54 protein-coding genes (1 of these 54 cut by a window edge) are annotated in these 55,745 nt (G+C 70.9%); 28 read left to right on the forward strand and 26 right to left on the reverse strand.

Features of this window, described 5'->3' with window-relative positions:
- The 11 genes from PUT80_RS12680 to PUT80_RS12730 form a co-directional block, all read left to right on the forward strand.
- On the forward strand, positions 1–173 hold the 3' end of the coding sequence (locus PUT80_RS12680) for a TetR/AcrR family transcriptional regulator (RefSeq protein ID WP_134661719.1). The gene continues 379 nt to the left of window position 1, outside the view; the window shows 173 of its 552 coding nt (coding positions 380–552); its start codon lies off the left edge, out of view; its stop codon occupies positions 171–173.
- Positions 174–475: 302 nt separating this feature from the next.
- The gene (locus tag PUT80_RS12685) at positions 476–1,513 is read left to right on the forward strand and encodes a LacI family DNA-binding transcriptional regulator (RefSeq protein WP_275292047.1); all 1,038 of its coding nucleotides are present in this window, start codon (positions 476–478) and stop codon (positions 1,511–1,513) included.
- Positions 1,510–2,460 (forward strand): sugar ABC transporter permease, encoded by a 951-nt coding sequence (locus PUT80_RS12690; RefSeq protein ID WP_134661721.1) that lies wholly within the window; start codon positions 1,510–1,512, stop codon positions 2,458–2,460. Before PUT80_RS12685 ends, PUT80_RS12690 begins: the two co-directional genes overlap by 4 nt.
- 3 nt (positions 2,461–2,463) lie before the next feature.
- On the forward strand, positions 2,464–3,291 hold the full coding sequence (locus PUT80_RS12695; protein WP_275292048.1) for a carbohydrate ABC transporter permease: 828 nt from the start codon (positions 2,464–2,466) through the stop codon (positions 3,289–3,291).
- A 38-nt stretch (positions 3,292–3,329) separates the two neighbouring features.
- Positions 3,330–4,610, forward strand: coding sequence for a sugar ABC transporter substrate-binding protein (locus PUT80_RS12700; RefSeq protein WP_275292049.1), 1,281 nt, complete (start codon positions 3,330–3,332; stop codon positions 4,608–4,610).
- Positions 4,611–4,702: 92 nt separating this feature from the next.
- A complete protein-coding gene (locus PUT80_RS12705; protein ID WP_275292050.1) occupies positions 4,703–5,863 on the forward strand; it encodes an ADP-ribosylglycohydrolase family protein in 1,161 nt (386 codons plus the stop codon).
- Entirely contained in the window at positions 5,860–7,179 is a 1,320-nt protein-coding gene (locus PUT80_RS12710; RefSeq protein WP_275292051.1) for an ADP-ribosylglycohydrolase family protein, read from the forward strand. Before PUT80_RS12705 ends, PUT80_RS12710 begins: the two co-directional genes overlap by 4 nt.
- On the forward strand, positions 7,176–8,069 hold the full coding sequence (locus PUT80_RS12715; protein WP_275292052.1) for a ribokinase: 894 nt from the start codon (positions 7,176–7,178) through the stop codon (positions 8,067–8,069). Before PUT80_RS12710 ends, PUT80_RS12715 begins: the two co-directional genes overlap by 4 nt.
- Complete coding sequence (locus PUT80_RS12720; RefSeq protein WP_275292053.1) at positions 8,066–10,015, forward strand: SUMF1/EgtB/PvdO family nonheme iron enzyme; 1,950 nt, start codon at positions 8,066–8,068, stop codon at positions 10,013–10,015. Before PUT80_RS12715 ends, PUT80_RS12720 begins: the two co-directional genes overlap by 4 nt.
- Positions 10,012–11,220, forward strand: coding sequence for a CoA transferase (locus tag PUT80_RS12725; RefSeq protein WP_238605827.1), 1,209 nt, complete (start codon positions 10,012–10,014; stop codon positions 11,218–11,220). The genes PUT80_RS12720 and PUT80_RS12725 overlap by 4 nt, the downstream gene beginning before the upstream one ends.
- Complete coding sequence (locus PUT80_RS12730; RefSeq protein WP_275292054.1) at positions 11,217–12,041, forward strand: CoA ester lyase; 825 nt, start codon at positions 11,217–11,219, stop codon at positions 12,039–12,041. Before PUT80_RS12725 ends, PUT80_RS12730 begins: the two co-directional genes overlap by 4 nt.
- Here the strand turns inward: PUT80_RS12730 and PUT80_RS12735 are convergent.
- On the reverse strand, positions 12,038–13,987 hold the full coding sequence (locus tag PUT80_RS12735) for an MFS transporter (RefSeq protein ID WP_275292055.1): 1,950 nt from the start codon (positions 13,985–13,987) through the stop codon (positions 12,038–12,040). The genes PUT80_RS12730 and PUT80_RS12735 overlap by 4 nt on opposite strands.
- Before the next feature lie 55 nt (positions 13,988–14,042).
- Here PUT80_RS12735 and PUT80_RS12740 point away from each other — a divergent pair, with 55 nt between their 5' ends.
- A complete protein-coding gene (locus tag PUT80_RS12740; RefSeq protein WP_037811479.1) occupies positions 14,043–14,552 on the forward strand; it encodes a MarR family transcriptional regulator in 510 nt (169 codons plus the stop codon).
- Between the two features lie 698 nt (positions 14,553–15,250).
- Here the strand turns inward: PUT80_RS12740 and PUT80_RS12745 are convergent.
- From PUT80_RS12745 to PUT80_RS12760, 4 genes are all read right to left on the reverse strand, one after another.
- Positions 15,251–15,778, reverse strand: a complete 528-nt coding sequence (locus PUT80_RS12745; protein ID WP_037811477.1) for a pyridoxamine 5'-phosphate oxidase family protein — start codon at positions 15,776–15,778, stop codon at positions 15,251–15,253.
- Between the two features lie 53 nt (positions 15,779–15,831).
- Positions 15,832–16,686 carry an MBL fold metallo-hydrolase gene (locus PUT80_RS12750; protein ID WP_275292056.1) on the reverse strand — a complete coding sequence of 285 codons (855 nt, stop codon included), beginning with the start codon at positions 16,684–16,686 and terminating at the stop codon, positions 15,832–15,834.
- Positions 16,683–17,090, reverse strand: coding sequence for a RidA family protein (locus PUT80_RS12755; RefSeq protein ID WP_238605822.1), 408 nt, complete (start codon positions 17,088–17,090; stop codon positions 16,683–16,685). The genes PUT80_RS12750 and PUT80_RS12755 overlap by 4 nt, the downstream gene beginning before the upstream one ends.
- 65 nt (positions 17,091–17,155) lie before the next feature.
- Entirely contained in the window at positions 17,156–18,154 is a 999-nt protein-coding gene (locus tag PUT80_RS12760; RefSeq protein WP_238605821.1) for a zinc-binding dehydrogenase, read from the reverse strand.
- Positions 18,155–18,290: 136 nt separating this feature from the next.
- Between PUT80_RS12760 and PUT80_RS12765 the strand changes: the two genes are divergently transcribed.
- Both PUT80_RS12765 and PUT80_RS12770 read left to right on the forward strand, forming a co-directional pair.
- Positions 18,291–18,758, forward strand: a complete 468-nt coding sequence (locus PUT80_RS12765) for a hypothetical protein (protein ID WP_275292057.1) — start codon at positions 18,291–18,293, stop codon at positions 18,756–18,758.
- A gap of 72 nt (positions 18,759–18,830) precedes the next feature.
- The gene (locus PUT80_RS12770) at positions 18,831–19,574 is read left to right on the forward strand and encodes a DUF2249 domain-containing protein (protein ID WP_037811473.1); all 744 of its coding nucleotides are present in this window, start codon (positions 18,831–18,833) and stop codon (positions 19,572–19,574) included.
- A 352-nt stretch (positions 19,575–19,926) separates the two neighbouring features.
- Here PUT80_RS12770 and PUT80_RS12775 read toward each other — a convergent pair whose 3' ends face one another.
- From PUT80_RS12775 to PUT80_RS12790, 4 genes are all read right to left on the reverse strand, one after another.
- The gene (locus PUT80_RS12775) at positions 19,927–20,619 is read right to left on the reverse strand and encodes a helix-turn-helix domain-containing protein (protein ID WP_275292058.1); all 693 of its coding nucleotides are present in this window, start codon (positions 20,617–20,619) and stop codon (positions 19,927–19,929) included.
- Positions 20,620–20,710: 91 nt separating this feature from the next.
- On the reverse strand, positions 20,711–21,067 hold the full coding sequence (gene fdxA / locus PUT80_RS12780) for a ferredoxin (protein ID WP_275292059.1): 357 nt from the start codon (positions 21,065–21,067) through the stop codon (positions 20,711–20,713).
- A 49-nt stretch (positions 21,068–21,116) separates the two neighbouring features.
- Positions 21,117–22,430 carry an FAD-binding oxidoreductase gene (locus PUT80_RS12785; RefSeq protein ID WP_238605819.1) on the reverse strand — a complete coding sequence of 438 codons (1,314 nt, stop codon included), beginning with the start codon at positions 22,428–22,430 and terminating at the stop codon, positions 21,117–21,119.
- A gap of 72 nt (positions 22,431–22,502) precedes the next feature.
- On the reverse strand, positions 22,503–23,411 hold the full coding sequence (locus PUT80_RS12790) for a LysR family transcriptional regulator (protein WP_134661737.1): 909 nt from the start codon (positions 23,409–23,411) through the stop codon (positions 22,503–22,505).
- A gap of 74 nt (positions 23,412–23,485) precedes the next feature.
- Here PUT80_RS12790 and PUT80_RS12795 point away from each other — a divergent pair, with 74 nt between their 5' ends.
- Positions 23,486–24,484: a DMT family transporter gene (locus PUT80_RS12795; RefSeq protein ID WP_037811463.1), complete on the forward strand. Its 999-nt coding sequence runs from the start codon at positions 23,486–23,488 to the stop codon at positions 24,482–24,484.
- Here PUT80_RS12795 and PUT80_RS12800 read toward each other — a convergent pair.
- Positions 24,409–25,533, reverse strand: a complete 1,125-nt coding sequence (locus PUT80_RS12800) for a hypothetical protein (RefSeq protein ID WP_051728852.1) — start codon at positions 25,531–25,533, stop codon at positions 24,409–24,411. The genes PUT80_RS12795 and PUT80_RS12800 overlap by 76 nt on opposite strands.
- Positions 25,524–26,351, reverse strand: a complete 828-nt coding sequence (locus tag PUT80_RS12805) for an alpha/beta hydrolase (protein WP_199817549.1) — start codon at positions 26,349–26,351, stop codon at positions 25,524–25,526. Before PUT80_RS12805 ends, PUT80_RS12800 begins: the two co-directional genes overlap by 10 nt.
- Positions 26,352–26,447: 96 nt before the next feature.
- Here PUT80_RS12805 and PUT80_RS12810 point away from each other — a divergent pair, with 96 nt between their 5' ends.
- The 4 genes from PUT80_RS12810 to PUT80_RS12825 all read left to right on the forward strand — a co-directional run bounded on the left by PUT80_RS12810 (position 26,448) and on the right by PUT80_RS12825 (position 29,843).
- A complete protein-coding gene (locus PUT80_RS12810; protein ID WP_037811461.1) occupies positions 26,448–26,819 on the forward strand; it encodes a helix-turn-helix domain-containing protein in 372 nt (123 codons plus the stop codon).
- Between the two features lie 62 nt (positions 26,820–26,881).
- On the forward strand, positions 26,882–28,075 hold the full coding sequence (gene ftsW / locus PUT80_RS12815) for a putative lipid II flippase FtsW (protein WP_275292060.1): 1,194 nt from the start codon (positions 26,882–26,884) through the stop codon (positions 28,073–28,075).
- Positions 28,072–28,458, forward strand: a complete 387-nt coding sequence (locus tag PUT80_RS12820) for a hypothetical protein (protein WP_037811455.1) — start codon at positions 28,072–28,074, stop codon at positions 28,456–28,458. The genes ftsW and PUT80_RS12820 overlap by 4 nt, the downstream gene beginning before the upstream one ends.
- A gap of 128 nt (positions 28,459–28,586) precedes the next feature.
- Positions 28,587–29,843, forward strand: coding sequence for a phosphatase PAP2 family protein (locus PUT80_RS12825; protein ID WP_275292061.1), 1,257 nt, complete (start codon positions 28,587–28,589; stop codon positions 29,841–29,843).
- On the opposite strand, the gene phoU is transcribed toward PUT80_RS12825, so the two are convergent.
- From phoU to PUT80_RS12840, 3 genes are all read right to left on the reverse strand, one after another.
- A complete protein-coding gene (gene phoU / locus PUT80_RS12830; protein ID WP_037811453.1) occupies positions 29,755–30,399 on the reverse strand; it encodes a phosphate signaling complex protein PhoU in 645 nt (214 codons plus the stop codon). The genes PUT80_RS12825 and phoU overlap by 89 nt on opposite strands.
- A gap of 11 nt (positions 30,400–30,410) precedes the next feature.
- Positions 30,411–30,767, reverse strand: a complete 357-nt coding sequence (locus tag PUT80_RS12835) for a hypothetical protein (protein WP_037811451.1) — start codon at positions 30,765–30,767, stop codon at positions 30,411–30,413.
- Positions 30,768–30,855: 88 nt separating this feature from the next.
- Positions 30,856–31,599, reverse strand: a complete 744-nt coding sequence (locus PUT80_RS12840) for a dienelactone hydrolase family protein (RefSeq protein ID WP_037811449.1) — start codon at positions 31,597–31,599, stop codon at positions 30,856–30,858.
- Between the two features lie 189 nt (positions 31,600–31,788).
- Here PUT80_RS12840 and PUT80_RS12845 point away from each other — a divergent pair, with 189 nt between their 5' ends.
- Positions 31,789–34,428 carry an exo 1,3/1,4-beta-D-glucan glucohydrolase gene (locus PUT80_RS12845; RefSeq protein ID WP_275292062.1) on the forward strand — a complete coding sequence of 880 codons (2,640 nt, stop codon included), beginning with the start codon at positions 31,789–31,791 and terminating at the stop codon, positions 34,426–34,428.
- On the opposite strand, the gene PUT80_RS12850 is transcribed toward PUT80_RS12845, so the two are convergent.
- Positions 34,418–35,101, reverse strand: a complete 684-nt coding sequence (locus PUT80_RS12850; protein ID WP_275292063.1) for an NAD(P)H-dependent oxidoreductase — start codon at positions 35,099–35,101, stop codon at positions 34,418–34,420. The two genes, PUT80_RS12845 and PUT80_RS12850, sit on opposite strands and share 11 nt — an antisense overlap.
- Before the next feature lie 72 nt (positions 35,102–35,173).
- Here PUT80_RS12850 and PUT80_RS12855 point away from each other — a divergent pair, with 72 nt between their 5' ends.
- Complete coding sequence (locus PUT80_RS12855; protein WP_275292064.1) at positions 35,174–36,031, forward strand: sigma-70 family RNA polymerase sigma factor; 858 nt, start codon at positions 35,174–35,176, stop codon at positions 36,029–36,031.
- A gap of 4 nt (positions 36,032–36,035) precedes the next feature.
- Here the strand turns inward: PUT80_RS12855 and PUT80_RS12860 are convergent, their stop codons facing one another.
- Entirely contained in the window at positions 36,036–36,449 is a 414-nt protein-coding gene (locus PUT80_RS12860) for a nuclear transport factor 2 family protein (protein ID WP_275292065.1), read from the reverse strand.
- Between the two features lie 51 nt (positions 36,450–36,500).
- Between PUT80_RS12860 and PUT80_RS12865 the strand changes: the two genes are divergently transcribed.
- Positions 36,501–36,983: a MarR family transcriptional regulator gene (locus PUT80_RS12865; RefSeq protein ID WP_275292066.1), complete on the forward strand. Its 483-nt coding sequence runs from the start codon at positions 36,501–36,503 to the stop codon at positions 36,981–36,983.
- 14 nt (positions 36,984–36,997) lie between these two features.
- Here PUT80_RS12865 and PUT80_RS12870 read toward each other — a convergent pair whose 3' ends face one another.
- On the reverse strand, positions 36,998–37,978 hold the full coding sequence (locus PUT80_RS12870; protein ID WP_275292067.1) for an AraC family transcriptional regulator: 981 nt from the start codon (positions 37,976–37,978) through the stop codon (positions 36,998–37,000).
- 130 nt (positions 37,979–38,108) lie between these two features.
- On the opposite strand from PUT80_RS12870, the gene PUT80_RS12875 reads away from it, so the two are divergent.
- Positions 38,109–38,945: an NmrA family NAD(P)-binding protein gene (locus PUT80_RS12875; protein WP_275292068.1), complete on the forward strand. Its 837-nt coding sequence runs from the start codon at positions 38,109–38,111 to the stop codon at positions 38,943–38,945.
- 111 nt (positions 38,946–39,056) lie between these two features.
- Here PUT80_RS12875 and PUT80_RS12880 read toward each other — a convergent pair whose 3' ends face one another.
- On the reverse strand, positions 39,057–39,416 hold the full coding sequence (locus PUT80_RS12880; protein ID WP_275292069.1) for a hypothetical protein: 360 nt from the start codon (positions 39,414–39,416) through the stop codon (positions 39,057–39,059).
- A 184-nt stretch (positions 39,417–39,600) separates the two neighbouring features.
- Here PUT80_RS12880 and PUT80_RS12885 point away from each other — a divergent pair, with 184 nt between their 5' ends.
- A complete protein-coding gene (locus PUT80_RS12885) occupies positions 39,601–40,986 on the forward strand; it encodes a helix-turn-helix transcriptional regulator (protein ID WP_275292070.1) in 1,386 nt (461 codons plus the stop codon).
- Positions 40,987–40,990: 4 nt separating this feature from the next.
- On the opposite strand, the gene PUT80_RS12890 is transcribed toward PUT80_RS12885, so the two are convergent.
- The 4 genes from PUT80_RS12890 to PUT80_RS12905 form a co-directional block, all read right to left on the reverse strand.
- Complete coding sequence (locus tag PUT80_RS12890; protein WP_275292071.1) at positions 40,991–41,806, reverse strand: alpha/beta fold hydrolase; 816 nt, start codon at positions 41,804–41,806, stop codon at positions 40,991–40,993.
- A 139-nt stretch (positions 41,807–41,945) separates the two neighbouring features.
- Entirely contained in the window at positions 41,946–42,512 is a 567-nt protein-coding gene (locus tag PUT80_RS12895; protein ID WP_037811434.1) for an NUDIX hydrolase, read from the reverse strand.
- Between the two features lie 20 nt (positions 42,513–42,532).
- Entirely contained in the window at positions 42,533–43,255 is a 723-nt protein-coding gene (locus PUT80_RS12900; protein ID WP_275292072.1) for a DsbA family protein, read from the reverse strand.
- Positions 43,256–43,280: 25 nt separating this feature from the next.
- Complete coding sequence (locus PUT80_RS12905) at positions 43,281–43,640, reverse strand: metalloregulator ArsR/SmtB family transcription factor (protein WP_051171745.1); 360 nt, start codon at positions 43,638–43,640, stop codon at positions 43,281–43,283.
- Positions 43,641–43,892: 252 nt separating this feature from the next.
- On the opposite strand from PUT80_RS12905, the gene mgtA reads away from it, so the two are divergent.
- From mgtA to PUT80_RS12925, 4 genes are all read left to right on the forward strand, one after another.
- Complete coding sequence (gene mgtA / locus PUT80_RS12910) at positions 43,893–46,460, forward strand: magnesium-translocating P-type ATPase (RefSeq protein ID WP_275292073.1); 2,568 nt, start codon at positions 43,893–43,895, stop codon at positions 46,458–46,460.
- A gap of 64 nt (positions 46,461–46,524) precedes the next feature.
- A complete protein-coding gene (locus PUT80_RS12915; protein WP_275292074.1) occupies positions 46,525–47,244 on the forward strand; it encodes an MgtC/SapB family protein in 720 nt (239 codons plus the stop codon).
- Positions 47,245–47,248: 4 nt separating this feature from the next.
- Positions 47,249–48,982, forward strand: a complete 1,734-nt coding sequence (locus PUT80_RS12920) for an ABC transporter permease subunit (protein ID WP_275292075.1) — start codon at positions 47,249–47,251, stop codon at positions 48,980–48,982.
- Between the two features lie 11 nt (positions 48,983–48,993).
- The gene (locus PUT80_RS12925) at positions 48,994–50,274 is read left to right on the forward strand and encodes a nitrate/sulfonate/bicarbonate ABC transporter ATP-binding protein (RefSeq protein WP_275292076.1); all 1,281 of its coding nucleotides are present in this window, start codon (positions 48,994–48,996) and stop codon (positions 50,272–50,274) included.
- 1 nt (position 50,275) lies between these two features.
- Here the strand turns inward: PUT80_RS12925 and PUT80_RS12930 are convergent, their stop codons facing one another.
- From PUT80_RS12930 to PUT80_RS12945, 4 genes are all read right to left on the reverse strand, one after another.
- Positions 50,276–51,532 (reverse strand): aromatic acid/H+ symport family MFS transporter, encoded by a 1,257-nt coding sequence (locus tag PUT80_RS12930; RefSeq protein ID WP_051728847.1) that lies wholly within the window; start codon positions 51,530–51,532, stop codon positions 50,276–50,278.
- Positions 51,533–51,575: 43 nt separating this feature from the next.
- Positions 51,576–53,036 carry an aldehyde dehydrogenase family protein gene (locus PUT80_RS12935; RefSeq protein WP_238605801.1) on the reverse strand — a complete coding sequence of 487 codons (1,461 nt, stop codon included), beginning with the start codon at positions 53,034–53,036 and terminating at the stop codon, positions 51,576–51,578.
- Positions 53,033–54,649, reverse strand: coding sequence for a thiamine pyrophosphate-dependent enzyme (locus PUT80_RS12940; protein ID WP_275292077.1), 1,617 nt, complete (start codon positions 54,647–54,649; stop codon positions 53,033–53,035). The genes PUT80_RS12935 and PUT80_RS12940 overlap by 4 nt, the downstream gene beginning before the upstream one ends.
- A 96-nt stretch (positions 54,650–54,745) precedes the next feature.
- Entirely contained in the window at positions 54,746–55,465 is a 720-nt protein-coding gene (locus tag PUT80_RS12945) for an IclR family transcriptional regulator (protein WP_078870404.1), read from the reverse strand.
- Positions 55,466–55,745 lie beyond the last annotated feature (280 nt).

Raw genomic sequence — 55,745 nt, forward strand, 5'->3', positions numbered from 1 at the left:
CGCTCGCGAAGGCCTTCGGCGACCTCGGACCGGACGCCGACCCGAAGGACGTCCACGCGATCGGCGCGCACTACTACTCGCTGCTCGTCGGGACCGCGTTGCAGTGGCTGACCGATCCGGAGAACGCTCCCTCGGCGGCGGACGTCGTCCGCGCCGACTGGCGATCGGTCTAAACCGGAGCAAACGCGGGTCTCGTCGGCGACCAGCAAGGCAAATAACCCGAACTGGCCGAGGAAATCCCGCCGTCCGCAGCCGAGTTCGCCCCGCGCGGAGCCGCGGCCGATCGTCGCGCCGCCGCACATCACGCTGACGTCACGGATCCCCGCCCCCGCGGCTGCTCCGTTGACACGTCAGCCATCCGGGTGACATGATTCCGCCACCGCTTGGAAACGTTTCCAAACCATCCAGAGCGTAGCTTGGAAACGTTTCCAACAGCGGTTTCCGCCGCTGTAGCTGTGTCCGACTGGGAGGGACGATGACGTCAACCCGAGCCACGCTGATCCAGGTGGCCGAGCGCGCCGGCGTGTCGCTGGCTTCGACCTCGCGCGCGCTGCACGGGTCCGGCGCGAGCAAGGCGATGGTCGAGCGCGTGCGGGCCGCCGCGGCGGAGCTCGGGTACAGCGCGGACGCGATCGGGCGGTCGTTGCGGCTGAAGAAGACGTCGCAGATCGCGTTCGCGGTGGCGGACATCGGCAACCCGGTCTACGTCGAGATCATGCGCGGCATCCACGAGGTCCTGGCGCCGCACGGGTACCGGGTCGTGGTGATGTCCACCGGGGACACCGCGGCGTCGACCGCCGAGCTCATGCACAGCCTGCACGGCGGGTTCGTCGACGGGATGATCGTGATCCCGCTGCGCACCGACGACGAGCTGATCGAGCAGATCGGCCGGGCCCCGGTGCCGGTCGTGGTGATCGGCCGGGCGATGAGCGACCGCGGGATCAGTTCGGTCTCCACCGATTCCGCGGCCGGGATCGGCGCGGCGGTGCAGCACGTGGTTTCGCTGGGCCGCCGCCGGATCGGGTTCCTCAACGGGCCGCTCGACACCACGCCGGGCTCTTCGCGCCAGCGCGGGTTCGACGCGGCAGTGTCCGCAAAGGACTTCGCCGCGCAGACGGACGTCGAGGTCGCCGCCGATTTCACCGTCGCAGCGGGGATCGAGGCGGCGCGGAAGCTGCTCGACCGTCCACAACGGCCGGACGCCATCGTCGCCGCCAACGACCTGCTCGCCATCGGAGCCATCCGCGCCGCCCACGAACTCGGGCTCAGCATCCCGCGCGACGTCGCCGTCACCGGGATGGACGACACCGAGCTCGGGCAGGTTTTCCTGCCCCGGCTGACCAGCGTGTCCCTCGGTTCGGCCGAGCGCGGGCGCGCCGCCGCCCGGCTCATGCTCGGACTCACCGACGACGCGGAGGCTCCGGCGCAGCAGATCTCGGTCGGGACCGAGCTGTTCGTCCGGGAATCCACTCGGGAATCCACTCCGGACCAGACCGCGGAGGACGCAGAATGACCACCGCGACACAGCCGCGGGTCGCCCCCGCTCCCCCGCCGCGCCCGAAGAAGACCACCCAGGCCCGCACCCGCCGGCGCGAGGCGATCGCGCTGGTGATGCCGTCGCTGATCCCGATCCTGGTGCTGTCGGTGGCCCCGCTGGTGATCGGCATCGTGCTCGCCTTCACCGACACCCGTCTGGTGCGGCATCCGGACTTCGGCTTCGCCGGGATCGACAACTTCGTCCGCCTCGGCGGGAACTCGCTGTTCTGGGATTCGCTCCGGATCGGTCTGATCTGGACGGTCGGGGTGACCGTCCTGCAGCTGGCCGCCGCGATGGGTCTCGCGCTGCTGCTCAATTCCGGTCTCAAACTCCAGGGCCTCACGCGGGTGCTCGCGCTCATTCCGTGGGCAATGCCGCCGGTGGTCGTCGCGATCATGTGGCAAATGATTTACTCGGCCAACGGCGGTCCGCTCAACGCGTTCCTCGGCAGCATCGGATTGCCGGACGGAATCAACTGGCTCGGCGATTTCAACACCGCGCTGCCCGCGGTGATCGTGGTCGGCGTCTGGGTCGGCATGCCGCAGACCACCGTGACGCTTCTCGCTGGCCTGCAACAGATCCCGGCTGAACTGCACGAGGCGGCAGCGGTGGACGGAGCCGGGGCGTGGCGGCGGTTCACCGCGGTGACCTGGCCGAGCATGCGCCCGATCGTCAGTTCGATCACTTCCCTCAATTTTATCTGGAATTTCAATTCCTTCTCGCTCGTTTACGTGCTCACCGCGGGCGGCCCGGGCGGCAAAACCATGGTCCCGGTGCTGTTCGTTTACCTCGAAGCGTTCAAGAACCGCGAAATCGGCTACGCCGCCGCGATGGGGCTGGTCCTCGTGATCGTGGTCGTCGCGCTGCTCGCGATCTATCTGCGGTCGCAGTTCCGCGGCGACCGCCCGGAAAGGGGGCGGTGATCCATGCGCTGGTCCGTGCGCCCCGCGCAGTACCTGGCTCTCGTGCTGTACCTGCTGTTCCTCGGTTTTCCGCTGCTGTGGCTGATTTCCGCGTCGGTGAAGTCGTCGGCGGAGCTGAACTCGCTGTCGGTCAACCTGATCCCGAGCGAATGGCATTGGGACAACTACGGCGAGGCGCTCTCCCGCCAGGGCCTGCTGCATTCGGCGTTCAACAGCCTGCTGGTCGCGCTGGCCAGCACCGTGCTCGCGATCCTGATCTCGGTGCCCGCGGCCTACGTGCTGGCGCGGCTCACGGGCAAGCTGCGCGTCGCGGGCGTCACCTGGATCCTGGTCAGCCAGGTGTTCCCGGTGGTGCTGGTGATCCTGCCGCTGTTCCTCGTGCTGCGGACGCTCGGTCTCGCCGACAGCCTCGTCGGGCTGACGCTCGTGCACACCACCTACATCCTCCCGTTCGCGCTGTGGATGCTGCAGGGCTACGTCGCGGCAATCCCGGTGGAACTCGAGGAGGCCGGGGCGATGGACGGCGCGAACCGGTTCACCGTGCTGCGCACCATCGTGTTCCCGCTGCTGGCCCCCGGTGTGGTCGCGACGGCGATGTTCAGCTTCGTGTCGTCGTGGAACGAGTTCTTCTTCGCGCTGGTGCTGCTGCAGACGCCGGAGAACTACACGCTGCCGATCACGCTGACCATGTTCATCGGCGGCGAGGGCAAGGTCGCCCTCGGTCCGCTGGCCGCGGGCGCGGTGCTCGCGGCGATCCCGAGCATCGCCTTCTTCAGCCTCCTGCGGAAGCGGCTCACCGGCGGCCTCATGGCCGGGGCGGTGAAGGGATGAGCCCCAACCCCATCGGAAACAGTTCGAAAGGTCGGTCGATGAAGACACGACGCGCGGCAGTCGCCGCCAGCCTCGCCCTCACCAGCCTGCTCGCCGCCGCGTGCGGCGGCAGCGGCGGGGACAGCGGGGACGGCGGGCCGGTCACCCTCACGTTCCAGTCCCTGTCTGACCAGCCCGCCGCGATCGCCGCCACGAACAAGATCGTCGGGGCGTGGAACCAGGCGCATCCGGACACGCAGGTGAAGGTCGTCCAGGCCGGCTGGGACAGCGCCTACGACAAGCTGATCACCCAGTTCAACGCGGGCACCGCGCCGGACATCGTGCACTACGAGGCGGCCGGGATCGGCCCGTTCGCGACCGACGGCTACCTCGCCGACCTCTCCCCCTACCTGTCCGAGCAGAAGCGCGCGGACATCCCGAAGGGCGTGCTCGACTCGGTGACGGTCGACGGCAAGGTCGTCGCCTACCCGACCGAGCTGCAGTCCTATGTGGTCTTCGCGAACAAGAAGCTGCTGGAGCAGTCCGGCGCGCAGCTCCCGACCGGCGAGACGATGACCTGGGACCAGCTGCGCCAGATGGCCAAGACCGCCACGAAGGACGGCAAGTACGGCCTGGGCTGGGGCCTGTCGAGCCCGACCGCGACGTTCGTGGCGATGGCCCCGGCGTTCGGCGGCAAGTACTTCGAGGGCACCGGCGATCAGGCGCAGATCACCGTCGGCCAGGGCGAAATGGCGCTGCCGCAGCTGGTGCACGACATGAACGCGACGGACCACTCGATCCTGCCGGTGACGCTGACCCAGTCCGGCGGCAAGGCGCTGGCCCCGTTCTACGCGGGCCAGGTCGCGATGACCGTCCAGGGCTCCTACCAGGCGGCGAACATCGAGAAGGACGCGCCGAAGGACCTCGACTGGGTCGCGCTGCCGCCCATCGCGGGTCCGGCCGGCCCGGCGCAGGCGGCGAACCCGCAGACGCTGTCGGTCAACAAGGACTCGAAGCACGTCGAGCAGGCCGCGAAGTTCCTGGACTTCTTCACCAGCACCGAGAACCTCGCCGCGCTCAACGAGGCCGACACGCTGATCCCGGCGAGCAACTCCGCCCGCGAAGCGCTGGACAAGAAGCTCGGCGCCAAGAAGGGCTGGAGCACCATCCTAGCCTCGGGCAAGTACCTCACCTCGGCGCCGTATCTGTTCGCCGGCAAGTACGCGCAGTGGAAGGACACCGTCGCGACGCCTGCCTACCAGCGCTTCCTGGCGAACCAGATCGACGAGAACACGCTGGCGCAGCAGCTGAAGGACGGCTGGAAGAGCGTCGGCAAGTGACCGCCGCGCCGGGGCCGGACTCTTGCTCAGGTCCCGGCGCGCACGACAGGCGCGGGCCGCATGCCCGTGCCGGGGAATGAAGGGACAAGCCGGTGACCTGGCTGGAGGACCGCGCGGTGGCAGTGATCACCGGCGCGGCAGTGGGGGACGCGCTCGGCGGCGCGACCGAAGGGTGGACGCCCGAGCAGATCGAGGAGCGCCACGGCGGCCGGGTGACCGGGATCGTCCCGCCGTGGTACCCGAACTGGCGGGACGCGCGCCCGATCGCGCCGTATCACAAGGGCGACGGGCACATCACCGACGACACCTTGATGACCCGCGCGATCGTGGAGGTGTACGCGAAGCGCCGCGCGCACCTCGACGCGTACTCGATGGCCGAGGACCTGGTGCCGCTGATGATCGGCGAACCGCGCTGGGTGCCGGAGCTGGAGTCGACGGCGCTGTTGCTGCAGCGGGTTTTCCTCGCTGAGAAGTGGATCGTCGCGAAGCTGCATTACGGGCATGTGGACCCGCGGGAGGCGGGCGTCGGCAACATCGTGAACTGCGGTGCGGCGATGTACATCGCACCGGTCGGGGTGGTGAACCCGGGCGATCCGCAGGCCGCGTACGCCGAGGCGATCGACCTGACCGCGCCGCACCAGTCGAGCTACGGCCGGGAGGCCGCCGGGGTGCTGGCCGCGATGGTCGCCGCTGCGGTCGCGCCGGGTGCCTCGATCGACGACGTCGTGCAGGCTGCGCTCGCGGTGTCGCACGACGGGACGTTGGCGGCGATGCGGGCGGTGGTCGACGCCTTCCAGGGGTGGAACGCCGCGCCCAAGACCGACGACGAAGAGCGTGCGCTCGCGCGGAAGATCCGCGAGGTGGTGGCGCCGTTCGATTCGGTCGGGCCGGAGTACCGGCAGATGTCGATGGACGCGCGGCGGCCGTCGCGGACCAAGGCGATCGAGGAATTGCCTGCCGCGCTGGGGTTTGTACTGGGCCATCAGGGCGATTACCGCGGTGCGGTGCTGGCTTCGGTGAACTACGGCCGGGACGCCGATTCGATCGCGTCGATGGCGGGTGCGCTCTGCGCCGGTCTCGGCGGGGCGGCCTCGGTGCCGGACGAGTGGATCGACCCGATCGGCGAGGCCAGCAAGATGGACCTGCGCGAGACCGGGCGGCTGCTCGCTTCGGCCGCGACGGACATCGTCAAGGCCGACCGCGCGCGGGTCCAGGCGCGGCTCGCCGCCCTCGACGCGCTGGCCGCGGCATGAGGCTGACCTGGGCGCAGCCCGAAGACCTGCTCGCGCACGAGTTCGTCCAGTCCACTGTGGAGGGCAAGGACGTGACCTCGGTGCGGGAGCGCTGGATCGCCGCCGGCGGTGATCCGGTGCCCGCGGTGAGCGGGGCAGGACCGCGGCCGGCGCCCCCAGCGTTGCGGGCGCTGGCCCGGACGCTGCTGGACGAACTGGCCGCGCTCCCCTGCCCGCCCGCGCCGCACGAGCCCGACGGATGGGACGAGATCGTCGCGCTGCTCCCGCCCGCGCCGGTGCTCCCGGCTCCCGCCGCGGACCGCGCGCTCGGCGCGTGGACCGGCCGGGCGGCGGGTTGCCTGCTCGGCAAGCCGGTGGAGAAGATCCCGCGCGAGGGCATCGAGGAGATCCTGCGCGCGACCGGACGCTGGCCGCTGGACCGCTGGTTCACCGCGGTCGGCCTGCCGGACGACGTCGGGGCTCGGTGGCCGTGGAACCGCCGGTCGGCGCCGACTTCGCTGGAGGAGAACATCTCCGGGATGCCGGAGGACGACGACCTCAACTACCCGATCCTCGCACTCACGCTGCTGGAACGGCACGGCCGCGAGTTCACCGCCGACGACGTCGCGCAGCTCTGGCTGGAGCAGCTTCCGGCCGGGCGGGTGTTCACCGCCGAGCGCGCCGCATACCGGAACCTGCTGGACGCGCGACCGGTGCCGGAGACCGCGACGCACCTCAACCCGTTCCGCGAGTGGATCGGCGCGTTGATCCGCACCGACGTCTTCGGCTGGGTCTCCCCCGGCGACGTCCGCGGTGCCGCGCGGCTCGCGTGGGCGGACGCGCGGCTCAGCCATACCCGGAACGGCATTTACGGCGCGATGTGGGCGGCTGCGCTCGCGTCGGCGGCGATGGTGTGCGACTCCGTCCACAGTGTCCTCGATGCGGCGGAAACCGTTCTGCCGCCGGAAAGTCGGCTTGCCGAAGCCGTGCGGTTCGGGCGGGAGGCTGCTGCCCACGAAGACGGTCTGGACCGGTTGCATGCTCGCTACGGCGACCTGCATTGGGTGCACGTGCTGAACAACGCGGCGGTGATCGCGTACGCGCTGGCCCGCGGCGATGGCGACTTCGGGCAGAGCATCTCGCTCGCTGTCACGGCTGGCTGGGACACGGATTCCGCGGCCGCGACGGTCGGCGGCGTGGTGGGTGCGCTGGTGGGGGTCGACGGGATCGGCGAGCAGTGGACGAAGCCGCTCGACAACCGGATCGCGACGTCGTTGCCCGGCGGCGAGCAGCGGATCACCGACCTCGCGGCACGGACGGCCGGGGTGCCGCGATGACCGGGCGAGTGGTCGTGGTCGGGTCGGCGAATGTCGATCTGGTGGTCGACGTTCCGCGGCATCCGGGCGCGGGCGAGACCGTCCTCGGCGGGGATTTGCGGCGCAGTCCGGGTGGCAAGGGAGCCAATCAGGCGGTCGCCGCGGCGCTCGCCGGTGGCGCGGAGACGACGTTCCTCGGCGCGTTCGGGCCGGACGACGGCGCGGACTTTCTGCTGGCGTCGCTGACCAACACCGGGGTGCGGACGGACCTGGTGTCGCGAGTGGACAGTGCGACCGGGACCGCGTTCATCATGGTGTCGCCGGACGGCGAGAACTCCATTGTGGTCGCGCCCGGGGCCAACTCGCGGCTCTCGCTCGCCGGGCAGCAACTGGAGCGGATCGCCGCGGCGGACGTCGTGCTCGCGCAACTGGAGATTCCGCTCGAAGCCGTGACCGCTGCCGCCGCGGCCCGGCGAGCTGGCGCCCGGATGGTGCTCAACGCCGCGCCGTCCCGGCCGCTGCCAGAGCTCGATCTCGACGTGCTGGTGGTCAACGAGCACGAGGCGGCCGACCTGGCGGGTGCGTCCGGTGCGCCGGAGGAATTGGCCCGGATTCTGCAGCAGCGCGCACCCGCCGTGGTGATCACGCTCGGCGCGGCCGGTTGTGTTGTCGCTGAGCAGGAAATCGTGCACCTGCCCGGCTTCCGAGTGTCCCCGGTGGACACCACCGGTGCCGGGGACACGTTCTGCGGCGTGCTCGCGGCGGCGCTCGCCGAGGGGCGTCCGCTCCGCGAAGCCGCCGAACGCGCCGGGGCCGCCGCAGCGCTCGCCGTCACCCGGCCCGGCGCGCAATCCGCTGTCCCGACCGTCGCAGAGGTCGCCGAGTTCGCGGCCGGAGGAAACGCCCGATGACGTACGTGTTCGACCCGCTCGTCCCGCGCCCGATCGACCGGCCGACCGAGGTCCCGCTCGGCGCGCCGCTCTCCCCCGGGCAGCTCGCGGCGCTGGACGAGGCCAAGATCTTCGTCGGCCCGGCGGATCCCGCCGACCGGCCGGAATGGCGCGCCCGGCTGCGGCAGTGGCGTGCCGACGCGCACGAGCGGCACAGCTACCACGGCCGCGCCTACGACCGGCCGGAGGCCGCGTGGGCCGCCGGATGCCACACGGTCGCGCAGGTATGGCTGTGGGACGAGTTGCTGTATTCGTTCGAGGAGCACCGGTTCACGCCGGAGCGGTTCCTCGCCGACGCGCACCAGCGGTTCGGCGGCCTCGACGCGGTCGTGCTGTGGCACGCGTACCCGGTGATCGGTCTCGACGACCGAAACCAGTGGGACTTCTACCGCGACGTGCCCGGTCTCCGCGAACTGGTCGAGGTGTTCCACTCGGCGGGCGTGCGGGTGTTCGTGGACTACAACCCGTGGGACGTCGGCACGCGCCGCGGCGAGGACGACGCCGCGGAACTGGCCGCGGTGCTGGCCGATTTAGGCGCGGACGGCGTCTTCCTGGACACCTTGAAGAAGGCTGACCCCGCGCTGGTCGAGCAGCTCGAACGCGCGCGGCCCGGGGTCGTGCTGGAGGGCGAATCGAAGCTGCCGGTCGAGCGGATCGAGGACCATTCGGCGTCGTGGGCGCAGTTCTTCGCCGATTCACCGGTGCCGGGCGTGCTGCGTTCGCACTGGTACGAGCGGCGGCACATGCAGCACCACGTGCGGCGATGGCACCGCGACCACACCGAGGAGCTGCAGTCGGCGTGGCTGAACGGCGTCGGCGTGATGGTGTGGGAAGTCGTGTTCGGCGTCTGGGTCGGATGGTCACAGCGAGACGCGGCGACGGTGCGCCGGATGGTGTCCGTGCAGCGTGCGGCGGGTGAACTGCTGCGCGAGGGCGAGTGGACGCCGTTGGCGCCGCTGACGCCCGAGGCCGAAGCTGCCGGGGTTTACGCGTCGCGCTGGGAACTCGGCGACTGGACACTGTGGACGGTCGTGAACCGCTCGGACTCGGACTACCTCGGGTCTGTTGTAGACGGTCCGGTGATCGATCTGTTCGCCGACGGACGCGTGCCCGCGCGCGGCATTTCGGCGTTGCTGCGGGTCGCCGATGGCGCGGCGGAGCCCTCGTGGCTGTCTCAAGTGGCGACGCTCCCGCACGATCCGGACGCGCGTTTCCCGCATCGGCTCGCGTCGCGGGTCCAGCCGCAGCCGACGAACGGTACACCCGAGGACGACGCGGTCGTGGTGCCTGCCGGGCCGTATGTGCTGACGGTCCGGTACCGCGGCCGCGAGACCGGGATGTACCAGGGCGCGCCGTATGTGGACGAGTGGAAGCCGCTGCCGCCTCGGCTGCACGACGCCCGGACGCTGCAACGCGACGGTTCGCTGGCGTCGCCGGTCGCGGTCGCCGCTGCCGAGGTGACGAACGGCGAGTTCGCGAAATTCCTTGCCGCTACCGGGTATCAGCCGGTCGAGCCGCACCGGTTCCTCGCGCACTGGGCCGAGGGCCGTCCTCTCGCCCCGGACGAGCCGGTGACCTTTGTGGACCTCGACGACGCCCGGGCGTATTGCGCGTGGCGCGGCGGCCGGTTGCCGACCGAGGACGAATGGCAGCTCGCCGGGGAGACCGGCGGGCTGCGGCGCGGCACGCCCGCGGTGTGGAACTGGACCGAAAGCGAACACTCCGACGGGAGGACCCGGTTCGTGATGCTCAAGGGCGGCAGCGATTACCGCGCCGAGGGTTCCGAGTGGTACGTCGAGGGCGGACGGCACGCGCCGGGCTACAGCGTGAAGCTACTGCTGCCCGGGCTGGGGCTGGCGCGTGGCGCGACGGTCGGCTTCCGCTGTGCGTGGGACGTGACGCGATGACCGTGTCGAGGGAGGCGTCCGCCGGGGCGCTGGCCGGGCTGCGGGTGGTGGACGCGTCGACGCTGTTCGCCGGTCCGATGGCCGCGATGCACCTCGGCGACATGGGCGCCGAGGTGATCAAGGTCGAGCACCCGTCGCGACCGGACCCGTCGCGCACGCACGGGGTGGCCAAGGGCGACGTCAACCTGTGGTGGAAGACGTTGGGGCGCAACAAGCGCACCGTCACGGCGAACCTGAGCAGCGACGGCGGGCGCGAGGTGTTCCTGGCGCTCGCCGAAACCGCGGACGTGGTGATCGAGAACTTCCGGCCGGGCACACTCGAACGCTGGGGGCTCGGCTACGAGGAGCTGTCCGCGCGCAACCCCGGGCTGGTTCTCGCGCGGGTGACCGGTTTCGGCCAGTTCGGGCCGTACTCCCCGCGCCCCGGTTTCGGCACGCTCGCCGAGGCGATGAGCGGATTCGCCGCGGCCACCGGCGAACCGGACGGGCCGCCGACGCTGCCGCCGTTCGGTCTCGCCGACGGGGTCGCGTCGCTGGCCACCGCGTACGCGATCATGGTCGCGCTCGCCGGGCGGACCGCCAGCGGTCGCGGCCAGGTCGTGGACGTCGCGATCATCGAGCCGATTCTCGCCATGCTCGGACCGCAGATCACGCGATGGGACCAGCTCGGCACGGTCCAGCCGCGCACCGGCAACCGGTCCACGAACAACGCGCCGCGCAACACCTACCGCACGAGCGACGGGCAATGGGTGGCGGTGTCGACGTCGGCGCAGTCGATCGCGGAACGCGTGGTCCGGCTGGTCGGCCGTCCGGAACTCGCGGACGAGCCGTGGTTCGCGACCGGCGCGGACCGGGCGGCGCACGCGGACGTGCTGGACGAGGCCGTCGGCGGCTGGATCGCGCAGCACACGCGGGACGAGGTCGTGGCGGCCTTCGAGGAAGCGCAGGCGGCGGTCGCGCCGATCTACGACGCGGCCGACATTGTCGCCGACCCGCAGTTCCGCGCGCTGGGCACGATCCACGAGATCGAGGACCCGGAGCTGGGCACGACGTTGATGCAGGGGCCGCTGTTCCGGTTGTCGGACAACGACGGCGTCATCGGCTTCACCGGACGTCCGCACGGCGCGGACACCGACGAGGTGCTCGGTTCGCTGGGCTTCACGGCGTCGCGGATTGCTGAGCTTCGGGCGGAGGGAGCGGTATGACGCCCGCGCTGACCCTGCTCTACGTCCCCGCCGACCGGCCCGACCGCGTGGCCAAAGCCCTCGCCTCGGACGCCGACGTCGTGCTGGTCGACCTCGAAGACGCCGTCGCTCCCGCACAGAAAGACGCCGCACGGGACAACGCGATGCGGCTGTTGGCCGAGGTGCCCGCGTCGCGGCCGGTGCAGGTGCGGATCAACCACCCGGACACGCCGTGGCACGCGGCGGACGTGGCCGCAGTCGCCGCGCTGCCGGCGTGGGTGGGCGCGCGGCTGCCGAAGGTCGAGAGTTCGCTCGACGTCCGGTCGCACGCCGATGCCTTGCCAGGGCGGGAGTTGCACCCGCTGATCGAGTCGGCGCTCGGGGTGGAGCGGGCGCTGGAGATCGCGCTCGCTTCCCCGCAGACGGCGTCGCTCGGGCTCGGCGAGGCGGATCTGCGGTCCGACCTGCGGCTCGCTGACGAAGCCGGGCTCACCTGGGCGCGCAGCCGGATCGTGAACGCCGCCCGCGCCGCGCGGCTGCCCCCGCCGGCGATGTCGGTGTACGCGAACGTCCGCGACCTCGACGGCCTGGCGGAGAGCTGCCGGGCCGGGCGGGCGCTCGGCTTCCGCGGCCGCACGGCGATCCATCCGATGCAGCTGCCGACGATCCGCGCGGCGTTCCTGCCGACGGCGGAGGAGGTCGCGCGGGCGCGGGAGGTGCTGTCCCGAATGGACGGTGCCACTCAGGCCGGGGTGGGCGCGATCGCGCTCGCCGACGGGACGTTCCTGGACGTCGCGATGCGGGACCAGGCCCTGGCGGTGCTGGCGCTCGTCTCCGACTAGGCCTTGTCCGCGGAAACCAAGCGCAGCAACGGGTCGAAGCGGGCCGGGCCCTCGGTCGTCAGCTGCACCGGTTCCGCGACCGGCTGATATCCGGTCACGACGACGGTGTACTCGCCGGGGAACAGGTCCTCGACGGTGTAGTGGCCCGCCTCGTCTGTCACGGTGACGCGCTGGACCTGGCCCTTCGCGTCCAGCACTGCGACCTGCGCGCCCGGGAACGGACCCCGGACCGCGTGCACGGTGCCGGTGAGCCGGACCGACCGCGCCAGTTCGACGTTCTCGCGCACCGGCTCGGCGCCAACCTGGACATGGCGAGCCACCGGCTCCCGGCCGCCCGCCTGGACCAGCAGCAGATACGAGCCCGCCGGGGCGTCCAGCGCGAACGTGTTGTCCGCGCCGGTGGTGGTGCGGCGTACTTCGTGGGTCTCCAGGGACGTCAACGAAACAGCCGCGGTTTCCGCGGGCGTGAGGCCGCTCACCGCACCGGAAATCGCCGCGGGAGGCGCGCTTTGCGTTGCGCTGCGGCGTTTGCGCGTCCGCGACAGCAGGATGTCCACGACGCCGAACAGCAACGCGAGCCCGACCAGCGCGGTCGACCCGATCAGCCCGAGCGCGGTCGCGGAGTGGTAGTCCCCGTGCGAACGCCCGAGCTCGCCGAAGAACAGCGACCCGCCGAGCGCGGTGCCGACCGCGGAACCGATCCGCTGACCGGTCTGCAGCACGCCGGCCGCGGTGCCGCCTTCCGCGGGCGGGACTTCTTCCAGAGCGAGCGTCGAGTTCGGCGAAATCACCAGCCCGCTGCCGAACCCGCCGACGAACAACGGCCCGGCCAGCACGAACGCGGTGTTCGCGCCGGAGTAGTCGCGGACGAGCCACGCGGTCGCGGCGAGCCCGATCGCCACGAGCAGCGTGCCGAGCACGACCATCGGCCTGCCGAACCGGTGCACGAGCCGCCCGCCGATGGTCGGCGAGATCGCCGAGCCGATCGCGAACGCGAGCATCGCCGCGCCAGCCTGCAGCGCCGTGTAGCCGAGGCCCTGCTGGAAGAAGAGCGTCAGGACCAGGAAAATCCCGGTGAATCCGGCGAAGTAGACCATGCCGAGCGCGGAGCCCATCGAGTAGCTGCGCACGGTCAGCAGCTTCAGGTTCACCAGCGGCTGCTTGCCGCGGTTGCCGAGCCAGCGCTCCCACAGCACGAACAGCACGAGCAGCCCGGCCGCGACGCCCATCAGCCACCAGCGCGGCGCGGCCGCCTGTTCCTCTTCCTCGATCAGCGGCAGCATCACCAGCACGACTGCCACGCCGAGCAGCACGCTGCCGACCAGGTCCGGCGTCCGTTTCCGGCCGCTGCGCGCGTCCTTGGGCAGCAGCCGCAGCCCGAACAGGATCGCGAGAATCCCGATCGGCAGGTTGACGTAGAAGACCCAGCGCCACCCCTGGTCGACGCCGATGCCCTGGATCAGCAACCCGCCGAGCACCGGCCCGATCGCGGTGGAAAGCCCGACCGTCGCCCCGAACGCGCCGAACGCCTTACCGCGCTCGCGCCCGGAGAACAGCTGCTGCATCAGTCCGATGATCTGCGGGTTCAGCAACCCGCCCGCGACGCCCTGCCCCAGCCGCGCGACGACGAGCCAGGTCGCGTTCGGCGCGGCCCCGCAGAGCACGCTGGTCGCCACGAACAACGCCAGCCCGAGCAGGAACATCCGGCGGCGCCCGTAGTCGTCGCCGAGCCGCCCCGAGGGCACCAGCGCGAGCCCGAACGTGAGCGCGTAGCCGGACACGACCCACGAGACATCCGCGGGCGTCGCGCCGATCCCGTGCTCCATCGAGGGCAGCGCGACGTTGACGATGCTGACGTCGAGCAGCGTCATGAACCCCGCGATGAGGCACACCCACAAGGCGCGCCAGCGCTGCGGATCGGGCTCGGATGAAGGCGAAGCGTGCACGGACCGTCCTGATTCGAGACCGGTAAGATAATTACTGGTGTTAGAATACTCGCCCATGCCAGCGGAGCGGGACCACGTCGACGGAGTCATGGCGCAGATCACCGGCGTGCGCGAGGAAGACCGGGTGAGCAAGGCGCTGAGCTTCCGCCTGCTGCGCGCCGCCCGGCTGCTGGAAACGGAACTGCGCCGCGAATTCGACGCCTTCGGGGTCGGCCTGTGGGAAGTGGAACTGCTGGGCGCCCTCAAACGAGCCGGTCCCCCGTACCGGCTCTCGGCCGGGCAACTGCTGGACAGCATGCGCCTGACGTCCGGCGGGGTCACCAAACGCGTCGCCGGACTCGAACGCAAAGGCTGGGTCCGCCGCGACATCGACCCGGCCGACCGACGGCAGATCCTGGTGAGCCTCACCGACGAGGGACTGGCGCGGGCGCAGGAGGTGTTCGGGATGAAGACGCAGACGGAGGCACGGTTGCTGGGGGTTTTGCCGCGCGCGGAGCAGGAGCGGATGAATGCCGGGCTGCGGGAGTTGCTGCTGGACTGGGAAGGACCTGACGGGCGGGGGTGATCGGTTGGGGGCCGCAGCCATCGTCGCCACGGCGGATGCGCCGTCACGCGCGCTCACCTGCACCCGGTGCCGCGAAGCTCCCAGCCGGGCAGACTTCCGCACGCCGCGGCAGCCATCGCCGCCACGCGCACTCCCCTGCACACGATGGCAGCGCACCCGCTAGCGCGAAGTCCCTCACCCGGCAGGCTTCCGCACGCGGCGGCAGCCATCGCCGCCACGGCAGACTCGCCGCCACCCGCACGCGACGGCAACTCACCCCGCCACGGCCAACCTCCCGACCCGGCAGACTCCGCACGCGACAGCCGCCATCGCCGCCACGACAGACTCGCCGCCACCCGCACGCCACGGCAGCCCGCCCCGCCACGGCCACTTCGCACGCGGCAGCCGCCATCACCGTCACGACAGACTCATCGTCACGCGCACGCGGCCACAGCCCGCCTGCCGCGGCGCGCTTCCGTGTCCCGCAGACTCCCCGCACGCGGCTCTCGGCACCCGGCAGACTCGCCGCGCACGGGACCGGCCAACGCCACCGCGGTCTCGCGCGCGGACTGTGTCAGCCTCGCCGTCAGACAGGTTCCCCGCACACGGCAGCAACCAAGTCGGCGACGGCTCGTCGTCCGGCAGACGCCCGTCGGCGCCCGCGAACTCCCGGTAGACAGCTCCGCCGACGACACCCGCCGCGGGATCGGGCCGCGGGCTCAAGCTCCGGCGAACTCCCAGCACGTCGCTCCGTGTGGTTCCTCCGAAGCGACTCCCACCGCGCGGCGCAGGGTGAGCCGGTACAGGTGCCACGGCGGCGGGCCTGCGCTCGGAGCGCTGAAGGGTGCCGTCAGAGCATCCCCGGACGCCGTCGCTGGCCAGCCGCCGGAGCGGTAGACCTCGGCTAGGTGCGCCACGGTGTCGGTGTCCACCACGCGGTGGGCGTCGCCCTCGAGGACCAGGTCCAGGCCGCGCAGGCGTACCGAGATGCTGCATGCCGGGTTGGCCGCGAGGTTCCGCGAGCGGCGCGTGCCCGGGCCGCCGACGAAATACAGGGCGTCGTCCACCCAGACCGCGCCTACGCCCGCCGAGTGGGGGCGGCCGTCTGGGCGGACGGTCGCGACGAAGAACGTCAGGTCGGCGGTCGGGGTGTCGGAAACCAGGACATCGCGGGCGCGGCTCCACGGCAGCGGGGCGTTCCCGTAGCGGTCGAGGTTGCGGGTCGAGATCGGTTCGTAGTCAGTCATGCCTATGCGTCGAACGGGACGGCATCGAATCGACACGGCCCCGCGAGCAAAGGTCAGGCGGCTCCTAACGGGGCGGGGTGGTAGCGGAAACCGTCGCTGGCGCGGTCGATTCGGCCGGGCTCGAAATGCGCGGGCAGAAGAAGGGCGTCCCGTTCGACGGCCAGTTCGCACAGGGTCCGTCGGGACTCCGCGGCAGCGACTGGGTCTACGTCGCCGCCCTGGGCCAGCGTCAGGTCCGAGAACTGGAACGGGTGGTGCAGCACATCTCCGCTCACCAGCGCGTGCTGACCGCCGCCGCTGAGTTCGGCGATCAGGTGGGCGGTGGTGTGTCCGGGCAGGGAACGCAGGGTGATGCCGTCCGTTACCTCGTACGGGAGGTCGATCAGTTCGACCAGGCCTGCCTCCACTACCGGGAGGACACTGTCTTCGAATGTCCTCGCCAGGTCAGCTGCCACCCCGCCTTCGGGGGCCGCGGCGTGTACCTCTTGCAGCCAGCCGTATTCGTCGGCCGCGATCAGGTACCGGGCGCGCGGGAAAGTCGGGTCCCACGAACCGTCGACCAGCTGGGTGAAGCCGCCGCAGTGGTCTGGGTGCAGGTGGGTCGCGATGACGACGTCGACGTCCTCCGGCATGACGCCCGTCGCGGCCAGGCGGTCCAGGTACGGCGTGTCGAACTGGTGATGTGCCAGCAGGACCGGGCGTTCCTTCGCGTTGCCGTTCCCGGCGTCGAAAAGCACCGTCTGGTCCGGCGTGCGCACCAGGTACGTGGTGATCGACAGGTCGAGGTGGCCGCGGTGGTCCCCCAGTTGTTCGGGCGTGACAGCCGGGAACAGCTCGGCGGGGGCGAACGGCCAGTGGTCCAGTTCGGTGACCGCATCGATTCGCAGCGGCCCGAGCGTGACGGTCATCGGGGCACCGCGGCCATCGCCTCGATTTCCACGGCCAGCTCCGGTTTCGCGAGCGCGGACACTACGATCAGCGACTGCGTCGGCCAGTCGCTCTCCGGGAACCAGCGGCTGAACACGTCCCCCGTCGCGGCGCGGAAACCGGGCAGGTGCTCGGTGCCGGCGACCATGCTGAAAATCTTCACCAGATGCTCCGGCCCGGCGTCTGCCGCGGCGAGCACGCGTTCGATGTTCGCCAGCGCCTCGCGCGTCTGTGCTTCCGCGTCCGGCCCGGCGAGCGTGCCGTCCGGTCGTGCGCCGATCTGCCCGGCCACCACGACCAGCTCGTGATCAGCAGGAATCTGCGCGAGGTGGCTGTAGCGGCCGACCGGGCCCGCGACCGTCTCGGGATTCCAGCGCTTGCTCATCAGGGTTCCCCTCCCTTGGTTCGTGCCCACAGTTCACCACGAGGCACCGACAAAAACGGCCGAGGTCAGCCGATCGCGACCACCAGCTTGCCGAACTGGTCCCCCGCCGCCAGATCGGCCAGCGCACGCGGCCCGTCGGCCAGGTCGTAGACGTGGTGCACCACCGGACGTACGCGATGTTCCGCGACCAGCGCGACCATCTGCGCGAACTCCCGCGCGCTGCCCATCGACGTGCCCAGCAGGCTGATCTGGCGGAAGAAAAGATTGCGCAGCGACAGCGCGACATCCGGGCCGGTGGTCGCGCCGAGCGTCACCATCCGGCCGCCGGAGCGGAGGACGGAGAGGCAGGCGTCGAAGGTCGCCGAACCGATGCTGTCCACGACCAGGTCCACCGGTGCGCCGAGTTCGGCGGCCCAGTCGCCGCCGCTGCCGATCGCGCGGTCGGCACCCAGTTCCGTTGCCCTGGCGAGCTTTTCGGGGCTGCGGGAGGTGACGCTGACCGTCGCGCCCACGGCTTTCGCCATGGCGAGGGCGAAAGTCGCAACTCCGCTGCCGATGCCCGGCAGCAGCACGTGTTCCCCTGCGGTCAGCCCGCCGCGAGTGAACAGCGCCCGGTACGCGGTGAGCGCGGCCAACGGGAGGGCGGCGGCTTCGGTCCAGCTCAGGTGTTCGGGTTTCGGCACGACATTGCGCGCCGGGACGACGACGTATTCGGCCAGCGTGCCGTTCGTCGGCACTCCGAGAATGGCGGGGACTTCCGGGACCACGTCCGGCTCGGCCCAGTCGAGGGACGGGTTGATGACGACCTCGGTACCAACCTCGACGGCGGCGTCCGCACCGGCGGCGGCGACCACTCCGGCACCGTCCGAGCCCAGCACGGTCCAGGGGTCAGCCGGGCCGCGACTGTCCACGATGAACAGATCCCGGTGGTTCAGCCCGGCCGCCTTCAGCCGGACCAGCACTTCACCCGGACCGGGCGCCGGTGCCGGAACCTCCGCGACCCGCACCCCGCCGACTCCCGCCGCGCCCTCGTGGACGACTGCCCGCATCGCGTTTGTTGTCACGTCCGCGAACCTAACAGCCGCCCGCGCCCGCTGCCGACCTGGCGCGAATCCCGTCACAGCAGGGAATTTTCCGGTCCAGCCCGCAGTATGCCGACCGGTCCGAGCCGTTCTTTTTTCACTAGGCTAACTTGGATCTATGACTCCCCGCATCGCCGCCGCGGCCCCGTTCGCCGTGCTCGGCCTCGGGTGCGCGATCGCTGGCGGGCTGGCGTCCGCGGTCATCGCCCCGCAGCCGACGCCGCATGGTGCGTGGGCGGTCGCGTACTTGGTCCTCGTCGGCGGGATCGCCCAGCTCGGACTCGGGGTCGGGCAGGCATTGCTCGCCCCGGCGCTGCCGTCCCGTCGGCTAGTCGCCGCCCAGGTCGCGGCTTGGAATCTTGGAAATGCCGTCGCACTAGGCGGAACGCTCTCCGGGGTGACGCCCGTGGTGGACGTCGGCGGCGCGGTTCTGGTCGTCGGCTTGGCACTGCTGGTTCTCGGCGTGCGCGGCAGTTCGCCGGACGGTCGCACCCGGTGGGTCCGGCACGGTTTCCAGGCGCTCGTCGTGCTGCTGCTCGTCAGCATCCCGGTCGGACTCGTCCTCGCGCGGATCGGCCCGACCTGAGTCCCAGGTCACGCCCGCAAGCCCGTTCTTTTGCACTAGTATTCTCGTAAATACTCTTTCCGGGAGGTTCCCGTGACCGGCTCGTCCGAGGTGTACATCAGCGGCACCAGCACCGACCCCGCGTTCCGCGCCAGCGAAGCCCTCCGCGCCGAATCCGGCCGGGTGCTGGCCCAGTACCGGGAAAAAGCCGCCGTGGTCACGGAACTTCAGCTCGACGGCAGCGCCCGCGAGGAGGCCAACGCCCGGCTGATCGAGTTCGCGACGGGCCGGTTGACCGAGTACCTGTCCGCCGCGGACCGCGTCCTCAACGCGACCGCCGCCGGCGCCCCCGCGACGCGCCTGCTGGTCCGCGCCTTGCGGCGGATTCAGGACGCCGTGCTCCGCACCGTCGAGGAACTGCGGGAATCCGACACCTCGGCCCAGGTCAGCCATGCCGCGCAGGCATTGGACGCGCTTCTCGGCGCTTATCTCGACGCCGAAACCAGCGTCCTGCTGCCCGCGCTGGCCGATCTCCCCGGCGCCGACGTCCCCATCCTGGTCAACGACCTCCGCACCCTCCTCGACGGCGGCGAACTGGACCGCGCGGAAGTCCTCGACGTCCGCGAAATCCCGCACGGCACCCGGCATCCGCGCATCTTCGGCCGCTACGCGCGGCTCGCGCCCGGGGAATCGTTCGTGCTCGTCAACAACCACGACCCGAAGCCGCTGCGCCGCGAGTTCACCGCTACGCACGGCGAGGATTTCACGTGGGAGTACGTGGAATCCGGGCCGGAGAAGTGGCAGGTCCGGATCGGCCGCGCCGCGGTCCCGGCCTGACCCCCGATACCCGCGCCGACCCCCCTTCGGCGCGCCTCCCCGCGGCGGCCGGTCTCCCCCGCCCCGGCCGCCGCGGACCGGCTTGCTGCGCAACGGGAAACGCGCACCCGGCTGCTGCGCTTTGCGGGCGGAATTGCGTTGGCTGCCGCGAATTGGTGCCTCGCGCCTAACTGGCCGGTGCGGACGGGCTTGCTGGTGCATCAGAAACCCCCGCCCAGCCACGACACTCGGACGGAAAGCCCATGGCCATCGCGAACTGATTGCCGTGCAACAGAAAACGGTCATCCGGCCGCCGCGAATCTGCGACCCGCCGCGGAAAATCCAGCGTCGAACCGGCAAACAGTGCGCATGGTCAGCGACGACGCTTACCAACAGGCTTCAAGTGCGCCAAACACAACGACGGCTCGACAAACGCCTCCAACCGCTCCGCCGTCAGTGGCGCTCGTACCTCCTCCAGCACCCCGCGCATCAGCCCGAGATGCAGGCCGCACACCACGTCCCGGCGTTCTTCCGCGATCTCTCGGAACGGGCAGTGCCGCAACCGGATCACCGGCTGCTCTGGAGAACCCGACGGGTCCGGAGCGAAACCGGCGTCGCTCAGCACGGTGGACAGTCGGCGGATCCCCTCGGCCTCGTCGACGCGGCGGGTCGGCAGCGGGCGGTCGGCCAGGTAGCGGCCCCACGCTTCGCCTGCGGATTCCGCAGCTTTCCCGGGGTCGGCGACGTTTTCCGCGATCAGGCCGGTCAGCATTTCGGCGAGCAGGCGGTAGCTGCGGCGTCCCTCGGCTGCTTCCTCGGCGATCGCGGCGTAGACCGTCCGCGGGCGGCCGGGGCGGGTGCGGTCTTCCGTTCGGCGTTCGGCGAGGCCGGATTCGACGAGGCCGTCCAGGTGGAACCGCGCGGTGTTGGCGTGCAGGCCGACCTGTTCGGCGACGTCCTGCACCGCTACCGGAGCGTCCGCCGACCGCAGTGCGGCCAGCACCCGGGCCCGGCTCTCGCCCAGTGCGCGGGAGGCGGGCGGATCGGTCAGCGTCTGCTCGCTCATGCCGACCAGTTTAACCGAGTTGAATGAGGTTTTCTCCGCCATCCAAAATGGGGTACAGCGGGTGCGCGCTCGTGGAAGTGTGCGGGGCGAACTACTGCTGCGCGGAAAGGTCCGGTCGTGGCTGCCCGGCGACCAAGGGCGTGTCCACCCCGAGGTCGCCGAGCTTCTCCGCGCCGCCGGGGCTGTCGAGGGGCCCGTCGCGGCCGGGCAGGGTTTCGCTGAAGAACCGGGCGTTGTCCTCGGCGTAGATGCGCCACCGCTCAGGAAGGTCGTCCTCGTAATAGATCGCCTCGACCGGGCACACCGGTTCGCACGCGCCGCAGTCGACGCACTCGTCCGGATGGATGTACAGCGAGCGTTCGCCGACGTAGATGCAGTCCACCGGGCACTCGTCCACGCACGCCCGGTCCATCACGTCCACGCACGGCTCCGCGATCACATACGCCACGGCCCGCCTCCTTCCGCCGTCTTTTTCACCAATGTACTCGGCAAAAAGGTCAGCCCAGCGGAATGGCGCGGAAAACCCCGTCCGGGTCGTAGCGGTGTTTGACGTCCCGCAGCCGGGCCGAGTTGGGGCCGAAGACGTTCGCCGCAGGGACGTCCGGGCCCAGCAGGTTCGCGTACGCGCCGGGCAACGCATAGGGGGCAAAGGCCGCCGACGTGGCATCCGCCCAGGCTCGGTCGTCGTTGCCCTCCCCCAGCCCGAGGATCTCGACCATGAGGTGGTCCTCCCGCACGGGGAACGCCGTGTCCGCGGCCGGAATCCGGGCGGCGAGGCCGTGGAAGTGGTGGATCGACAGTCCGGACATCGGCGAGGTCCGGGCTTCCGCGCCCGAGACGAGCACTGACGCGGCCTCGGGCGTGAACGCCGGAAGCGACCGCGTGCGGATGGTGACTGAACGGCCGTTGGGGAACATCGCGTCCCGCCGCGCGATCTCCGCCGCATAGGACGACACCGGCTCGATTTGCGAGGCGAGCGGGGGTCCGAGGCGGGCGAGGAAGCCCTCGGGATCCGCGGCCCCGCACCAGGTCGGCCAGACCAGCACGCACAGCGAGCCGTCGGCACCGGCGAGGACACCGGTCTGCACGGTGAGTTCGTCCGGCGCGTCGGCCTGGATTTCGGCTACCGCAGCGAAAACCCGGGCCGCGTCCGACGCCGGGTACCAGACCGGGCCGGTCGTGATCTGCGGTGCCTCGTGCAAGCGCACGCCGAGCGCGGTCACTACGCCGAAATTCCCGCCGCCGCCCCGTAACGCCCACCACAGGTCCGGCAACCGCGAAGCGTTGGCGACCACGACCTCGCCGTCCGCGAGCACGACCTCGGCGCCGAGCAGATTGTCCGAGGCGAGGCCGTACTTGCCCAGAAAAGGACCGTATCCGCCGCCGAGCGCGAGCCCCGCGAACCCGACCGTGCCGATCGTGCCCACGACGGCGGTCAGGCCGTGCGCCTCCGCTCCCGCCAGCACATCGTTGGCCCGGGCGCCACCGCCGACCACCGCGGCGCGCCGCCCGGGATCGACCGAGACCCGGTTCAGCGGACGCAGATCGAGCGTGATCCCGCCGTCCGCGATCGCGCGTCCGGCCCAGTCGTGCCCGCCGCTGCGCACCGACAGCGGCAGACCCAGTTCGCGCGCGGCACGCACCGAAGCCTGGACATCCGCCGTGCGCCGGCATTCGACCACCACCGCCGGACGCGCGACGACGGCGGCGTTCCAGACCGCCGCCGCCGATTCGTACTGAGGGCCGGACGTGTGCACCTGCCCGGCGGGCAGTCGGGCCCGCAAGGCACGGGCGGCATCCTCGGCAGTCATGGGCGGCTCCCCTGCTCGTCGATTCCGACTCTAGGGCCGAACCAGCCGGAAAAGGCAGCCGCGCACCGAGATTCAGCGGTTCACATAAGCCGCCGACGCCTCGCCGAGCGCCTCCAGCGCCGCCCGGACCCCGCCGTGCGCCTCCTCGCCGGACCGGCACGCGGCGATGATCGTGCGGTTCAGCACCGGCCGCGTCGCGAGCATCCGGACGCCGTCCGGCACCGGTCCGCGGGCGAGCCGCGGGACGAGCGCGGCGCCGACATTGCCCGCGACGAGCGCCAGCTGCGTCACGTAACTCCCGATGGTGCAACTGATCCGCGGCTCCAGATCCTGCGAACGGAGCACGTGCACGAGCCATTCGTAGCAGCCGGAACGGCCGGTCCAGCTGATCCACGACACGTCGTCCACCTCGGAGAGATCGACCGTGCGGCGGTGCGCGAGCCGGTGCCCGGCGGGCAGCGCGAGATCGGCGACGTCGGAGAACAGCGTGACCTGCGTGATCCCCGCCGGCACCACGGTCGGCCGGTCCGCCCAGCTTTCGAACACCGCCACGTCGAGGTCCCCGGCGAGCACCTTCGGCAGCGTCTGTTCGGCTTCGCCCTCGCCCAGCGTCACGTTCAGCCGCGGGTGTTGTTCGGTGAGCATGGCGAGCGCGGGCGGCAGCAGCGCGTGCACGCACGTCGCGATCGACCCGATCCGCAGCGGCCCGAAGACGTCCTCGCGCAGCCGCTCGAGATCGGTGCGCGCCTCGGCCAGCTGAGCCAGCACGCGTTCGGCATGCCCGACCAGCACCTGCCCGGCGCGCGTGAGCCGCACAGTCCGGCCGCGCGGCTCCAAAAGCGCCAGCCCCGCTTCCCGTTCGAGTTTCGCCAGTTGCTGCGACACCCCCGACGGCGTGACGTGCAGCGCGGCCGCCGCGCGGGCGACCGAGCCGTGCTGCGCGACCGCGTGCAGGGCGCGCATCCGATCCACACTGAACACGGTAGGAATGCTACCGGATTTTACGCAGGAACATTCACTTGTCCTTGATAGTTAGCGCCCCCACCATAGAAGGCATGACCACCGAATCCGCCTCGTTGCCTGCCGCCGGCCCGATCGCCGCGCTCACCGGCCGCGCCGACCCCCGGCTGCTGGCCGCGGCGGGCTGCCTCTGCATCGCGCTGACCTCGGTGCTCATCAAGGTTTCCGGGGCCAGCGGCGCGACCAGCGCGTTCTGGCGTTGCGCCCTCGCGCTGCCGCTGCTCGCGATCCTCGCGTTCAGCGAGGCGCGGCGGACCCGCAAGCGCGCGAAGATCCTGCTGCCGCTGCTGGCCGGGCTCGGCCTCGGGCTCGACTTCGTCCTGTGGGGCGAGGCGATCCCGCGCGTCGGCGCGGGCGTCGCGACCATGCTGCTTTCGGTGCAGGTGGTGATCGTGCCGCTGCTGGCGTTCGTGTTCCTCAAGGAGCGGCCGGACCCGCGGTTCAAGTTCGTCGCGCCGACGCTCATCGGCGGGATCGTGCTCGCCGGCGGCGTGTTCGGCTCGTCGATGACCGGCTCGAACCCGGTGCTGGGCATGGTTTTCGCGCTCGCCGCGGGAGCGGGCTACTCGGCGTACCTGCTGTTGCTCCGGCTCAGCAGCACCCCCGCGACGCAGGTCCGCTCGCTGTCGCTGGCCACCGTGTCGGCGGGCTTCGTCTCCGTCGTGCTCGGGCTGCCGTTCGGCCGCCTCGACCTGGCGCCGAGCCTGCCCTCGCTCGGCTGGTTCGCCGCGCTCGCCCTGGTCGGCCAGGTCGTCGGGTGGCTGCTGATCGCCGGGGCGCTGCCGCGGCTGGCGGCCTCGACCGGCGCGACGATGATGCTGCTGCAGCCGGTCGGCGCGGTCGCGTTCGGCTTCCTGCTGCTGAGCGAACGGCCGGGCCCGCTGCAGCTCGTCGGCTGCGTGATCGTGCTCGGCGCGGTGTGCTTCGCCGGCCGCGGCGCGGGGAAGAAGCCCGCGGTTCAGCCGTCGGCCAAGCTCAGCCCGGCCGAGTCGAGCAGCCCGCGCGCCATGTCCCTGAACTCGTCGCGGCGGTGATCGACCAGGCCGTCGCCGCCGAGCAGGTCCGCCGCCAGCTCGTCGACCGGCCAGCAGACCAGCTTGCCGTGCCGCCCGAGCAGCAGCCCGACCTCCCGGATCCGGTAGAGGTCGGCGACGTCGAGCCAGGCATACAGCAGGATCTGCCACAGCCAGCGCCCGGCGCGGTCCGGATCGCCGACGGTCAGCACGGTCTTCACGTCCAGCAGCGTGCCGTCGGCGATCCCCGCTTCGGGGTCGAGCTTCCCGAGCAAGAGGTCGCCGTCGGCCCAGCCGGGCACGATGGTCGGCCCGGCGATCCCGAGCGGATAGCCCTCCGGCGGGGCGCCACCGAGCCGCCGCAGTTCCCACAGCGCGCCGTTGTCGTGTAAGCGTTTCGAGAGTTCCGCCAGCTCGGTCACCTGTGCGTCGGCGGGCAGGGCGCGCAGGTCCGCGATCGTGCCGCCGCCGTCGACGACCCGGGCGAGGCGAGGGTCGATGCGGCCCGAACGGTAGATGTCCTCGCACGCCGACAGCACCCAGTTCGTCCGCGCCAGCCCGGCTTCCGCGCCCGGTCCGCCGAGCATGCCGGGCGGGGCGTGCTGCGCCTGGTAGCGGCGCGCGCGTCCCAGCAGTTCGCCCCATAGCTCCTCGGCGCCCGGCAGCGCCCCGCCGTCCGGCAGCCCGTCGCCGAGGTCGAGCCAGGTCGCCGCGGCCGGACGGATGCCGAGCGCCCGCGCCTGGTACTCCGGCGGAAGCTCGTCGTGCGTCGGGTACTGGGCGGCTTGCGCGTGCGCCCACGGGCCGCTGCCCCACTGCGCCCGCACCATGCCGAGCAGCGCGTAGTACGGCGGCGCGGGCTGCACGAGGTCGGCGATCCGCTGGCCGAACGCACCGCCGATCTCGGCCCAGTGCTGCCGTGGCGGCCGCGCGAGCGCCGGACGGACCGGGCGGACGCCGTTCGCCGCCTCCTCGACCCGGCGCGCGGCCGCTGCGGTGCCGGTGAAGACGCGGGCGCACCAGCGCGCGAGTTTCCCGCGCGGGTCGGCCAGTTCGGACGTCAACGACACCCGGCCAGTATCTCCCGGGACAGGAACGGCAGCAGGAGATCGAGGAACTCGCGCGGACGGTCCAGCGGAATCAGGTGCCCGCAGTCCGCCAGCACGTGCCCGGTGAGGTCGTCGGCGATCGGGCGCAACTGCTGCTCCAGCGCATCGCCCACGGGGTTCGCGCCGATCGCCATCGTCGGGACGATCAGCCGCTTCGCCGCCGCTTCGGTCAGCTGCCGGGCGCTTTCCGGCATCGCGCGGTAGTACTCGAAGGCGCAGCGGAGCGCGTCGGTGCCGGTATACGCCTCGGCGAAGGCGGCTTGGACGTCCGCCGGAACGCCGCGGCCGAGCGTGCCCTGCTCGAGAAACCAGCCGACGTACTCCGCCTCGTGTCCATTAAGGACAGTCTCGGCCAGGCCCGGCACCGCGTGGAAGCCGAACCACCACGGCGGGCTCGCCGGGAAACCCCAGGGCAGCGACTCCATCAGCACCAGCCGGCGCACTCGCTCCGGCTGCCGCAACGCCAGCAGCAACGCGCTCGAAACCGCCAGATCGATGGCCACCACCTCGGCATCCGGCTCCCCCAGCGCGTCGAGCAGGCCCGCGACGTCAGCGGCGACCGTCCCAGCGTCGAAGCCGCTCTCCGGACGGCTGCTCGCGCCCAGCCCGCGCAGGTCCGGCGCGAGCACCCGGTACCGCTCGGCGAGGGTCGGGATGACCTTGCTCCACAGCTGCCAGGTGTGCGGGAATCCGTGCAGCAGCACCAGCGCGGGACCGTTCCCGGCGACCGCGACGTTCAGCCGGACCCCGTTCGCTTCGACCTGCCGCACCGCGTTCATCGCGCCTCCTGTGGTTACCATTGGTTACCAGCACACGGTAGGTAACTCCAAGGCTGCCGCCAAGACGGCACTTTCCCGACAGGTGGTGAGCCCGAGGTGACCCCCTCCGCCCGCGGCGATCTGTTCGACCCGGCCTGCCCGACGCGGCGGCTGCTCGACCGGATCGGGACGAAGTGGACGTCGATGACGGTCAAGATCCTCGCCGAGGCCGCGCCGGACGAGGTGCGCTTCGCGGATCTTCGCCGCCGCATCCCCGGGGTGTCGCAGAAAATGCTCTCGGTGACGCTGCAAAGCCTCGTCCGCGACGGCCTCGTCACGCGGCGGGTCGAGGACACGGTGCCGCCGCGGGTGCATTACCGGCTTACCGCCCTGGGCACGTCCCTGGAATCCGCGCTCGCGGCGCTGCGCACGTGGGCGGAGGAACACATGGCCGAGGTCGACGAGGCCAATCGGAAATCGGAGCGGTAATTTTCCGCACACCGGCGAGTCGGTCGGCCACCGCGAAGCGGATACGGCACACACTCGCGCAAGTGGAATCGCCAACCGAACGGGACCGCAAACCGGCACGGCACGCAATCGGGCAGTTCTTCGCGCATCCGCTCGCGTCGTTCCGCATCATCGTCGGAATCTGGGCGCTGCTGACGCTGCTCGGCGCGGTGATGGCGCTGTCGTCCTCCCCTGCCCCTGGAACCGGGGTGTACCAAGCGTTCTTCCGGCATTTGACGTTCGTCGCGTTCGGCGTGGTCGCCTTCGTGCTCGGACTGCGCGTCCCGTTTTCCCGGCTGCGCAAGGCCGCCACCCCGGCGCTCGCCGCCGCGGTGGTGCTGCTGCTACTGGTACTGACCCCGCTGGGTTCCGACCACGGCGGCGCGCAACGCTGGCTTTCCGCCGGGCCGTTCACCCTGCAGCCAGTGGAAATCGCGAAGGTCGCGCTGGTGTTCTGGGGCGCGCATTTGCTGGTGTCGAAACAGCAGGTGCTGCACCATTGGCGGCATCTGCTGGTGCCGCTGATCCCGGTGACGCTCGCGTTGTGCGCGCTGCTGCTGGCCCAGCCGAATCTCAGCGGCACGGTCACGCTCGCGCTGATCACCTTGGGCTTGCTGTGGTTCGCCGACGCGCCGAAGCGGTTGTTCGCCGCCATTCTCGCCGGCGGGGTCGCCGGAATCGTCGCACTCGCCCTTTTCGCCAGTTATCGTCTCGCGCGCATCCTTTCTTTTCTTTCGCCGAATCCCGACGCGAGCGGCAGCGGCTACCAGGCACAGCAGGCGCAATACGCCCTGGCCGACGGCGGCTGGTTCGGCGTCGGACTCGGCCGCGGCGCGGCGAAGTGGAGCTATCTGCCGGACGTCCAGAACGACTTCGTCTTCGCGCTCGTCGGCGAGGAACTCGGGTTCGCCGGTTGTCTCGTGGTGCTGGGGCTCTTCGGCTACCTGGCGGTGATCGGCCTGCGCACCGCGGCGCGGGTCGCCGATCCGTGGGTGCGGCTCGTCGCCGGGACCACCACCCTGCTGCTGGTCGCGCAGGCGCTGATCAACATCGGATACGTCTCGGGCGCGCTGCCGGTGACCGGCGTGACGCTGCCGCTGGTGTCCGCGGGAGGCACGTCGCTCGTGGTCACGATGCTGCAGTTCGGCATCCTCGCCCAGGCCGCGCGGGAGGAACCGGCCGCGCGGACGTTCCTCGCCGGGCTGCGGAAGAAGGGCTCCGGTACAGTCCCAGCGTGATCACCAAGGCACTCTCCGCCACCTGCGCGGCCGTCGCGCTCGCCGGGCTGGCCGCGTGCTCCAACCCGACCGGCAAGTCGTGGGCGATCACCTACGAGATCACCTCCGACCAGCAGACCACGGCCACCGGCGTCGCCTACGGCGAATCCGGCAACCGCTACGAGGACAAGGTCGCGCCGCACCAGCTCACCGGCCCGCTCGGGCTGCCGTGGAAACAGGACGTCGTGGTCAGCGCCGGACAGAAAGCCTCGGTCACCGCCACGCCGTCGACTGCTGCAACGTTGCGCTGCCGGATCCTGCTGGACAAGACGAAGGAACTCGCCAAGGCGAGCGCTCCCGGTCCCGGCAAGCCGGTGACCTGCGAGCACACCACCGACTCCTGACCCGTCCCGGAGCGTCCCCGCGGACTCGCGGGGCGTCGCCGGCTCCCCTCCGCCGCTCGGTACGCTCGTGACCTTCGGGTGAACGCGAGATGGCCGCCAGGCGAACCGGCGGACCGGAGAGGGGTTGTATGGCGACCACGGCCGGAGCTTCCAGCAGCGAGACGTACGACGCGATCACCCATTTCGCCCACGCCATGCCGGGCTGGGTGCAGTCTCTCGTGCTGGCGTACACGCACTACGGCCTGGTCCTCGTGGCCCCGTTCTTCGCGTGGCTCTGGTGGCGGGCGCGCGGGACCGGCTCGCCCGAGCGGATGGCCGCGGCGCTGCTCGTTCCGGCGGCCACCGTGGTCGCCTACGTGCTCAGCGAGATCATCAAGGCCTTCGTCCACGAGCAGCGGCCCTGCCGGGGACTTCCGCCGGACGCGATCGTCGGCGCCTGCCCGCCGCCGGGCGACTGGTCGTTCCCGAGCAACCACTCCACCATCGCGGCCGCGGTCGCGCTCGGCGGCGCTTTCGCCTGGCACAAGGGCGCGCCGTGGCTCGCGGCCTTCGCGGCGACGATGGGCTTCTCGCGGGTGTTCGTGGGGGCGCACTACCCGCACGACGTCCTGATCGGGCTCGCGCTCGGGGCCGGGATGGCGTTGCTGCTGCAGCGATACGCGCTGGGTCCGGCCGCCGGACTCGTGCGGCGGTTCGCGGGCAAAGTGCCGTTCGGGTTGCTGGGCGTGGCACCGGAAGGCGCGGAGGCTGCGACGGCGCGGCCCGATCCGGACGGCGACGCTTCGCCAGCCCAGGCCGCAGGTGCTCGGCCGGGTGCTCGCGACGCGGGTGCGCCTCCCACTCGCCGCGTCGGCCCGCCCGAAGCCCGCGACGCCAGCGGTCGCCCCGTCCGTCCGCCCCGGCGGCAGAATTCGCAGCCCCTCCGCACCGCCGCGCCACAACCGGGTGCGGCGGACGCACCGGCGCCGCGACGGCAGAACTCCCAGCCGATCCGCACGGCCGCGCCCCAGCCCCGCGCGGCGGACGCCCCGGCTCCCGGACGGCAAATCCCCCAGCCGCCCCGCATGACTCCGCCGCCTCGTGGAACGGACGCACCCGCTCCGGGACGGCAGAACTCGCAGCCGATGCCCCAAGCCCGGCCCGTCGACGGCCCGCCGCAGAACCGTCCGCCCGCGCAGCCGCCGGTCCGTCCGGCTCGGCAGCAGCCGCGTCCGGCCGGTCCGCCGCAGGGCCGCGCCGCGGGTTCGCCGCCGCCGCGTCCGTCGAACCAGGCCCAGGCCGGTCCGCCGCCGGAGGTCAGCCCGGGAGATCGCCCGTCGCGGCGAACTCCAGGCGCTTCGCGACCGACACCGCCTGGTCGGCGAAACGCTCGTAGAAACGGGTGAGCAGGCTCAGCGCGACCGCGATCCGCTGGTCCTGCGTCCAGTCCGGGGCGGTGACCGTCGCCATCACGCGGGCGTGCAGTTCGTCCACGCGCTCGTCGGCGCGGCTCAGTTCGGCGTAGCCGCCGCGGGCCTCGCCGTGCACGAGGTCGGCGAGCCGTTCGGCCATCGCCGAGGTGACCTCGCCCAGTTCCGCGAACACCGCCTCCAGATCGGCGGGAACGGTCGGCTCCGGGTGGCCGCGGCGCGCGGTGCCCGCGATGTGCGCGGCGAGGTCGCCCATCCGCTCGAGCTTCTCCGCGCAGTACACCGCGGCCAGCACGGCGCGCAGGTCGCCGGCCACCGGGGCTTGCAGGGCGAGCAGCGAATACGCCTCGTCCTCGCAGGTCGCGCGCTGGTCGTCGAGGTCGGCGTCGCCGCTGAGCACCTGCTCGGCCAGCGGCAGGTCCATGGTCAGCAGCGCCCGGGTGGCCCGGCGCATCGCCTCCGCCGCCGCCTCGGCCATCGCCGCCAGACGCCCTTCGAGTTGTTTCAGGTCGTCCTGGAAGCCTTCGCGCATGTCGAGCGACTTTACCGGCGGCCGGCGAACAGGCCCGCGTCGGCCAGCGGCCAGGCCTCCTCGGGCTCGGCCAGCTCGTAGCTGTGGCTGCCCTCGTGCCCGCCGGGAACCCGGCAGAAAACGCCCTCGTCGGACTCCGCGCCGCATCGCGCGCGGGTCTCCAGCACGCGGCGGCCGGGCCACCAGCGCAGCCACATCAGCGGCTCCTCGCCGCGTCCGCCGACGGGCGTCGCGTGCTCGTGGCCGTGCCCGGCCTCCAGCTCGCAGAACAGCTCGGGCTCCGTCCCGCGGACCGCGACGCTCCGCAGGACCGAGCGCTCGCGCCCGGTCAGCTCCACCGGTTCGCGGCACAGCGCACCTTCGGCCATGCGGCCAGCGTAAACGGCCGCCGCCGATTCCGCGCGCAGGGCCCGGCCGCGCGCGCGTCCCGCGTGCCGGGCCCTGCTCTTCCGCAGGTCAGCGCACCCGCTCCAGGAGCGCGAACAGGTTCTCCCAGTGCCGCTTCTCGCCCTCGGCGTGGTACGCGGCCGTGTCCGACATCGTGAACCCGTGCGACGCGCCCTCGTACACCTCCGACCGGTAGGTCACCCCGGCCTCGTCGAGCGCGTGCTCGAGCGTCTTGATCTGCTCGGCGGTGGCCGACGGGTCCTGGTCGGCGTGCCCGAAGTACACCTCGCCGGTGATCGAGCCGACCCGCAGGTGCGGGCTGTCCGGCTGGTCGGTGGCGAGGCGTCCGCCGTGGAACGACGCGATCGCCTTGACCCGGTCCGGGAACGCCTCGATCACGCGCAGCGCGTTCGTGCCGCCCATGCAGTACCCGGTGATCACGACCGGTCCCGGCGCGACGCCGTCCTGCGCGGCGAACCAGTCCAGGTACTTCTCCGCGTCGCGAGTGATCGCCTCGGTGTCCAAGGCCTCGATCATGGGCATCAGCTTGCCGAAGACCTCGCCCCGTCGCTCCGGGTCTTCCAGAGCGGCGAAGTCCACCAGCGGCGTCCGGCCGCCGCGGTAGAGCAGGTTCGGCGCGAGCACGGCATAGCCCTTCTCGGCGATGCGGTCGGCCATCTCCTCGATCCGCGGCCGCAGCCCGAACGCGTCCGGGAAGAGCAGCACCCCGGGATGCGGCCCGCCGTCCGGCACGGCCAAGTACGCGTCCGCGGTCCCGTCAGCGGCCGGAACGTCTGGCTTTTCCTTGCGCATCCGCTTTGTCCTCCATTGATTGCAGTGCGTACGAGATCAATCTATCCCTGCGCCCGCGCCGCGCGAATGTCCCGTTTCCTGTCCGGTTATTGGACTGAACCACTGCGGTCGGCGGATTGACGGAGTCCGGTTTGCCCGGTCAGGATCACCGGGCCCGCTCCGGGCCGCCCTCCGCAGAACGGACTGTCGATGGCCAGACCTCCACGTTCCCCGCGCGCCCGGAACCGGGTCGCGCTCGCCGCGCTCGTCCTCCTGGGCGGGCTCGTTCCCGCCCAGGCCGCCCAAGCCGCCCCTCCCCCGCGCCAGCCGGAGATCGGCCGTCCCGCGCTCGACCGCAACGGGTGCGCCCGCATCGAAGACTCGCTGCCCCAGCTGGCCGACTGGCCCAAGGTGCGCAGCGCGATGCCGAAGAACCCGGTCGACGAATGGCGGATCAGGCAGATCGTCTCCGGCATGTCGCTGGAGGAAAAAGTCGGGCAGATGACCCAGCCCGAGATCGCCGCGATTACGCCCGCCGAGGTCACCCAGTACTCGATCGGGTCGGTGCTCAACGGCGGCGGCTCGTGGCCGGGCGGGAACAAGCACGCCAGCCAGCAGGACTGGCTCAAGCTCGCGGATTCCTATTGGGACGCGGCCAAGGCCACGAGGACAAAGATCCCGGTAATTTGGGGCATAGATGCCGTGCACGGGAATAACAATGTGTACGGCTCCACTGTTTTCCCGCAGAACATCGCGCTCGGCGCGGCGCACGATCCGTGCCTGGTGCGCGATGTCGAGAACTCGACCGCACGGCAGATCCGCGCGACCGGCCAGGACTGGGCGTTCGCGCCGACTCTCGCCGTCGTGCAGGACGACCGCTGGGGCCGTACTTACGAAGGCTTCTCCGAGGACCCGCGCATCACCCGCGCCTACGGGTACGAGGCCATGAACGGTCTGCAAGCCGGGGCCCGCCTGCGCATCGGCGCGAACGGCGTGATCGGCACCGCCAAGCACTTCATCGGCGACGGCGGCACGACCAACGGCCAGGACCAGGGCGTGAACGCTTCGTCGGAAGCGGACATGATCAACCTGCACGGCCAGGGCTACTACGGCGCGCTCGCCGCGGGCGCGCAGACGGTCATGGCGTCGTTCAACAGCTGGACCAACCCCGACCTCGGCATCAACGAGGGCAAGATCCACGGCAGCGACAAGGTCCTCAACCAGATCCTCAAGGGCAAGATGGGCTTCGACGGCCTCGTCGTGTCGGACTGGAACGGCATCGGCCAGGTGACCGGCTGCACCAACTCCAGCTGCCCGCGCGCGATCAACGCGGGCATCGACGTCGTGATGGTCCCGAACGACTGGAAAGACTTCATCGCCAACACGGTCGCGCAGGTGCGCGGGGGCGAGATCCCGATGTCCCGCATCGACGACGCGGTCACCCGGATCCTGCGGGTCAAGATGCGCGCCGGGCTGTTCGAGGAGCGCAAGCCTTCGCAGCGCTGGTACGCCGGCTCGCCGGACGCGTTGACGGACAAGGCACTCGCGCGCGACGCGGTGCGGAAGTCGCAGACGCTGCTGAAGAACAACGGCAACGTGCTTCCCTTGGCGCGCAACGCGAAGGTGCTCGTGGTCGGCAAGAGCGCGGACAGCATCTCGAACCAGACCGGCGGCTGGACGCTGACCTGGCAGGGCACCGGGAACACCAACGCGGACTTCCCCGGCGCGACCTCGATCCTCGCCGGGCTCAAGGAGGATCTCGCCAACGTCACCTTCGATCCCACAGGCACCGTCGACCCGAAGGGTTATGACGCCGTCATCGCTGTTGTCGGCGAGACTCCGTACGCGGAAGGCGTCGGCGATCTGCAGCGGAAGAGCCTTGAAGCGGCGAAGCTGTATCCGGAAGACCTTGCGGTGCTGGACAAAGTCAGCGGCAAGGGCACTCCGGTGGTGACGGTGTACGTCAGCGGCCGCCCGCTGTACGTCAACAAGGAGCTCAACCGTTCCGACGCGTTCGTCGCCGCCTGGCTGCCCGGCACCGAAGGCGGCGGCGTCGCGGACATGCTGGTGCGCGGCAAGGACCACGGCGGATACCGCGGCAAGCTGTCCTACTCGTGGCCGAAGAGCGCCTGCCAGACTCCGCTCAACCCGTGGAGTCCCGGCTACGACCCGCTGTTCAAGCTCGGCTACGGCCTCACCTCGAACCAGCGGACCACCGTCGGCAAACTCGACGAGACCGAGGGCCCGGCCCGCTGCGGTGCGACCGACGGCGGCGGCACCGCGACCGAGGACCTGCCGATCTACGACCGCACGGATGTCGCGCCGTACAAGAGTTTCATCGGTTCGGCGTCGAACTGGGGCGGCACCGAGATCGGCGCGGACGGCACCGCTTCGCATCCGGAGATCACCGTGGTCCCGGCCGACGTCAACGTCCAGGGCGACGGCCTGAAGGCGACGTGGACCGGCACCGGCGCGGCACAGCTGTATTCGCAGCATCCCGGCGGCACTGACGATCTGCGCGGATATCCCAACGCCGACGGCGCGCTCGAGTTCGACGTGATCGTGCATTCGCCGCCGGTGAACCGGACGGTCGTCAGCCTGCACTGCGTCTATCCGTGTTCGTCGGAGGTCAACGCGACGACGCTGTTCGGCGATCTGCCCGCCGGGCAGAAGTCGACGGTGAAGATCCCGTTGTCCTGCTTCGCGAGCGGGCTGGACTTCGAGAGCATCGACACGCCGTTCCTCGTCTACACCGACGGCCCGTTCTCCGCGTCGTTCGCGAACGTGCGGTGGTCGCCCGGCGGGGCGAAGGATCCGGACGCGCGGAAGTGCTCCGACCTCACCGGATAGCCCGCGCCAGCTCGACGACCCGGGACCTGGCCGCCGCGCGCGACGCGGCGGCCAGGTCCTCGAGCCCGTCCAGCGCGGGGACGTCGCCGACCCGGGTGAACTCCTGGGACACGAACGCCAGCCGCTCCACGCCCTTGTCGGCGAGATAGGCGCGCAGATACGACTCCTGGAACTCGAACGCCTCGCGCGGCGTGCCGGGCCCGTATCCGCCGCCGCGAGCATTCACGACCACGAAATCCTTGTCCGCCAGCAGTTTCCGGCCGGTTTCCGGATCGGAGAACACGCCGGGGAAGCTGATCCGGTCGATCCACGCCTTGAGCGTCGCGGGCACGCCGAAGTTGTACATCGGCACCCCGATCAGCACGGCGCGGGCTTCGCGCACCTCGTTCACCAGCGGCAGCGTCAGGTCCCATTCGCGCTGTTCGTCGTCGTCCGCGATCAGCGTCGCGATGTCTTCCAGCGACAGCACTCCCTTGCGTTCCACCCGGCGGCCGAGCCGCGCGTACGCCTCGCGCAGCGGCGGCACCGGTTCGGCGGACACGTCGCGGTGCCGCACGGTCCCGCCGCCGCTCCGCCACTCGTCGGCGAACAACGCGCCCAGCTGCCTGCTCACCGACGCCTCGCGGTCGGCGCTCGAATCGACGTGCAGCAAGGGCGCTAGCATGACGGTCATCCGGTTCCTCTCCTCGTCCTTGGTCCTCGGGCCGGCACTCCCATGACGGATCGAGACGGGAAAAGGTGACCGATGGACGACGCACTGGCGCGGCGCTTCGAGGACGAGCGCCCGCGGCTGCACGCGCTGGCCTACCGCATGCTGGGTTCCGCGGCCGAGGCCGAGGACGTCGTGCAGGAGTCGTGGCTGCGGCTGAATCGCACGTCCGGCGTCGACAACCTCGGCGGCTGGCTCACCACGGCGGTGTCCCGGCTGTGCCTGGACGCCCTGCGCGCCCGCCGCGAAACGCCCGTCTCCGCGGTGCCTGACGCCGCCGGCGGCGCTGTGCCCGAGGACGAGATCCTGCTGGCCGGCGAGGTCGGGCGGGCGCTGCTGGTGGTCCTGGACCGGCTCGCCCCGCCCGAACGGGTGGCGTTCGTGCTGCACGACCTGTTCGCGGTGCCGTTCGACGCGGTCGGCCCGATCCTCGACCGGACGCCCGCGACCGCCAAGAAACTCGCCAGCCGCGCGCGATTGCGGGTGCGCGGCGAACCGGTCGTGCCGGTCGCGGAGCTGGCCGAGCACCGGGAAGTGGTGACGGCGTTCCTGGCAGCGGCCCGGGGCGGGGACATGGCGACTTTGCTGACCGTGCTCGCTCCGGATGTCGTCCGGCGCACCGATCCGGCGATGCTGCCGCCGGGGGCGGCCGCGGTGTTGCGCGGGGCGGACGAGGTCGCGCAGGGGACGAAGCTGTTCGCCGGGACTGCGCGGTTGGCTGAACTCGCGCTGATCGACGGGGATGTCGGGCTGGTGCTCGCTCCCGCCGGACGGTTGGTGGGGGTGCTCCGGATCGAGGTTCGCGGGGGTCTTCTCCACGCATATGAGGTAGTGGTGAGCGCCGAGCGGTTGGCGGGCATGGAGATTGCCACGCTCTCCTGCGATGGCGTATAGGTCGTTATACGGATTGGGTGTCGAACGGTTCGTAGCAGTCGAAGGTCTCGATCGAGGTGATCAGGCCGTCGGCTGTCTCGACGAACTGGGCGATGTGCGCGACGAGTTCGTCGCCGAGGCGGAACGGGCCCGCGTCACGCGCGATCACGCCGCTCCAGGTGAGACGAAGGATCGCGATGTCCCCCACCGCCGCGGCCGAGCGCACGTCGTACCGCTGGCTGGACATCAGTCCGGCACCGGCCTCCGACGCCGCGAGCATTTGGTCCAGAGTGGCGCGAGCGCCTGCGGGCTTGAGCCGATTCGGATGCTCGACGGTCGACGCCGTCGGGGCGAAGTACTTCCGGAGATTCTCGCCGCACTGCCCGGCCTCGAGCGCCCGCAGCAGGGACGTCGCCAGGGCAACCGAGTCGCGGTCCATAAGAACAACTATAGTTGTACAACCTTGGTTGTCAATTGCATGGTAGGCACCGTGACTCTCCTGGACCCGGCCGATCTCGACCTCGCCACCCTCGCCTGGCTGGCGGGCAGTTCCGCGAACCGGGCGATCCTGGCGGAGCTGCACGAGGCGGGCCACTCCGGCGTGCGCAACTCCCACGGGTACGTGATCCAGCACCTGATCGACCGGTCGCCCACCGTTTCCGAACTCGCCGGTCTTCTCGGCGTCACCCAGCAGGCGGCCTCGAAGCATCTTCTCGAACTGGAGCGGCTCGGCTATGTCGCGAGGGTGCCGGATCGTACGGACAGCCGGGTGCGACGGGCCCAGCTCACGGACCGCGGTTGGCGGCTTGTCGACGACAGCCGCCGGATACGGCAGCAACTCGATGCGCGGCTGACGAAATCGGCGGGCAAGGACGCTGCCGAAGCGGCTCGGCTACTCCTGACCCGCGTGCTCGAAGCGACAGGCGGAACCGCGGACGTGATCGCGCGCCGCGCCGCCTCGCCCAGCGAATAAACCTGCCGTCATCATCACCGCGTATCAGCGGTGCCCTCATCGCGACGGTGCATCGCGCGATAACGACCGGGCGCCTGACCGACGACCCGTTTGAAAGCACGCGCGAACGCGAATTCCGAGTCGTAGCCCACCTTCCGGGCGATCTGGCGCAGCGGGGCTTGGCCCTCGCGCAGCAGGCGGGCGGCGACGGTCATCCGCCAGATGCCGAGGTACTCCATCGGGGTGTGCCCGGTAGTCGACGTGAATCGGCGGCTGAACCGGGCCCGCGGAACGCCGACGGAGTGCGCGAGTGCCTCCACGGTCCAGGGTTTGCCGGGATCGTCGTGCAAGAGCGCGAGCGCGGGGCCGACCGCCGGGTCGTGGAGCGCGCGGGCCCACCCGGCCAGCTGGTCGGGCTGGCCGAGGAACCAGGACCTCAGGGTGTAGGTGAACAGGAGGTCGAGCAGCGAGGCCACGACGGCGGGCGTGCCGCGGCCGGCGTGGTCGACCTCGGTGGTGAGCAGCTGGACGGCGGCGGCGAGGGAGGTGCCGCGCATCTGGCTCGCCGTGACACGTACGACGTCGGGCAACGACGCCAGGAACGGGTGCTGCGGCGAAGGTTCGAGCAGGTACGCGCCGCAGACCAGAACGGTCTCGGGACCGTCGCCCTCGATGACGAGGTCGGTGGCTGACAGCTCCTCCAGGTCGGCACCGAACAGTTCGCGCACGGTGCGCGCCGATCGGCCTGGAGTGTCGGCCGCGACGTGTCCAGCGCCGGACGGCAGCAACGCGACATCCCCTTGGGCGAGATGCAGCGCATCTCCGCCGTCGGGGACGAGCACGCAGGAACCGGCGATCACGACGTAGATCGTGGCGATCGAACGCGACTCGAACGCAAGGCCCCACGGAGCGCGCAGCAGCGCCCGGCCGTAGACGACGCCGCCGCGCCGGAGGGCGGCAACGATATCGCCCACGACGTCCGCCACATGGTCACGGCCGACCGCTTTCACCGGCATCGCCATACCCGATTCGCTCCGCCGTCGCACCGAACGGATATGAATCTGTCGAGAGCTGTCATGGCGCGCGTCGATAACCCGTTCATACGGTGAAGTGGTTGCCGATTCGACCCTACCTTGCGAGGAACGCGTGCCTACCACAGTTCTTGTCCTCGGCGCGGCCGGCCGCACCGGACGCCGGGTGGTGTCGTTGCTGGCCGAGCAGGGGCACACGGTCCGGGTCCCGGGAAGACCGGAGGGCTCGGCGACGCCGGTCCGCTTCGACTGGAGCGACCCGGCGACCTACCCGCCCGCGCTGGACGGCGTGGACGCGATCTACCAGTGGCTTCCGATCAGCCCCGACCCCACGACCGAGGTCGCGGCGCTGCTGGACGACGCCAAGAGCGCCGGGGTTCGCCGGGTGGTCCACCTGTCCACCACGACGGCGCGGCTGGCCGGCGAGGGCTTCCCGCTGGACGAGGCCGAGCGGCTCCTCGAAACGGGACCGGTGCCCGCGACCATTCTGCGCCCCAACGTCTTCGCCGAGAACTTCTCCGAACACCCCGCGATCCTGCACGGAATCCGCACCGGGGTCGTCGCGGTTCCCGCGGGCAACGGCCGGGTCGCGCCGATCTCCGTCGAGGACATCGCCGCCGCGGCCGCGGCAGCCCTGACCGAGGACGGACATCAGCACAAGACCTACTCGCTGACCGGACCCGATTCACTGTCCTTTTCGGACATGACCGCGATCGTGGGCGCTGCCGCGGGAAAACCGGTGCGGTACCAGGCGATGGACCCGGCCGAGTTCCGCGACGCCTTGCTCCGCGGGGGCACGCCCGGTCCGGTCGCCGACTTCTACGCCGCCATGTACGAAGGCATCCGCAACGACTGGGCCGCCGACGTGACCGACGACGTCCAGCGGATCACCGGCCGGCCGCCGGTCTCCTTCGCCGATTACGCCCGCGCCGCGGCGGCCCTGTGGCGTTGATTCAGCGGGTCCGTCCCGCGTTGATGAGGCCTGCCCCAGCCCAGGGGAGGTGGCGTGCCGCGCCAGGCTGGGGCAGGCATAACGGTGCGGTGAGCGATGGGCGGGACGCTCCTAACCGCACCGAGCTCTATCGGGTTTCTCCCCTTTTCGCGGGTTGTCGGCCTCCCGCGAAACGGTGTCGTCGACTTTCGGGATGACGTCGGTGTCCTCGCCGGCGCGTTCGGCGGCGGCCTCCTCGGCCGTCCGGCGGAATTCGGCCAGCCGGGCTTGTTCGATCTCGGCCTGGACCTCGTAGTCGAGCCGGGCCTGGAGGTCGCGGACGGTCAGCTTCCCGCGCGGGGGCGGCACCGGCCGGCGCGCGTGCCAGAGCCACATCGAGAGCAGTACCAGCAGCAAGAGCACGCAACACCCGATGACCACCGCCGGATGGCCGGTGCGGGCCGCCTCGCCGAGCGTCGCTGCCGCCTTCATGCGATCCACCTCTCAGCTGCGGAAGTGTCTTCGCGGTGCCTCCCCACCATGGGGCCGGCCAGTGGCCTGGACCAGCCAGCAAACCGGGCGAAAAGCGGGCGGCAACCGAGCGAATCGTCTTGCCCCGCACACGGTGACCTGCGGTAATCTAGCGACCCCGCGTTGTTGCGAAGGGGTGTCGCCCATGGGCGAACGGCGAGAAGGACTTGTCCGGGCACGCAAAGCGGCGAACCTGACGCAAGAAAAGCTCGCCGCGCTGCTGCCCGCCGACGAAAAAAGCATCCGTGCCTGGGAATCCGGCCGGTCCGAGCCGCGTCCGCACCGCCGCGACCGGCTCGCCCGGCTGCTGCGCATCAGCCCCGCCCGGCTGGAGGAACTGCTCCGGGAAGGCACCCCGGCGGACCTCCGCAGGCCGCCGGGAGCGCCGAGCGTCCTGCTGCCCGTCGTCGTGGACGGGCGTCCGGTCGCGCTGCCGCTGGACCGGGCGACCGTCGCGGCCAGCGTCCTCGCCCGGCTCGTGCCCGCACCCGGCGACGCGGCCCCGCCAGCGGTTCCGACCACAGAATGGGACGCCATGAGCCCGCTCAGTCGCCGCTCACTGCTCAAGAACGGCCTGCCGGTCGCGGCTTTGCCCGCGCTGGGAATAGGCAGCGCCGAGCACGTCGCGCGAGCGCTGGAGAATCCCCGGCGGTACATGGACAAAACCGTCACGCACTATTTCCGGCGGCAGCTCGACCAGTACAAATACGAGGACGGCGAACGCGGTCCGGCCAAAACGCTCCCGATGACGCTGGGCGTGCTGGACATCATCGACCGCATCGCCCGCGACGCGGCGCCCGAGGATCAGCGGAACCTGCTGCGAATCGGTTCGGAGGGCGCGGAGTTCGCCGGCTGGCTCTACCGCGACCGCAGGCAGATGGAAGATTCGCTGTACTGGCACGACCGCGCGATGGAATGGGCGCAGGCGGCGGGCGACGGCACGATGCAGGGCTACATTCTGCTCAAAAAAGCCCAGGTCGCCTACGACGAACGCGATCCGCGGCGGATGCTCATCCTCACCAGGGCGGTGCGCAACGGCCCCTGGTCGCTCCCCCGGCGCCTGCAGGCTGAAGCCGCCCAGCAGGAAGCCCGCGCGGAGGCGATGCTCGGCGCGTCGGCCGATCAGGTCAACCGCACCCTCGACGTCGCGTGGAAACTGCTGGACGACGCCGGACCGGCCGAATCACCCCTCGGCGCGCACTTCAACGCGACCTTGCTGAATATGCAGACCGCGATCTGCTACACCGAAGCGGGCGAACCGCGCCGGTCGGTCGAGCTGTACGAGAAAACGTTGAAGGAAACCCAATTCTCCCGGCGCGACTACGGTTTCTTCCTGTCCCTCATGGCAAACTCGCTGGCCCTTTCCGGCGAACCGGACCAAGCAGCCAAAACCGGCCTCATCTCCGCTCAGCGAGCCGCGGAAACGAACTCCCGCCGCACCAAGGAAGAACTCCGCCGGGTCGTGGAAGTGCTGAAGCCGTGGCACAACCGCCCGGACGTCCGGGAATTGCGCGAGGCGCTCAACGGCTGACCCGTCAGCGAAGCCATTCCCGGACTTTGCCGATCACCTGCCGTTGCCAGGCTTGGGTCTGCGGATCGGCGTACCCGGGATCGTCGTGGACCGCGAAGCCGTGCTGTGCCCCGTCAAGCTGGAGCAGCCGGTGTTCGCAGGTCAGCTCGCGATCCGCGGCCCGCGACGACTCGACCGGGACGAAGGTGTCCTCGGTGCCGTGCACAATCAGCGTCGGCGCGGTGATGCGCGGCAGGTTTTCGCGCGACTCGAACCAGAACGCTTCGTTGAGCAGCGCGCGGCCGAGCCGGAAGCCAGGCCCGTGACCGAGATAGCCCTGCTGTTTGAGATCGGCGGCGCCGTGGTCGTCGAGGTAGCCGCCCGCCGACCACGCGGACTTCTCCTCGATGAACCGCGCGCGGTAGTCAATGAGGGGGTTGAACAGGACGAGCCGCTCGACGTCGTCCGGTCGCTTGGCCGCGTAGTACGCCGCGACGCCGCCGGAGAAACTGGCCGCTGCGAGCGAGGTCCGCACGCCCGGGACGGCGGTGGAAAGGTGCTCAATGCTGGCCCGGATCACGTTGAGCAGCGCGAAAAGCGTCAGATCTTCCTGGCGGCCTTCGCTTTCGCCATGCCCGGGAAGGTCGATTCTCAGCGACGCTATGCCGGCCTCGGCCAGGTGGTCGGCGAGGCGAGTGAAGAAGCCGCCTTCCTCGCGGGTGACGCTCGCCCCTTGCACGAGCAGCACCGCCCGGCGAACTCTGCCGTCCGGCTCGGTGAGGGTGCTGGCCAGGGTGAGGCCGTCCGGTGTACGAACTGTCCGATAGCTGTCGCGCGACATGGACACTCCCGGAGTTGTCGTCACCTCCCAGTGTGTCAGGTTCGCGCGTTCGGGGGATGAAATTGTCCGACGGTGTAACGAAGTCGACAGTTGCCGTGATCAGCTGCGACGGGTGGACGGGCGGAGTTGGCCGTCCGATTTAGCGCGCGTCCGGGGGAAACGCGATCACATGAAGCAGACCGACCTGCGACGAAGCGCCAAGAATCTCGCCCCTCGCGATCCGCTCACGCACAGACGACAAGGGCACCCACGCCACCCGCTCCGCCTCGTTGACGTCGACCTCGCCGCCGATGTACTCCGCGCCCCTGGACAGGAAAAGGAGATTTTCGTTGTCGGCGATGCCGACGTTCGGCTGAAGCGAAGCCAGCGGCTCTCTCGTGCGAGGCCGCCACCCCGTCTCCTCTTCGACCTCGCGCGCCGCCGTGATCGCCGGGTTCTCGTCCGGGTCGACGTATCCCCCGGGCAGTTCCCACACCCACCGGTCGAAGATCCAGCGATGCCGCCACATCATCAGCACCGACGTGCCGTGATCGTCGAGGACCACCATCATCGCGGCCTTCGGCATCCGCATGACGTACTGCTCGAAGGTCACGCCGTCCGGCAGTTCGACCGAGGCCACGCTGAGCCGCAAGCGCCGCGTGTCGTCGACTACGCGTTCTCCGCGGATCGTCCACTTGGTGGCCTCGGGCGGCCGAGCCGGGTCCATAACGCGACCCTACCCAGCACCTACTTCTTCAGCCTCCGGCTCCCGCCATGCCAATCCTGTTCCCGCCCGGTCTCCCCCGCCCCCACCCCGAACGACGGCAGCTGCGGCATCTCCCGCAAACTCCGCTTCAGCTCGGCGAAGCCCGGGAACGCCGCCAACCCCACCACGTGGTCCCACAGTTCCACCGCCTCCTCGTCCGACGGCAAGCGGCTGATCACCGGCCCGAAGAACGCGACTCCCTCCGGCGGCTGGAAGTGCAGGATCGGCGTCCCGACGTCCTTCCCGGTCAGCGAAAGCGCTTCGTCCGTCTCTCGCTGGATCTCCGCGTCCCACGCAGCATCGTCGACCGCGTCCGCGAGGTCCGTCGGAAGGCCAGCGCGCGTAAGGGCCGTCGCAGCCGCCGAGCGGGTGCTGTGCGCGGCCCGGGCCTCGGCGGTGTCCTCGACCAGACCGCTTTCGAAGTTCTGCTCCCCCAGCGCCTCGTACAGCGGACCGACCGCCTCGCGGCCTTGCGAGGCGCGCACCGCGGCTGCCAGGCGGAGCAAGCGCAGGCCCGACGTGTGCGAAGCGTCGTACTCCGGCGGGAAGTGCGTCGAGTAGTCCAGATGGGCGTTCAGCAACCGCAGGGAAATGAACCGCCAGTCCACCGAGTACGAGCGCTGGCGGGCGACTTGGCGGACCCACTTGCTGGTCATCCACGCGAACGGGCACACCGGATCGAAGTAGAAGTTCAGCTCGGCCATGGCCCGACTCTACGTCCCGGAAAGCTCAAGCGCCCTTGCTGCGCCGCCCGGCCTCGCCGGACAGTTCCTGGTGATGCTGCACCGCCAGCTGGACGATGTGCCGCACGTGCGGATCGTCGAGCACATAGACCTGCCGTTTTCCCTCGCGACGGGCCCGGACGAGACCGGCGAGTTTGAGTTTGCCCAGGTGGTGGCTGGCGGTCGGCACGGTCTGGCCGGTCTCCTCGGCGAGCGTGCCGACGTCGCGCTCCCCGTGCGACAGCAGCCAGAGCAGGTGCAGCCGCACGGTCGCGGAGAGCAGGCCGAACGTCGCGGCGGCGTCTTGCAGCAGGTCGGCGGGGAGCGGTTCCAGCGGGGGCTGGGATGGGGTGGACACGACGGACATCCTCTCGGGTGGGCTCTCAGCGTGACTTAGCCCCCATCACTTGCACAAGTGTTTGACTGTTTTCGTGATCTGCGCTCTACTGGTCCCCGGCCGGCGCGCTGGCGCCGGCCGATGAGTCTTGCGGAGGAGGTGAGCCGGGTGACCGGCGAAGGAAGTAGTCGGCACGACCGTGCGGGAACCCCGGCAGCCATCTAGGTCCGGACGCACCCCGCGCGGTCCGCTGCCGCCCAGCAGACCTCGAGGGGACGACCGATGACCCGCTTTCCCGCCCTGCGCGCCCACGGCGACGCGCCAGTGCTCACTCTTTTCCGGAATCTCGACAGCTCGCCCAAAGGCCTCACCGAAAACGAGGCGTCCGCACGGTTGCACCGCTTCGGCGAGAACCGCATCGACGGCACAGACCGCGCGCCTGCCCGTTTCTGGGCCGCCGCGCGGAGCCCGTTCGTCGCGTTGCTGACCGCGCTCGGCGTGGTTTTCGCTGGCGTCGGCGACATTCGCGGCGCGGTGACCGTCGGCGTGATGGTCGTGCTCAGCGTCGGCCTCCGCTTCTGGCAGCAGTCCCGGTCCGAGCGCGCGATCAGCGCGGTTCGCGATCAGATCACCACCACTGTCACCGTGCGTCGGCGCGCGGCGGCGGAGTTTCCCGGCAGCGAGCGCGAGGTGCCCACGGGGGACCTCGTCCCGGGTGACGTCGTGCTGCTCGGGCCCGGCGACGTGATCCCGGCTGACGTGCGCATTGTCGCTGCCAAAGACTTCGTGGTCGACCAGTCCGCGCTGTCCGGCGAGGCGCTGCCGGTCGCGAAGCGGGCACCCCAGCCCGGCAGGCACGAGGAGCACGAACTCGTCGAGACGCCCGCGCTCGGCTTCGCGGGCACGTCGGTGGTCGGCGGAACCGCGACCGCCGTGGTCGCCGCAACGGGCAGCGAAACCTACTTCGGCGCGCTCGCCAAGCAATCCGCCGAGCCGCGCGCGGAATCCAGCTTCGACGCCGGCGTGCGCCGCGTCGGATGGACGCTCGTGCGGTTCATGCTGGTGATGGTGCCGATCGTGCTCGTCGTCAACGGCACAGTCACCGGGGACTGGGCGCAGGCCGGGATGTTCGCGGTCGCCGTCGCGGTCGGTCTCACGCCGGAGATGCTGCCGGTCATCGTCACCACGAACCTCGCGCGAGGCGCGGCCGCGCTGTCCCGGCGGCAGGTGATTGTCAAGCGGCTCAACGCCATCCAGGATCTCGCCGCGATGGACGTGCTGTGCGTCGACAAGACCGGCACCCTCACCGAGGACCGGATCGCCTACGCGCACAGCGTCGACTACTCCGGCAGCCCGGACGGCGAAGCGGCCGAGTACGCGGGCCTCGCGGTGCGCTTCCAGACCGACCGGCACGACCGGCTGGACGAGGCGATCGAGACGCTGTTCGACGGCGAAGCCGACCTGGTCGCCGACGCGCTGTTCACCGGCGTCGCCGAGATCGGCTTCGACCACGCGCGCCGCCGGGCCAGCGTCGTGGTCCGGCGCGGCAGCGAGCACCTGCTGATCAGCAAGGGCGACCCGGACGAGATCCTGCCGCGCTGCAGCCACGCGCGCCGCGACGGTGTCGTCGCCGAATTCGACGACGCCGCCCGCATCGGCGCGGAAGAACTGGTGCGCGCGTACGCCGAACACGGCATGCGGGTGCTCGCGGTGGCCGCGCGGGAAGTCGAACCCAGGCTCGGCGGATTTGACGAAACTGACGAGAACGACATGATCCTCGTCGGTTTCGTGGGATTCGTCGACCCGGTCCGCGACGGCGTCGTCAACGCGGTGAAAACCCTTGGCGAGCAAGGTGTCGCACTGAAGGTGCTGACCGGCGACAACCGGCACGTGGCCGCGCGCGTCGCGGATTCGGCGGGCATCCCGGTCGGCGAGGTCGTGCTCGGCCGACAGGTCGAAGCGGCGGACGACGCCGAACTGCGCGAGATCGTCAAGGACACCACCGTCTTCGCGAAGCTCACGCCAGCGCACAAGGCCCGCGTGGTTACCGCGTTGCGCGAGAACGGCCGTGCGGTCGGCTTTGTCGGCGACGGCGTCAACGACGTCACCGCGCTGCGCACCGCCGACGTCGGGATCGCTCCGGACACCGCCACCGACGCGGCCAAGGACGCGGCGGACCTGGTGCTGCTGGAACGCGACCTCGGCGTGCTCGCCCGCGGCGTGGCCGAAGGACGGCGGACGCTCGGCAACACGCTGAAGTACGTCAACATCACCGCCGCGTCGAACTTCGGCAACGTGCTGTCGGTGCTCGCCGCGAGCGCGTTCCTGCCGTTCCTGCCCATCCTGCCGATCCAGCTCGTGGTGTCGAACCTGCTCTACGACCTGGCGCAGCTCGCGCTCGCGTGGGACCGGGTGGACGAGGACTACCTCAGCAAACCGCGCCGCTGGGACGCCCGCGGGCTGACCGGCTTCATGCTCGTGTTCGGCCCGCTGTCGTCGCTGTTCGACCTCGCGACGTTCGCCGTGCTGTGGCACGTCTTCGGCGCGGGCGCGGACCCGTTGCTCTTCCAGACCGGCTGGTTCGTCGAGGGGCTGCTCTCGCAGCTGCTGGTCGTGCTCGTCCTGCGCGGACGCGGCACTCCCCTGCGCGCCAGCCGCCCGGTCGTGCTGGCGACGGCAGCCGCCGCGCTCGCCGGTTTGCTGGTGCCGCTGTCGCCGCTCGCGGGACCGTTGCGCATGCAGGCGCTGCCCGCCAGCTACCTGCTGTGGCTGGTGCTCGTGCTGGCCGGGTACGCGCTGGCCGCCCAGGCAGCGAAACGCGGTTACGCACGCCAGCGCGCGTGGTGGTAACCGTCCTTTTTCCGGTTTTTCCCGACTATTTCTGAACTTTTCGCACCAACCAGTGGGAGCGCAGATGACGACTGCGGAGATGTTGCTGCGCCTGGGCGCCGGAGTGGGCCTCGGCACAGTGATCGGATTTGAACGCCAATACCGCGCCCGGATGGCAGGCCTGCGGACGAACGCCCTGGTCGCGGCCGGTGCGACGCTGTTCGTGCTGCTGTCCGCGCACGGGTTCAGCGGAGCGAGCGCCGACCCCACCCGGGTCGCCGCGCAAATTGTTTCCGGAATCGGTTTTCTCGGCGCGGGCGTGATTCTGCGCGAAGGATTGACCGTGCGCGGACTCAACACAGCGGCGACATTGTGGTGCTCCGCCGCGGTGGGCGCACTCGCCGGAGCCGGGCTGTACACGGCCGCTGGCGCGGGCACCGCCGTAGTGATGGCGGTGAACATCGCGCTGCGCCCACTCGGCCGCGTGGTCGACCGCCGTCCGGCGACCGGCCGCGAAACCCCGACGTCGTACACCTTCCTGGCGGTGACCAAGGACGATGCCGAAGCGCACGTGCGCGCATTGCTCGTGCAGGCGTTGGCACGCACTGATTTCGCGCTGCAATCGGTCACCAGCACCAACACCGACACCGCCGGGCAGGTGCAGGTGCGCGCCGAACTGTCCGCCGATCAGCGCGACGACAAGCAAATGGAGTCGGCAGTGAGCCGGCTGTCCATGGAGCCGTCGGTGACCAGCGTGCGCTGGCAAGCCGAACTCTCCTACACCGACCAGGACAGCGAGAACTAGACCAATGCTGCGTACCTTCCCCACCCGCGGCGCGCTCGTCCGGCCGCGCCGCACTGTCGCCGACGTGGCGGTGTTCCTCGGCGCCGCCGCGGCGTTGTGGCTGATCGTGCGGCTCGCGCACGGTGCCGCCACGGCGTGGACTCCGGCGACCGCACCGTCCACAGTGTCCACTGATCCGGCCGAACTCCCTTACTACGCCGGACGTTCGCTGCTGCGGATGTTCGTCGCGCTCGTGCTGTCGGTCGGATTCACCTTCGTCTACGCGACCGCGGCGGCCCGGCTGCGGCGCACGGAAAAGATCCTGCTGCCCGCGCTCGACATCCTGCAGTCGGTGCCGGTGCTCGGGTTCCTGTCGGTGACGATCACCGGGTTCATCGCGCTGTTCCCCGGCTCGCAACTGGGCCTGGAATGCGCGTCGATCTTCGCGATCTTCACCTCGCAGGCATGGAACATGACCTTCGCGTTCCACCATTCGCTGGTGTCGCAGCCGCGCGACCTGGACGAGGCGTCCCGGCTGCTGCGGCTGTCCCGCTGGCAGCGGTTCTGGCGCGTCGACGTGCCGAGCGGCATGATCCCGCTGGTCTGGAACGGCATGATGAGCTTCGGCGGCGGCTGGTTCTTCCTCACCGCCTCCGAAGCGCTCAGCGTCAACAACCAGAAGTTCGCGCTGCCCGGAATCGGCGCGTACGTCGCGACCGCTTCCGAAGAGGGCGACCTCGGCAAGGTGCTGCTGGCCGTCGGTGCGATGGTGGTCCTGGTCGTCGGCGTGAACGTGCTGTTCTGGCGGCCGCTCACCGCGTGGTCGGAGCGATTCCGCATCGAGAACTCCGAAGCCGCCGAAGCACCCCGCAGCCTGGTGCTCGACCTGCTGCGCCGCTCGCGGATCCCGGCGCTGCTCGGCCGGGTGCTCGGCAAACTGGTGTTCCCGCTCGACCGCGCGCTGGCGGTCTTCGGGCTCGCCGAGTACCCGCTGCGGTTCTCCCCCGCCCGCCGGCGCGCCGCGGACATCGTGTTCAGCGTCGTGGTTTTCGGGCTGATCCTCTACGGCGCGGTGCGCATGGTGCTGTTCATCGGCGAGACCACCGGGTACGGCGAGATCGGCCACGTGCTGCTGCTCGGCCTGATCACGTTCGCACGGGTGGTGACGCTGGTGGTCGTCGGCACGCTCGTGTGGGTGCCGATCGGCGTGTGGATCGGGATGAACCCGCGGGTGTCGCGGCTCGCCCAGCCGGTCGTGCAGGTGCTCGCGTCGTTCCCGGCGAACTTCCTGTTCCCGCTGATCACCGCCGTGCTCGTGGCGACCGGGATTTCCCTGGACTGGGGCGGCATCCTGCTGATGAGCCTCGGCGCCCAGTGGTACATCCTGTTCAATGTCATCGCCGGTGCCTCGGCCATTCCGCACGACCTGCGCGAGGCGTCGGCGAACCTGCGGCTGCCGCGAGCGCTGTGGTGGCGCCGGCTCGTGCTGCCCGCGATCTTCCCGAGCTACGTCACCGGTGGGATCACCGCGGCGGGCGGCGCGTGGAACGCCTCCATCGTCGCGGAAATCGTGTCCTACAACGGGGTTACGCTCACCGCGACCGGCCTCGGCGCGTACATCGCCGACGCCACCGCCTCCGGCGATGCCGGGCGGATCCTGCTCGGCGTCGCGGTGATGAGCCTGTACGTCGTCGGCCTCAACCGGCTCTTCTGGCGGCGGCTGTACCGCCTCGCCGAACGCCGGTTCTCCCTGTCCTGAAAGGTATCCTCATGTCCGAAGTCCTCGTGTCCGTCGAGCACGTCAGCAAAAGCTTCCCCGGTTCGGCGGGCGACGAACTGCGCGTCCTCGACGACCTCACGCTCGACCTGCGCGCGGGCGAGATCGTCGCGCTGCTCGGCCGGTCCGGCAGCGGGAAATCGACGCTGCTGCGCACGATCGCCGGGCTGATCGGCCCGACCCGCGGCACCGTGCGTTATCGCGGCGAAGAACTCGACGGCGCCAATCCGGGCACCGCGATGGTGTTCCAGACCTTCGCGCTGATGCCGTGGCTGACCGTGCAGGACAACGTCGAACTCGGCCTCGCCGCCCGCGGCATCCCGCCGAAAGCGCGCCGCGACCGTGCGTTGCAGGCGATCGACCTGATCGGCCTCGACGGCTTCGAATCCGCTTACCCCAAGGAACTTTCCGGCGGGATGCGGCAGCGCGTCGGCTTCGCCCGTGCGCTCGTGCTCGAACCGGACGTCCTGCTGATGGACGAACCGTTCTCCGCGCTCGACGTGCTGACCGCGGAGAACCTGCGCACCGAACTGATGAGCCTGTGGCAGCGCGACGATTTCCCGACGAAAGCCGTCTGCATCGTCACGCACAACATCGAGGAGGCAGTACTGCTCGCCGACCGGGTGCTGGTCCTCGGCGCCAACCCCGGGAAGCTGCGCGCGGAAGTGGAGATCGACCTCGCCCGGCCGCGCGACCGCAAATCCCCGGCGTTCGCCGCGCTGGTCGAACGGCTCTACGACCTGCTGACCGGACGCGATCCGGCGGCCGTCGAACCCGCGCAGGCCACACCCACCGCACGGCCGCTGCCGCCCGCGTCGGTCGGCGGCCTCGCCGGGCTCGTGGAACTGGTGCACGCCCGCGGCGGACACGCCGACCTGCCGGATCTCGCCGCCGAACTGAGCTTCGAGGTCGACGACCTGCTGCCGCTCGTCGATGCCGCCGCCCTGCTCGACCTCCTCTTCGTGGCGGGCGGGGACCTGCACCTGACCCCGGTCGGCACCGCCTTCACCACCGCGGACATCCAGACCAGCAAGAAGATCTTCGCCGGTCAGGTCCGCGACCGGGCGCCGCTGGTCCGCACGATCGTCAACGCGCTCACCGTCAGTTCGGACGGCACGCTGCGCGCGGAGTTCTTCCTCGACCTGCTCCGCCGTGGCTTCTCCGCCGCCGACGCCCGGCAGCAACTGGACACGGCGATCGACTGGGGCCGGTACGCGGAACTCTTCGACTACGACACCGACAGCGACCGGATCGCCCAGACGACCGCCGAATAGCTCAGCTCTCCGGAGCCGTCTCCACGCGCGGCGCCGGACTGTCCGCCGGGGCGTCCGGAGCCGGGTCCCGGTTCACCGCCGCGATCGCGAGCGCCCCGATCACCGCCACCGCCGCGAACAGGTAGAAGCCCCACGGATACGCCAGCCCCGCCGACAGCAGCAGCCCGGTCACCAGCGGCCCGGACATCGCGCCGAACCGGCCGATCCCGCTCGCCGCGCCGAGCCCGGTGCCGCGTGCTTCGGCGGGGTACACGCGGGCGATGTACACGTAGACCAGCACCTGCGAGCTGAAGGTGAAGATCCCGGCCAGCAGCACGCCGGCGTACACGCTCGCCCCGGGCAGCTTGATGCTCAGCAGCGCCAGGAACACCGCCGCCGCGGCGAACCACAGGATGGTCGAACGGCGGTAGCCGATCTTGTCCGCGACCCGGCCGCCGACCAGCAGGCCGATGACCGCGCCGACGTTCAGCACCAGCAGCAGCGCCAGCGCCGCGCCGAGTTCGTAGCCCGCCGCGCGCATGATCTGCGGCAGCCAGGTGTTCAGGCCGTAGACCAGCAGCAGCCCCATGAACGACGTCACCCAGAACGCGATGGTCGCGCGGCCGTAGCCGTGCCGGAACAGGACGCCGAGCGGGTTGCGGTTGCGCCGGGCTTCCTTCGCCCGTTCCAGCGCCTTCGATTCGGGCAGGAACTTCATCATCAGCGGCACGAGGATCAGTGCGGGCGCGGCCCCGATGACGAACATCCACTGCCAGCCGAGCCGTTGCAGCACCAGGATTCCGAGCAGCGCGGTGAGCACTGCGCCGACGTGGTAGCCGGTCATCAGCACGGTGGTCGCGCTGCCGCCGCGGCCGATCCGCGCGTACTCGGTGATCAGCGCCAGCGCGGTCGGCAGCACGCCGCCGAGCCCGAGCCCGGCCAGGAACCGCAGCACGCCGAACAGCCACGGCCCGTTCGCGAACGCGCAGAGCAGCGTGCAGACCGAGAAGCTGGCCACGGTCAGCAGCATCATTCCCCGCCGGCCGAACAGGTCGCTGAGCGGGCCGATCGAGAACGCGCCGACCGCCACGCCGAGCAGCCCGACCGCGGAGATCAGCGACGCCGTGTTGGGGTCGAGCCCCCACGCTTTGTCCTTGAGCAGCGCGGGCAGCACGACGCCCAGCACCACCAGGTCGAACCCTTCGAGCGCCACCGCCGTCCAGCACAGCGGGGCCACCCAGCGGGCGTGGCGCGCCCGGGGATCAGTCGAGACCGTCATGTCATCACCTGCGTCGTCGGAGGGGACCTGGGCCGGATTGCTTCTAGAACGGATACTGCGGAAGGTCGCCGCGCACGGTGACCCACTGGGTTTCGGTGAACGCCTCCAGGTTGGCCTGCGCGCCGCCGTGCCGGGAGCCGGTTCCCGAATCCCCCACCCCGCCGAACGGGGCGAGAGCCTCGTCGTTGACTGTCTGGTCGTTGACGTGCACCAGACCGGACGGGATCCGCTCGGCCAGTGCCAGCCCCCGCGCGGCGTCCCGGGTCAGGATGCCCAGCGACAGCCCGTACTCGGTACCGCCGGCCAGGCGCACTGCTTCGTCCACTGTGGAGAACGGCACGACCGGCGCGACCGGGCCGAACACCTCCTGGGCGTAGGCGGGCGCGGCGAGCGGGACGTCGGTGAGGACGGTCGGGCGGTAGAACAGGTCCTCGTAGGTGCCGCCGGTCGCGATCTTCGCGCCAGCCTCCGCGCTCCCGGTGACCACCGAGTGCACGCGGTCGCGTTGTCCCGCGTCGATCAGCGGGCCGAGCGCGACGTCGCCGGTCGCCGGGTTGCCGACGGTCAGCTTGGCCGCGTGCTCGGCGAGCGCGGCCGCGTAGTCGTCGGCGATTTCGGCGGCGACCAGGTGGCGTCCGGTCGCCATGCAGATCTGCCCGGAGTGGTTGAACGAACCGAACGCGCCGACCGACGCGGCCTGTTCGACGTCCGCGTCCGCGAGCACGACGAGCGCCGAGTTGCCGCCGAGTTCGAGGTGCACGCGCTTGAGCCGCTCCCCCGCCGCCGCGGCGATCTTGCGGCCCGCGTTCGTGGAACCGGTGAACGCGATGACGCGCACCAGCGGGTCCTCGACCAGCGCGGCGCCGACGTCCGCGCCGCCGGGCAGCAGGTGGAACAGGCCTTCGGGCAGACCGGCTTCCTCGAAGATCCGGGCCAGCACGACACCGCCGCACACCGCCGTGCGCGGGTCGGGCTTCGCCAGCACCGCGTTGCCGAGCGCCAAGGCGGGCGCGATCGCGCGGATGGAGAGGATCACCGGCGCGTTGAACGGCGAGATCACGCCGACCACCCCGGCCGGAACCCGGCGCGCCATCGACAGCCGAGGCTGGCTGGAACGCAACAGTTCCCCGTACGGATGTGCGGCGAGCGCCGCCGCCTCGTGGCATTCCTCGGCCGCGACCGCGCGGGTCTGGAACTGCGCGAACGCCCGCGTGGCACCGGATTCGCGGACAAGCCAGTCGTCGATCTCGTCGCCGTGGTCCTCGAAAAGCCGCGCAGCCCGGCGCAGCACCCGCGCCCGCTGGTCGTATGGCTTCGCAGCCCACTCCCGCTGTGCTTCCTGCGCCGCCGCCGCTGCGTTGGCGACGTCTTCCGGAGCCGCCGCGCCCACTCGGGCCAGGGTGTTCCCGGTAGCGGGCTCGACCGCGTCGTATTCCCCGCCTGCGCCGGGGATCCAGCCGCCGGAGAAGATCCGGCCCTGCCATCCGGTTCCGAGCAACGTCATGCCGTCACCGCCACTTCCAGCACCAGCGGCTCCGTGCGCGCGGCCAGCGTCGGCAGCACCTCGTTCAACACCGACTCCAGTTCCTCGTAGGTTTCCGCGCGCCGCGCCGGGCAGCCGAGCGATTTCGCGAGCCCGCTCACGCTGACCTCGTCGAACCCGGGCCACGGCGCTTTCCCGCCCCCGGCCGTGCGTTCGCCGTGCCGCACGGCGAGTTTGTCCATGATCGCGTAGCCGCCGTTGGACAGCACGATCACGAGAACGCCGACGCCGTAATGCGCGGCGCTCCACAGCGACTGGATCGAGTACAGCGACGAGCCGTCCCCGATCACCGCGACCACCGGACGCTTCAGCCCGCCCATCCGCAGCCCGATCGCCGCCGGAATGCCGAAGCCAAGCCCGCCCATGGCCGCGCTGAGGAACCCGAGCGGTTCGCGCGCCGGGACGTACGCGTGCAGCAGCGGACGGCTCGACGGCGATTCCTCGACCAGCACCGTGTCCTGGGGCAATCGGCGCGCGAGCAGGCCGAACACGTGGTCCGGTCCCAGCGGCGCACCCGCCTCCGGCGCCCCGGGCAACTCGACCGTCCGGCCGATCTTTTCGGTGCCCGCTTCCCGCGCCGGAACCAGCTCCGCCAACGGCCCGCACACCGCCGACGGCCGCGCCAGCACGGCGAGGTCGACCGGGCTGCGGTGCGCTTCGTTCGGATCGTCCGTGACCACCGCGATGCGGGTGCCCGGTTCGGTCAGCTGTCCCGGTTCGCGCGGGTACTGGCGGAAAACCGGTGCGCCGACCGACAGCACCGCGTCGTGTCCGGACAACGCTTTCCGCAGTCCTTCCCGGCCCGGCGGCAGATGCCCGGCGAACTGCGGATGGTCCTGCGGGAATCCGGCGCGCGCCCCGAACGCCTCCTGCCACACCGGGCACGCGAGCTTTTCCGCCAGCGTGGTCAGGCCGCGCCACGATTCGGCGTCGTCGGCCCCCGCACCCGTCACGATTACCGGATTGGTTGCGGTACCGAGGAATTCCGCCAGCTCGGCCAGCACCGCGGGCTCGGCGGCGTTCGCGCGGACCAGCTTCGCCGGGGCGGGCAGCGGCTCGTCCACGCCTGCCGGCTCCGACCAGTCGTCCATCGGCACGATCACCAGCGCCGGGCCGCGGTGCTCGCGCGCCTCGTGCCAGGCGCGGGCGAGCGCGCCCGGAACGTCCTGCGCCCGCGGCGGTTCCGCGATCCACACCGGCGTGGGCCGGGCAAGATCGTCGAGCCGATGGCCGGTGAGGAACGGCTCCAGCGCGAGGTGGCGGCGGTCCTGCTGCCCGACGAGCACGACCAGCGGCGCACGGTTGACCCGCGCGGTCGCGAGCGCGCCGACCGCGTTCCCGAGCCCCGCGGTGGTGTGCAGGATCGCGACCGCGGGCCGGTCGTTCGCGAGCGCCCAGCCGGTCGCCATGCCGACCACCGAACCCTCGTGCAGCGCCAGCACGAACTCGAGGTCGTCGGGCAGGTCGGTGAGCAGCGCGATCTCGGTCGACCCGGGATTGGCGAACACCGTCGTGGCGCCGAACCGGCGCAGCACGTCGAACGCGGCGTCGCGAACGGTCGGGGCAGGGCTCACGGACTTCTCCTCGGCAGTGACGGCAACGAGCGGTCCGGAGTCTCCCGGCTCGATCTTCCGCCGCCCAGCCCCTCTTCCACTCAGCGGAAAAGTTCCTCAGCCTTGCAACGCCCGCGTGACCCCCAGCGCGGCCATCCGGACCACCGGCACGAGCGGCGACAGATTCGGCGTGCAACTGGGCACCACCACGGAAATCGCCGCGACGACCTGATCGCCGGGCCCGCGCACCGGAGCAGCGACCGACGACGCGCCCTCGGTCATCTCGTTGCGGGAGATGCAGAACCCCTGCAGCCGGACCTCCGCCAGCACCTGCCGCAGCCGCGCCGGGTCCGTGATCGTCCCGCTGGCCCTGCGCTCCAGCCCGCCGGCGAGAATGCTTTCGAGACATTCCGGCGGCGCGTGCGCGAGCAGCACCTTGCCCGGCCCCGCCGCGTGCAACGGAAGCCGCAGCCCGACCCGCGAGGTCACCACGACATCCGGATGCGCCTCGAGCTTTTCCAGATACAGCGCCCGGTCCCCGTCCAGCACGACCAGATGGACGACCTCGTGCGTCACCTGCAGCAGATCCTGCAGAAACGGCAGCGCGACGTCCCGCAGCTCCCGCCCGCCCGGCGCCTGCGCCCCGAGCTGCCACAACCGAAGCCCGATCCGGTACCGGCCGCGGCCAGTGCGCTCCAACGCGCCCCACCCGGTCAGCTCGGCCAGCAGCCGATGCACCGTGGCAGGCGCGAGCCCGGTCGCCCGGGTGATCTCGCCGTGAGTCTGCTCGGGTCGGCCGGAAAGAAACGAATCCAGCACCGCGAACGCGCGGCTCAAGACCGTGCGCCCGGGTTCGGCGGCGTTGCCGGCGATCGCGTGCCTCCGGGGCTGCGGTGGAACAGGACGGGGACTGGCCGCCCATCATCCGCCAGTCCCGCGAACACGGCAACCCAACTTCCCCCGGACCGTCCACACTGGACGCGAGCCCGGCGCTCCCCGCCCCGAGGTCCGTGAGGGCCACCCTCATTGACTCTGATTCCCTCAGGGTTCCCCTCACGACCAGCCGCCGGGCGTGAGGGGCCCCTTCACGGACTTGGATTCCCTCAAGGAGCCCTTC

Origin of the sequence: Amycolatopsis sp. La24, from assembly GCF_029087445.1 — a bacterium.
Classification (GTDB): domain Bacteria; phylum Actinomycetota; class Actinomycetes; order Mycobacteriales; family Pseudonocardiaceae; genus Amycolatopsis; species Amycolatopsis nivea.

Excerpts from the sequence above, each read along its gene's own strand:
- PUT80_RS12685 (WP_275292047.1), top strand. The coding sequence starts at position 476 with ATGACGTCAACCCGAGCCACGCTGATCCAGGTGGCCGAGCGCGCCGGC.
- PUT80_RS12690 (WP_134661721.1), top strand. The coding sequence starts at position 1,510 with ATGACCACCGCGACACAGCCGCGGGTCGCCCCCGCTCCCCCGCCGCGC.
- PUT80_RS12695 (WP_275292048.1), top strand. The coding sequence starts at position 2,464 with ATGCGCTGGTCCGTGCGCCCCGCGCAGTACCTGGCTCTCGTGCTGTAC.
- PUT80_RS12700 (WP_275292049.1), top strand. The coding sequence starts at position 3,330 with ATGAAGACACGACGCGCGGCAGTCGCCGCCAGCCTCGCCCTCACCAGC.
- PUT80_RS12710 (WP_275292051.1), top strand. The coding sequence starts at position 5,860 with ATGAGGCTGACCTGGGCGCAGCCCGAAGACCTGCTCGCGCACGAGTTC.
- PUT80_RS12715 (WP_275292052.1), top strand. The coding sequence starts at position 7,176 with ATGACCGGGCGAGTGGTCGTGGTCGGGTCGGCGAATGTCGATCTGGTG.
- PUT80_RS12720 (WP_275292053.1), top strand. The coding sequence starts at position 8,066 with ATGACGTACGTGTTCGACCCGCTCGTCCCGCGCCCGATCGACCGGCCG.
- PUT80_RS12725 (WP_238605827.1), top strand. The coding sequence starts at position 10,012 with ATGACCGTGTCGAGGGAGGCGTCCGCCGGGGCGCTGGCCGGGCTGCGG.
- PUT80_RS12730 (WP_275292054.1), top strand. The coding sequence starts at position 11,217 with ATGACGCCCGCGCTGACCCTGCTCTACGTCCCCGCCGACCGGCCCGAC.
- PUT80_RS12740 (WP_037811479.1), top strand. The coding sequence starts at position 14,043 with ATGCCAGCGGAGCGGGACCACGTCGACGGAGTCATGGCGCAGATCACC.
- PUT80_RS12745 (WP_037811477.1), bottom strand. The coding sequence starts at position 15,778 with ATGACTGACTACGAACCGATCTCGACCCGCAACCTCGACCGCTACGGG.
- PUT80_RS12750 (WP_275292056.1), bottom strand. The coding sequence starts at position 16,686 with ATGACCGTCACGCTCGGGCCGCTGCGAATCGATGCGGTCACCGAACTG.
- PUT80_RS12755 (WP_238605822.1), bottom strand. The coding sequence starts at position 17,090 with ATGAGCAAGCGCTGGAATCCCGAGACGGTCGCGGGCCCGGTCGGCCGC.
- PUT80_RS12765 (WP_275292057.1), top strand. The coding sequence starts at position 18,291 with ATGACTCCCCGCATCGCCGCCGCGGCCCCGTTCGCCGTGCTCGGCCTC.
- PUT80_RS12775 (WP_275292058.1), bottom strand. The coding sequence starts at position 20,619 with ATGAGCGAGCAGACGCTGACCGATCCGCCCGCCTCCCGCGCACTGGGC.
- PUT80_RS12785 (WP_238605819.1), bottom strand. The coding sequence starts at position 22,430 with ATGACTGCCGAGGATGCCGCCCGTGCCTTGCGGGCCCGACTGCCCGCC.
- PUT80_RS12795 (WP_037811463.1), top strand. The coding sequence starts at position 23,486 with ATGACCACCGAATCCGCCTCGTTGCCTGCCGCCGGCCCGATCGCCGCG.
- PUT80_RS12805 (WP_199817549.1), bottom strand. The coding sequence starts at position 26,351 with ATGAACGCGGTGCGGCAGGTCGAAGCGAACGGGGTCCGGCTGAACGTC.
- PUT80_RS12825 (WP_275292061.1), top strand. The coding sequence starts at position 28,587 with ATGGCGACCACGGCCGGAGCTTCCAGCAGCGAGACGTACGACGCGATC.
- phoU (WP_037811453.1), bottom strand. The coding sequence starts at position 30,399 with ATGCGCGAAGGCTTCCAGGACGACCTGAAACAACTCGAAGGGCGTCTG.
- PUT80_RS12835 (WP_037811451.1), bottom strand. The coding sequence starts at position 30,767 with ATGGCCGAAGGTGCGCTGTGCCGCGAACCGGTGGAGCTGACCGGGCGC.
- PUT80_RS12840 (WP_037811449.1), bottom strand. The coding sequence starts at position 31,599 with ATGCGCAAGGAAAAGCCAGACGTTCCGGCCGCTGACGGGACCGCGGAC.
- PUT80_RS12845 (WP_275292062.1), top strand. The coding sequence starts at position 31,789 with ATGGCCAGACCTCCACGTTCCCCGCGCGCCCGGAACCGGGTCGCGCTC.
- PUT80_RS12850 (WP_275292063.1), bottom strand. The coding sequence starts at position 35,101 with ATGACCGTCATGCTAGCGCCCTTGCTGCACGTCGATTCGAGCGCCGAC.
- PUT80_RS12855 (WP_275292064.1), top strand. The coding sequence starts at position 35,174 with ATGGACGACGCACTGGCGCGGCGCTTCGAGGACGAGCGCCCGCGGCTG.
- PUT80_RS12860 (WP_275292065.1), bottom strand. The coding sequence starts at position 36,449 with ATGGACCGCGACTCGGTTGCCCTGGCGACGTCCCTGCTGCGGGCGCTC.
- PUT80_RS12870 (WP_275292067.1), bottom strand. The coding sequence starts at position 37,978 with ATGCCGGTGAAAGCGGTCGGCCGTGACCATGTGGCGGACGTCGTGGGC.
- PUT80_RS12880 (WP_275292069.1), bottom strand. The coding sequence starts at position 39,416 with ATGAAGGCGGCAGCGACGCTCGGCGAGGCGGCCCGCACCGGCCATCCG.
- PUT80_RS12885 (WP_275292070.1), top strand. The coding sequence starts at position 39,601 with ATGGGCGAACGGCGAGAAGGACTTGTCCGGGCACGCAAAGCGGCGAAC.
- PUT80_RS12890 (WP_275292071.1), bottom strand. The coding sequence starts at position 41,806 with ATGTCGCGCGACAGCTATCGGACAGTTCGTACACCGGACGGCCTCACC.
- PUT80_RS12895 (WP_037811434.1), bottom strand. The coding sequence starts at position 42,512 with ATGGACCCGGCTCGGCCGCCCGAGGCCACCAAGTGGACGATCCGCGGA.
- PUT80_RS12900 (WP_275292072.1), bottom strand. The coding sequence starts at position 43,255 with ATGGCCGAGCTGAACTTCTACTTCGATCCGGTGTGCCCGTTCGCGTGG.
- PUT80_RS12905 (WP_051171745.1), bottom strand. The coding sequence starts at position 43,640 with ATGTCCGTCGTGTCCACCCCATCCCAGCCCCCGCTGGAACCGCTCCCC.
- mgtA (WP_275292073.1), top strand. The coding sequence starts at position 43,893 with ATGACCCGCTTTCCCGCCCTGCGCGCCCACGGCGACGCGCCAGTGCTC.
- PUT80_RS12915 (WP_275292074.1), top strand. The coding sequence starts at position 46,525 with ATGACGACTGCGGAGATGTTGCTGCGCCTGGGCGCCGGAGTGGGCCTC.
- PUT80_RS12920 (WP_275292075.1), top strand. The coding sequence starts at position 47,249 with ATGCTGCGTACCTTCCCCACCCGCGGCGCGCTCGTCCGGCCGCGCCGC.
- PUT80_RS12925 (WP_275292076.1), top strand. The coding sequence starts at position 48,994 with ATGTCCGAAGTCCTCGTGTCCGTCGAGCACGTCAGCAAAAGCTTCCCC.
- PUT80_RS12930 (WP_051728847.1), bottom strand. The coding sequence starts at position 51,532 with ATGACGGTCTCGACTGATCCCCGGGCGCGCCACGCCCGCTGGGTGGCC.
- PUT80_RS12935 (WP_238605801.1), bottom strand. The coding sequence starts at position 53,036 with ATGACGTTGCTCGGAACCGGATGGCAGGGCCGGATCTTCTCCGGCGGC.